This window comes from Rathayibacter sp. AY2B9, assembly GCF_002931595.1.
In the GTDB taxonomy this organism is placed as follows: domain Bacteria; phylum Actinomycetota; class Actinomycetes; order Actinomycetales; family Microbacteriaceae; genus Rathayibacter.
In genome coordinates, this window is sequence record NZ_PSUB01000008.1 from 1 (window position 1) to 56,636 (window position 56,636).

The following is a 56,636-nucleotide window of genomic DNA, read 5'->3' on the forward strand; positions in this document are numbered from 1 at the left end:
CCACTCCCCCAGCAGCTCCCGCTCCCGCTCCTCCCCCAGCCCGGCGCCGCGTCCCGGCACGTGCGCGGCCGCCGCGTCCCGCAGCGTCTCGGCGAGCCCGCGGCGCCCGAAGCCCGCGGCTTCGGCCCGTGCCGTCGAGCGGGCGTTCATGCCGCGCCAATCCGGGTCCGCGATCCACAGCGGGAGCGAGCCGGGGCCCGCCCACTGGCCGACGCCGCGCTCGAGCAGCCACTGCTCCGGCACGGCGACCGGCTCGGCGGACGACCCGCTCCGCGCCCAGGCCAGGTGCTCGCCGAACGGCACGGGGGTCCCGCAGACGTTCATCACGCCCTCCACCCGCGCCTCGGCGGACGCCACCAGCCAGGCGGCGAGGTCCCGCACGTCGACCACGGACGTGGGCAGCTCGGGCGCATCCGGCACCAGCACGGGCCCGGACCGCGCGCTGAAGCGCCAGGGCCAGTAGGAGGAGCGGCTCGTCGGGTCGCCGGGGCCGCCGATCAGGCCGGCGCGCGCGATCAGGGACGGCGCGGATCCGGCCAGCACGGCCTGCTCGCAGGCGGCCTTCGCGGCGCCGTACGAGGCGGGGTCGTCGGAGGGAGGGAGCAGCTCGGCGTCCTCGTCCGCTCCGACGACCGCGTTCTCGGCGTAGACGCTCGTGGTCGAGACGAGGACGTAGGCGCCGCAGCGCAGGTCGCGGACGGATCGGCGGACGTGCTGCGGGGTCGAGGAGACGTCGATCACCGCGTCCCACGACGCCGCAGCCACGGCGTCGAGGGCGTCCTCGCGATCGCGGTCGGCCCGGACGAGGGACGCCCCCGCGGGCACGGCCGTCCCGCGCACGAGGCAGGTCACGTCGTGGCCGCGCCGCAGCGCCTCCGCGGCGAGGTGCCCGCCGAGCCAGCCCGTGCCTCCGAGGATCAGCGTTCTCATCCCCGCATGCTCGCACGGGCCGCCTCGCGCGAAGCCCGCTGAGGTGCCCGAGTTGGTCCCGAGAACGCTGAAACAACTGCATTCTCGGGCGACTCGACACGGGCGACTCGACGCAGTGGGCGCCGAGCGAGCGCCTCAGCGACAAGGGCCCCCTCCACGAGCCCCCGCACACCCGACCCTCCGAGCCCGCCAGCGTCCTCTGTCCGGAATCACGCGGGCGGCTCGGGTGCCCGAGCGGCTCACACGACGACGAAGGCGTCCAGGATCAGCGAGTTGCCCGTGGAGGCGGCGTTGCGCTTGCTGCCGCGGCGGATGGTGATGGTGTGCTCGCCGGCGCTGAGGGTGCTGCTGGTGAACACGGTGCGGGCCGAGCGGTTCGTGGCGCTGTAGCGGTCGACGGAGGCGACGAGCACGCCGTCGATCAGGACCTCGTTGATGCCGGAGGTCGGGGTGATCCGGCTCACCCAGCTGACCTTCGTGCCCCGGAAGCGGAGGGTCGCCGAGGCCGTGGAGGTGCTGGAGTACGAGATGCTGCCGCCGCTGTCGGCGGTGCTCGAGAGCGTCGCCCAGGTGCCGACCGTCGCGATGACGGCGGCTCCGTTCTGGTACGTCCCCGCCGCCGGCAGCGTCGAGGTCGGGGTGGGCGTGGAGGTGGCCGTCGGGGTCTCGGTCGGAGTCGGCGTGTCGGTGGGCGTCGGCGTGTCCGTCGGCGTCGGCGTCGGCGTGCTGGTCGGAGACGCCGTCGCGGTGGGGGTGGGGGTCGACGTGGAGACGGTCCCCGCGGTCACGACGAAGGCGTCCAGGATCAGCGTGGATCCGGTGGACGCCGGGTTGCGCGTCGTCCCCCGGCGGATCGTGACCGTGTGGGTGCCGGCGGCGATCGGCCCGCTCGTCCAGACCGTCTGACCCGAGCGGGTCGTGGGGCTGTAGCGGTCGACGGTGGCGACGAGGACGCCGTCGAGCAGCACCTCGTTGATGCCGGAGGTCGCCGTCATCCGGCTCACCCAGCTGACGCCCGTGCCCGAGAAGCGGAAGCTCGCGGACGCGCCGGCCGAGCTGGAGTAGCTGATGCTCCCACCACTGTCGGCGGAGGAGGAGATCGTGCTCCAGGTGCCCGCGGTCGTGATGAGCGGCGAGGAGTTCTGGTAGGTGCCCTCGCCGGGGATCGACGAGGCGGGCTCGTCGGGCAGCGGAACGACCGGCTGCTCCGCGAGCCAGCGGTCGAACGTGTCGAGCATGTCCTTGTTCGTCAGGCTCGGCACGTTGTGGCCGTTCGGAGCGCCGTCGGTCGGCGTGTAGAGGACCACGGCCTCCTTCGCCACGGGCTTCGCGAGCGCGACCCAGGCCCCTCCGTGCACGGCGATCGGGACGAGAACGTCCTCCGTCGAGCCGGTCGTGCGGATCCGCGCCCCCGCCCACGAGGCCTGCGGCAGCAGCGCGGGGTCGGTCGCCGGGATCGTCGAGGGGTCGTTGTCGTAGTCCGGCAGGACGCGCCCCGGATCGCGGCGGGCCATGTCGGCCATGTCGTAGACGCCGGCCGCGTGGTACGCGCCGCGGATCTCGGGGACCAGCTTGTTGCCGTACGCCCAGCAGAGCAGTGCGCCACCGCCGGAGTTCGAGCGGAGGAAGCTCGCGCCGATCCGCCACGTCTTCTGGAACCAGGCGACCGCGTCCACCTGCATGGCGACGGCCCGCTTGTTCGTGTAGATGCTGCCGCCGTAGTTCGGGCAGATCGAGATGACGCCCTTGTCGACGGCCTGGTCGGCGCTGTACTGGTAGGCGCCGGACAGGGCCGCGTAGGTGCTCCCGTTGGCGTGGTAGTACCAGTAGACGACCCGGCCGATCCGCTGCGAGGGGACCGCGGTGTGCGGGACGAAGAGCCGCGCGCGGTCGGTGCCGATCATCACGTCGATGATCTGGTACGGCTTCTTCCCCACGCGCGAGATCGCCGTGTCGCTGCGCCCGAGCTCGTTGGGCAGCGGCGGGATCACGCTGTAGTCGGGCGCCGCGGACGCGGTCATCGCGTAGGCGAAGGCGGATCCGACGCCGAGGGCGGCTCCGGTGAGGACGAGACGGCGGCTGTGGCGCGCAGGAGAGGACATGGGATCCCGACGTGGAGAGGGCTGCTCGGTCGGCGGAGCCTGACCGGAAGGAGTGAGGGGGGTGCTGCGGTCCGGATCGGACCACCGTGGAGGGGGCGCGGTGCGGTCCTTCGGGGGACCGTGCGGGCGGGCAGGCGCGAGTGCATCCTCCCGCGTCCGCGGCGCGACCACCAGACCCGCTTCAGGGACACCCGCGGCGGCGCTCCCACCTGGCGTGGAGCGGCGGAGCGATCCGGAGAAGGTTCTGGTGAGAGCGCTATCTCGCGCCACTGCTCCGGAGATGCCCGCCACGGGAGCGGAACCGCATCGTGTCGGTGGCGGAACTCCGGGGTCCCGCGGGGCCGGCACGGATCCAGGCCGCCCTGAGCCCGGCGCGAGGGCCGTGCGCACGTCAACACTCTCGCGGGGGACCCCCGGATAGGTCGCGTTTTCTGGACACCACCTGAGCGTTGGTTCAGCGCTCGCTCTTCCCCTTCTGCGTGCCCACCGGATCGGGGGTCCGTCGTCCGCCGCCCACGTCCCGTCTCAGGGGGACAGGGCGACTCCGAGCCGCGACCTATCGTGATCCCGCTCCATCCGGAAGGCCCGGCGAGGCGCCCCGGGGGGAGGTCGATCCGTGTCGAACGCGCATGCCCGGCCGAGCCCCGACCGCTCGATCGCCCTCGGCCTCGTGCTGCTCCTGCTCGCCGCCGTCCTCGTGGTCCTGCCCGCGTCGAGGGCCGCCGCGGCCACGGTCCTGCTCCAGGAGGGGTTCGGCGGCACCAGCGTCGCGGACTCGGCGTGGCAGGCGCTCGACGGCGCCTGCATCACGGCGGCGACCACTGCTCCGCCGACCGGCTCCTCGAATCTCGGCGTCTGCGCCAACCGGACTCAGGCCCCCGCCGCCGCGACGAGTCCGGGCTTCCTGCAGCTCACCGACGCCCGGAACAACGCCAAGGGCGGCGCGGTCTTCAACCGGCCGATCCCCGCGATGGGCGGCATCGACGTCCAGTTCGACCAGTACCAGTACAGCTCCGCCCTCGGCCTCCTCGGAGCAGACGGCATCGGCTTCTTCCTCACGGACGGCTCGAAGTCCCTGACGGCGGCCGGAGCCCCTGGCGGCTCGCTCGGCTACGGTCAGTCCGCGACCGTCGAGGGTGTGAACGGCGGCTATCTCGGCATCGGCATCGACGCCTACGGGAACTTCTCGGCCAGACCTCCCACGCAGAGCACGACACCCAACGCCCCGCCCACCTACGGACTCGGATTCGGGTGCCCCTCCGGCTCAGGCCAGGGCCAGGTCGCGAATCAGATCGTCGCCCGCGGTGCAGGCCAGGGCCAGACCGGCTACTGCTTCCTGCAGGCCGCGCCGCCGCCGACGCTCACCTCCGTCCGCACCCCGATCACCGTCTCGTCGGGCAATCCGCCCGCGAGCTACGGCAGGACCGTGCGGATCACCGTGTCCGCCACGGCCTCCCCCGTCGTCACGGTCTACTGGGGCACCTCGGCGGGAATGGCCGCCTCCGCGCTGACGCAGCTGATGCAGTTCACGATGCCGACCGCAGCGCCCTCGACCTACAAGCTCGGCTTCACGGCGTCCACCGGTGGATCGAACGACACCCACCTCGTCCGCAACGTCTCCGTCTCGTCCATCAACACTCTCGACGACATCACTCTGGTCAAGCAGATCGACCGCACCACCACGCAGCCCGTCGCCTACGCCGAGGGATCCGTCATCCCTTACCAGTTCGTCGTCACGAACGGGTCTATCCGGGGCACGCTCACCGGCATCGTCGTCACGGACCCGAAGGCCGCGAGCATCTCCTGTCCGACGACGAGCCTGCTCCCGCTCGCCTCCACCATCTGCACGGGATCCCATACGGTCACGGCCGCCGAAGCGGTGGCCGGCTCGTTCGTCAACACGGCTACCGCCGCAGCGACGAAGACGGAGACGATCTCGAACGTCGTGACGACGACCCCCGTCACGAGCAGGACCGCCACCGTCACCGCCCCCATCGCCGCCCCGGCTCCCGCTCTGACCCTCACCAAGACCGCCCTGCTCACCGACACGAACGGCAACGCCCAGGCCGACGCCGGAGAGCAGATCCGCTACTCCTTCCTCGCCCTCAACTCCGGCAACGTCACACTGCAGACGGTCGCCGTCGCCGACCCGAAGGTCACCGGCATCACGCCCGCCTCGACGCAGCTCGCCCCCGGAGCGAGCGCGACCTTCACGTCGGCGCCGTACACGGTCCTTCAGACCGACATCGACAAGAACACGTCGCTCGTCAACACGGCGACCGTCTCCGGCCGCACCCTGGCCGCCGCGCCCGTGACGGTCACCGCGACCTCCACGGCCGCCACGCCGATCCGCTACGCGCCCTCGATCTCGCTGACGAAGAACGGCACGATCCCGACCGGCGCCGCCGTGGGCTCGACCGTCTCCTACAGCTTCACCGCCACCAACACCGGCAACACCGGGCTGAGCGCCGTCGCGGTCACCGACCCCAAGAGCGGTCTCTCCGCGCTCGCCTACTCGTGGCCGGGGACCGCCGGGCGCCTCGAGATCGGCCAGTCGGTCACGGCGACCGCCTCGTACACACTCACGCAGGCCGACGTCGACGCGGGCCAGGTCCTCAACACCGCCACCGCGACCGGCACCCCTCCGACGGGCGCCGCCGTCACGGCCACCGCCTCGCGGACGGTGACGATCACCCGCACGAACGACCTCGCGCTCACCAAGACCGCGAACCCCGCCTTCATCAGCGCCGCCGGCACCGTGGTGACCTACACCTTCCGCGCGACCAACACCGGCACCACCACCCTCACCGCGGTCGCGATCAGCGACCCCAAGAGCGGGCTCTCCGCTCTCACCTACTCCTGGCCGGGCACTTCCGGACGACTGCTGCCCGGCCAGGTCGTCACCGCGACCGCCGCCTACACGACCACCGCCGCCGACGTCACCGCCGGCACGATCGCCAACACCGCCACGGCGACGGCGACCGGCCCGACCGGCGGGGCCTTCACCCGCACGGCCTCGGTGAGCATCTCGGTGATCCCCGATCCGGCGGCCGACGCCGCGACGGTCGTGCAGGGCGGATCGGTCGTGATCGACGTGCTCGCGAACGACGGGCCCGCCGCGACCGGAGCGACCTTCTCGCGCGCGCAGCTCTCGGCGACCCCGAAGGCGATCGGAGGCGCGGCGACCCCCGCCCCCGCCACTCCCGTGCAGGGGTCCGTCTCCTGCGTCGCGAGCGGAGCGACCCGCGGCCAGTGCACCTACCGCCCGATCGCCGCCTTCGTCGGCACCGACGTCTTCGACTACTCCCTCTCGGGCCAGTACGGCACCTGGAACGTGCGGGTCACGGTCACCGTCACCGCGCTGAACCGCGCGCCGGTCGCCCGACCCGACCGCGTGGTCGCGACCACCGCCGGCCCCGCCGTCACCGTCGCTCCGCTCGCGAACGACACCGACGAAGACGCGGGCACGACCCTCGCCCTGGCCGGCACGAGTGTCCCGGCCGGGCTGCGCGGCACCTTCTCCTGCTCAGGATCCACGTGCACCTACACGCCCGCGGCCGACGGCTGGACCGGGAGCGCGACGATCGCGTACACGGTCACGGACGGCGCGCTCACAGCGGGTGGCACGATCACGGTCTGGGTCGATCCCGCTCCCCTCGTCCGGCGCGGATTCTCCGGCACCGGCAGCACGAGCGGAGCGGTCGGGCTCGGCGCCTGGACCAGCTCCTCCGTGGTCGCCACGCCCGTCGCGAGCTGCACGGCCGGTCGGCCGAGCACCCTCGTGAGCTGGTCGGCCGCCGCCGGAGCGACCGGCTGGACCCTCGAGCGCCGCCTCGCGGGGACGACGCCCGGCCCCTGGACCGTGATCGCGGCGCCCGCCGCCTCCGCGACGAGCTTCACCGACGACCGGGTCGGCGAGGGCCGCAGCTACCAGTGGCGGGTCCGCCCGGACCTGCAGCGCTGGCTCGGAGTCGCGTCCGCCGCCTCGATCGCCGTCGCCCAGCCGGCCGTCACCACCGCCGGAGGCTGCTGATGCCTCCCCGCCGACACCCCTCTCGTCCTGCACGTGTCCTCGTGAGGGAGACCACGCCCGCACCGGGCACCACCCACCAGAAAGGAACGGTCGCCATGACCACCACAGCACCCACCCGTCGCAGCCCCTGGAAGAAGATCGCCCTCACCGGCGGCGTCCTCCTCGCCGCGGGAGCCCTCGCCGGCGCCGGCGCCTTCGCCGTGTTCACCGACTCCGGGACCGCCAGCGTCACCGCGGACGCCGGACAGCTCGACATCAACCTCGACGGCACCTTCATCGTGACGGACATCGCGCCCGGAGACACCATCCAGCGCCCGGTGACGATCGTCCTGCCGAACGCCACCAACGACGGCGACCTCGTCTCGTCGGTGCGCTTCTCGCAGGCCGTCACCAACGACGTCGTGGGATCCGACACCACCGACCAGAACCGTGTCGGCCAGTCTCTCGTCTCCGGCCCGAACGGCCTCGACTACCGCCTGCTGACCTGCTCCACCGCCTGGACGACCGCCCCCACCACGACTCCGGCGGGCCCGTACTCCTGCAGCGGGACCACCACGGTCACCGGATCCGGCAAGCTGTCGTCCATCGGCGGCCAGGCCGGCGCGGTCGACTTCACCCCGGCGAACTTCGGCATCACCCCCACCGCGACCGGGACCTTCCCCTCGGACGCCGGTGACGTGACGCTGAACACGCTGATCGAGCTCGTCCTGCCGACGGCGGCCGACAACGCGTACGAGAACGCCTCCGCCACGGTCACCTTCACGGCCGCCGCGATCCAGCGCGCCGGCATCCAGAAGTAGACCGTCCCCCACCGCCTCCGTCCTGCCCGGCCGCCACCGGCGCGGGGCGGAGGCATCCCCCTTTCCTCCCGGAGTCGTCCCCATGCCCCACGCCCGTGCGCTCGTCGCCGTCCTCGCGGTGGTGCTCCTCGCGCCCGCGGCGAGCGCCGAGCCCGTCGGCGTGCTCGACGTGCGCGAGCTCTCGGCGCCCGGATCCCTCACCGACCTCGCTCCGGGCGACCGCGCCGAGTGGGCGGTCGAGGTGACCAGCACCGGCTTGTCGCCGCAGGGGGTCTCCGTGGCCTTCGCGGTCGACGGAGGGACGCTGGCGCAGGACCCGCGCGACGGCCTCCAGCTGTCCGTCGAGCTCTGCGACTCGGCGTTCACGGTCGCCGAGGTCGTCGACGGGGAGCGCACGGTCGAGCGCTACCTCTGCCCCGACGACGCTGTGCCGCTCGGATCCGGGCCCGCGGCGACGCTCGGCCGGCTCGACGGCGTGCGTCCGCTCGAGCGCGGGGCCACCGTGGGCGTGCGCGTCCGCGTCCTGTTCCCGGAGTCGGCCGGCAACGGGACCGAGCTCGCGGCGGCGTCGCTGCGGGTGCTCGTGGGCACGACGGAGGAGGATCCCTCCGCGACGCCCGGCCCCGGCTCCTTCCCCGGAGCGGCGGGCGGCGGGCTGGCCGTCACCGGCCGCGATCTGGGCGCTGCGCTCCTGGGCGGGATGCTCGCCCTCGGCTCGGGCGCCCTGCTCGCCGCGGCGGCGCGCCGTCGTCACCGGAGGGAGCAGGCGTGAAGGCCCTCCGCGCTCTCCTCGGCGGACTGGTCACGATCGTGGCCGTCGCCGGCATCGCCGTCTTCGTCCTCTCCGCGCTCGGTCTCGTGCGGCTCGTGCCGGTGCTGTCGAACTCGATGGCGCCCGGGATGCCCGTCGGCTCCCTCGCCGTCACCCTGCCCGTCGACCAGGCCGCGATCCGCGCCGGCGACGTGATCGTCTTCACCGACCCGGACGATCCGGGCCGCCGCGTCATCCACCGCGTCACCCTCGTCTACTCCGAGGAGGAGGCTGCGGCCCTCCGCGGCCGCGAGCCCGGCCAGCTGGCGCTCACCACCAAGGGCGACAACAACGAGTCGGCCGACCCGTGGATCGTGACGATCGCGGACGAGCGGATCTGGCGCGAAAGCTCGGTGGTGCCGCTGCTGGGCTGGCCGAGTATCGGCCTCGCCCACCCGGAGGCGCGGTTCGCGCTCTTCGCCGCGGGCGGCGCGGTCATCGTGGGCGCGCTCCTGATCGCCATCTGGCGCCGCCCCGCGGAGGTCGCCCCGTGAGCGGCGCGCACCGCTCGTCGGACGGCACGCCGCCCCCGGAGCCCCTGCGTCCGCCGGCTGAGCACGGACGGCACAGCGCCCGGCCGTCCTCCCGCGACCGCGGAGCCCCGCGCCACTCCCCCGAGGTCCGCCGCCGCGTGGTCTCCCGCGCCGGCCTGGCGGGACTCGTCGCCGGCGCGCTCGTCCTCGGCGCCGCCGCCACCGCGACCGCCGTGCTCCTCGACCGGGGCTCCGTGAGCGCGCGGCTCGCCTCCGGCACCGTCATCGCGACGTTCACCGGCACCGGAGCGACGACCGTGCCGGTCCCCGTCGCGGGACTCGTCCCCGGCGGCACGGCCCGGCGCCTCCTCGACCTGACGAACGCCGGGACCCTGCCGATGTCGGCCCTCCAGCTGCAGACGGCCACCGGCACCGATCTCTCGGACGGCCTGCAGCTCGCGATCGAGCGCTGCTCGCTGTCCTGGTCGGCCGATGCCGCGACCTGCCCCGGCACCGTCACCACCGTGTCGGCCGACCGCCCCGCCGCCTCCCGCCTCGACCTGCCCGGCTCCCCCGCCCTCGCCGTCGGAGCGACCGACCACCTCCGCTTGACCGTGCGCCTCTCGGAGTCCGCGCCGTCCGCCGCGCAGAGCACTTCCGCGACGTTGACCGTCACCGTCGTGGGCCTGCAGCGGCCGGGCCGCCAGCTGTAGGCGCGGCGGGCCCACGCCTCGGCGGCACCACCGCCGCGCCGTCCCCTTCCGCGTCAGCGCCGAGGCGCCCGAGACGGTCGTCGACACGCCGGAGCGGGCGACCGTCTCGGGCGACTCAGCGGGGCCGCGGGTACCTCGGTGGTGCCTCGCTACTCGCGCAGGGCCGCCACGGCGTCGTGGAAGCTCGGCACGTCGGAGAGCACGCCCTCGGGCCCCAGCACCGTCCAGGTCGTGCCCGTGCGGATCAGGACGCCCAGCTCCTCGGCGGGCCGGCGGCGGGTGCGGCGCAGCTCGAGCACGAAGACTCCGGGACGCGCCTCTCTGATCTCGGGAGTGCGCCGGTCGGGCAGCATCACGAGTCCTCCCCGAGGGTCAGCGGTAGACGCTCCACTCCTTCTTCACGATCCGGCGCTCCTCGCCGTCGACCGCGACGATCCACTCGCCGTCCTTCTTGGCCACGACCCGCCCGCGCAGGTACTGCGGCTCCCAGCCGTCGGCCTTGTTGACCCACTTCACGAATCGCGCGAACCGCCCCGGTGCCACGTCGTCTCTGGACATCTCTCGACTCCCCTCGTCGTCACCGGCACGTCCATCGCCCTCCGTCAGGAGAGCACCTCGCCCAGCGCGAGGGGGACCTCTCCTGTGAGGTCTCGAAGCCGGTTCACCGACGGTAGAACGCGCTGCTGGAAGTGGACGAGACCGTTGACTGATCGACGATCGTCTGGCAGTGGGGTCAGGATGCGGCAGCGGAATCAGGAGTCGAACAGCACGTGCGGCCGTCCGGTGTCGACGATCACGCGGGCGCGCACCCCGTAGACGTCCGCGATCAGCGCCGGGGTGAGCACCTCCTCCGGGGTGCCGCCCGCGACCACGCGCCCCTCGCGCAGCACCAGCAGCGCGTCGCAGAACAGGGCCGCGAGGTTGAGGTCGTGCAGCGCGACGACCGTGGTCACCGGCAGCGCCCGCACCAGGGCCAGCAGCTCCAGCTGATGGCGGATGTCGAGGTGGTTGGTCGGCTCGTCCAGCAGCAGCTCGCGCGGCTCCTGCGCGAGCGCCCGGGCGATGTGCGCGCGCTGCCGCTCGCCGCCCGAGAGGGTGTGCCAGAGGTGGTCGGCCTTCGCCTCGAGGCCCACCTGCTCGAGGGCGCGATCGATCGCGCTCAGGTCCTCGGCCGTGTCTCCGCCCAGGAGGGAGCGGTGCGGGGTGCGCCCCAGCCGGACGACGTCGCGGACGGGGAGGTCCGCCTCCGTCTCGGCCTGCTGCGTCACCGTGGCCACGGCCCGGGCGACCTCGCGGCGGCGGAGCGAGCGGAGCGGCGCGCCGTCGAGGGTGACGACGCCGGCGTCCGGAGCCGCGGTGCCCTGCAGCAGCCGCAGCAGCGACGACTTGCCCGAGCCGTTGGGCCCGAGCAGTCCGACGGTCGAGCCGGGAACGGGGCGGAGCGAGACGCCGTCGACCACCAGGCGGCCGCCCCGGCGCCACGAGACCCGGTCGGCCTCGAGCGTCACGAGCGGCCCCTTCGCCGCAGGAGCAGCAGCATGAACACCGGCACGCCGACGAGTGCCGTGCCGACCCCCACCGGCAGCGGAGTCGGCGCGAACGCCACCCGCGATCCGGCGTCGACCCACACCAGGAACACCGCGCCGAGCAGGATCGTCGCCGGGATCACCCTTGAGTGCCGCTGCCCGAACACGAGTCGCGCGGCGTGCGGCAGCACCAGCCCCACGAAGCCGATCGTGCCGGCGATGCTCACCAGGGTCGCCGTCAGCAGGGCCGTCACCACCAGCAGGAGGAGGCGGGTGCGGCCCACGTGCACACCGAGCGACGCGGCCACGTCCTCCCCGAAGGCGAACGCGTCGAGCGTGCGCGCCGCGGCGAGGCAGACCACGGAGCCGAGCAGCACGACGCCTCCGCTCAGCGCCGCGTCGTCCCAGCGCATGCCCTCGAGGGAGCCGAGCAGCCAGAACATCACGCCGCGCGTCTCGTCCGAGTCGGCGAGCGCGAACACGATCAGCGAGGTCAGCGCCGAGAACAGCTGCGTGCTCGCCACCCCCGCCAGGATCACGCCGGAGGTGCCGCCCGCCGAGAACCGCGTGAGCAGCAGCACGAAGCCGAAGGCGACGAGCGCGCCGACGAAGGCGCCTCCGGAGAGCCCGACCACTCCTCCGCCGACCCCGAGCACGCCGACGAGCACCGCGCCCGTGGACGCTCCGGACGAGACGCCCAGCACGAACGGGTCGGCGAGCGGATTCCGCAGCAGCGACTGCAGGATCACTCCGCACACGCCGAGCCCCGCCCCGCAGGCCGCGGCCACGAGTGCGCGCGGGAGGCGCTCCTGCCAGACGATCGCGTCCTCGGCCGGGCGCACCGGGACGGAGGCGAGCCCGAGGTGGTTGAGGAGGATGTCGCGGACGTTCACGAGCGAGACGTCGGCCGGGCCGAGCGTCACCGCGACGCCGACCGAGAGCGCCAGCGCGAGCAGCCCGCCGACGACCAGCGCGGCGGCGGCCAGACCCCGCGGCACCCGGCGGACGAGGACCGTGCTCGTGCCCGTGCCCGTGCCCGTGCTCAGAGCGAGGCCCCGTTCTCGTCCCACCAGGCGCGGATCTTCTCGAGCCCGTCGACGAAGCGGATCGACGGGTTCATCTCGGCGCCGTGGAGCGCGATGAAGCGGCCGTCCTGCACCGCGGGCAGGCTGCTGGTCAGCGGGTCGGAGCGGAGGAATGCGGTCTTGTCGTCGAGGCGGTCACCGGGGAAGCGGTCGCGCTGCAGGTCGCCGAGGACCAGGACGTCCGGGTCGGCCGCGACGACGCTCTCCCAGCCGACGGCGGGCCAGTCCTCCGTGCGGTCGGCGAAGACGTTGGTCATGCCGGTCGTGGTGCCGAGCATCGAGGCGAAGTTGTAGCCGCCGGCCATGTAGGGCGTCTTGGTGTCGGCGAACCAGAAGGCGACGCTCCGGCCGCCGAGGTCGACCCCCTCGGTGGCGGCGGCGGCACGCTCCTGCAGCTGCGCGACCAGGGCGTCACCGCGCTGCTGCACGTCGAAGACCTCGGCCAGCTCGTGGATCTCCTGGTAGAGGACGTCGACGGTCAGCGGGACGGTGCGCGTGCCGCTCCCGCCGTTGACGCTCGCTCCGTTGTCGCAGTCGGAGGGGGCGAGGTAGGAGCCGATCCCCGTCTCGGCGAGGCGGTCGCGCGAGGCGACGCCCTCGGGCGCGTAGTGCCGGCCGAAGGAGGCCGTGACGAAGTCCGGGTCGGCGCCGAGCAGCACCTCGTAGGTGGGCGCGTTGTCGGCCAGGCGCGGCACGCTCTCGTTCGCGGAGGCGAGGGTCGCGAGCACGGGGTCGGTCCAGGAGGCGGTGCCGACCATCCGGTCCTCGAGGCCGAGGGACAGCAGGATCTCGGTCGAGTTCTGGTCGAGGGAGACGACCCGCTGCGGAGGGGCGGTGACGGTGGTCGTGGTGCCGCAGTCGTCCAGCGTGAGCGGGTACGAGGTCGTACCCTCCCCCGCGGCGGCCGTGCTCTCGGGCTCGATCTGCTCGGAGGCGCCGCAGCCGGTGAGGGCGAGCAGGGTCAGGGCGGCGAGGGCGAGGGCGGCGGGGCGCCGTCGGTGCGTGGACATGGATCTCCCGTGGTTCGTGGGCGTCGGTCGTCGGCCCGGTTCATAGGCCCGGTTCATGGGCCCGGTTCGCCGGCAGGGCTCGTCGGCCCGGTCCGTCGGCGGGCGGCACCCGCGTCTCGGCGCTGAGCCCGAGTAAGCATAGCCTTACCTCACTTCGACCCGTCCATTCGCGCCAGTCGATCCGCGCCACCGACCCTCGGCCACCCTCGGCCCGGCCCGCCGGCGACTCTGCAGGAGTCGCCGTGGTCACGCGCGAGGACGGCGGCTGCCGAGTCCTCACCGCACTCAGAAGGCCCGGAACAGTCGAGTAAGCGGACACCTGTCGCGCACCTCGCCTCCGCAGCCCCCAACCAGGTGGACAGCACCCCGGACACGGTTCCCCTGGGGGCGGGAGAGCGCGATCCTGGACTCCGACGCTCGACGGCGCCCGCCCCACCGCCCGCCGACCGTCACGGAAGGAACCCGTTGCCCCGCCACTCCGCCCGCACCGCCCCCTCAGGCCGGTCCGCGCTGGTGCGCAAGGCCGACGCGTCCGGCTACCGGCCCGAGATCGAGGGACTGCGCGCCATCGCGTCCCTCCTGGTCGCGACGTTCCACATCTGGCTGGGCCGCGTCTCCGGAGGCGTCGACGTCTTCTTCGTGATCGCCGGGTTCCTCACGACCCTCACCCTCCTCGGCCAGATCCGCCGGTTCGGGCGCGTGCGTCCGATCGCCTTCCTCCGGAGGCTCGCCTCGCGGCTCTTCCCGGCGGCCGCGGTGGTGCTGGTCGTCGTCGCGGCGCTCGCTCCGCTCCTCCTGCGCCCCTCGCAGCTGCTGCAGACCTTCACCGAGGTGCTCGCCTCGACCTTCTACGTCGAGAACGTCGCGCTCGCGCGGGCCGGAGTGGACTACCTCGCGCAGGACGACTTCCACTCGCCGGTGCAGAACTTCTGGGCGATGTCGGTGCAGGGGCAGTTCTACCTGATCTGGCTCGCCCTGGTGCTCGTCGCGACCCTCGCCGCCGTGCTGCTGCGGCGACGCGCGCAGCTGCCGCGGTTCCTGCTGGCGCTCGTAGCGGCGCTCACCGTCCTCTCGTTCGCGTTCTCCGTCGTGCTGGTCGGGATCGACCAGCCGACCGCGTACTACAGCACCCTCGCCCGCTCGTGGGAGTTCGGGCTCGGCTCGCTCGCGGCCCTCGTGCTCCCGGGACTGGCGATCCCGGCGGCCCTGCGGACGGTCGCCGGGTGGTTGGGGCTGATCGGAGTCGTCTCCTGCGGGTTCGTGCTGCAGGTCTCGAGCGCGTTCCCGGGCGCCGCCGCGCTCTGGCCGACCCTCTCGGCGGTGCTCGTGCTCGTCGCCGGGACCGGCCCCGCCCCGGAGCGCGGAGTCGGCCGCCTGCTGGCCCTGCGCCCGCTCGTGTGGCTGGGCGGCCTGAGCTACGGGATCTACCTCTGGCACTGGCCGCTCCTGGTCTTCTGGCGCGAGAGCACCGGCGAGGACCCGACCGCTCCGGCGGGCCTGGGCGTCATCGCCGCCGCGATCCTCCTGGCCGCCGCCTCGAAGCGCTTCCTCGAGGACCCCCTCCACCGCCGCGCCCCCGCCGAGCGCCCGCACCGCCTCCGCGCGCTCGCCCCGGCGGCCCTGCTGGCCGTCGCCGCCCTGGTCGGAGCGACGGGCCTCACCGGAACGAACGCCGCGATCGCCGCCGACCTCACCCGCGCGCACGCCCTCCCCGTCTCGACCGAGGGCTGCGTCGGAGCCGCGGCGCTCGCGAACGCCTGCCCCGACTCCTGGACCACGAGCCTGCCCGCCGTCGACGCCTCGGAGGACGGCTCCGCCCTGAACACCGACGAGTGCAGCACGGGCAACTCCGGCACCGCGCTCAAGGAGTGCCGCTTCGGCGACCCCGCCGGCCTCCGCGTGCTGCTCATCGGCAACTCGCACGCGGCGTCGTTCTTCCCGGCGCTGCGCGGCGTCGCGGAGGAGCGCGGCTGGGACCTGCACACCTACTACAAGACGGGCTGCGTCTTCTCGACCGCGGAGCGGCGCGACGACTCCGCCTCCTCCCGCCGCTCCTGCGACGTCTGGAACGGGAAGCTGCAGGAGGAGCTCGCGGGCCAGGAGCCGTACGCGCTCGTCGTCACCGCCTACTCCGCGAAGAAGTCCGTGTTCGTCGACGCGTCCGGCACCCCCGACGAGCAGGCCGGCATCGACGGGTTCCACGAGTCGTGGGCGCCGCTGATCGCCCGCGGATCCACGGTGGTCGCGATCCGCGACAATCCGGTGCTTCCCTCGCTCTCCCTGCTGGCCTGCGCCGAGGAGCCGGGCTCCGCGGCCGACTGCAGCGTGCCGCTCGACGAGGCCTTCGCCGACCGCGAGCTGATGGCCGCCGCCGCCGAGGGCTGGCCGGGCGCCGCCGCCGTCGACCTCACCCGCTGGTTCTGCGACGACCGCGGCTGCCCCCTCGTGATCGGCGGAGTGAAGGTGTACCGCGATCTCGGGCACCTCACCGAGTCGTACGCCCGGACCCTGGCGCCCTACCTCGGCGAGGCGCTGGACCCGCTGGTCGGCTGAGGGCTCTCGCGCTCGCCTCCGGACGCATGCAAGACTGTTTATACGAACAGGGATCGGAGGAGCCGATGGGCCACTCTCACGGCGTTCCGGCCGGCTCCGCCGCCGCACGGCACCGGCGTCCGCTCGTGGCCGCCTTCGTGCTGACCGCGGCGTTCATGGTCGTCGAGTTCGCGGTCGGAGTCGCGACGGGCTCGCTCGCGCTGCTCTCGGACGCCGCGCACATGGGCACCGACGTGCTGGCGCTCGGGATGTCGATCGCCGCGATCTCGCTCGCCGCCCGCCCCGCCGCGAAGGGCCGCACCTACGGCTCCTACCGCCTCGAAGTGCTGGCCGCCCTCGCCAACGGACTGCTCCTGTTCGCGGTCGCCGCGTTCGTGATCGTCGAGGCCGTCCGCCGCTTCGCCGAGCCGCCCGCGGTGCCCGGCGGCCCCCTCCTGATCACCGCCGTCGTGGGCCTGGCGGTCAACCTCGTGAGCCTGCGCCTGCTGTCGGCCGGGGCGAAGGAGAGCATCACCCTCCGCGGAGCCTCCCTCGAGGTGCTCGGCGACGCACTCGGCTCGATCGGCGTGATCGTCGCGGCGATCGTGCTGCTCACCACCGGCTGGGCGTGGGCGGATCCGATCGTCGGCGTGCTGATCGGGCTGCTGATCCTTCCCCGCACCTGGTCGCTCACGCGACAGGCGCTCGGGATCCTGATGGAGTCGGCGCCCGCGCACGTCGACCTCGCGGCACTCGAGCGCGACGTCTGCGCCGTCCCCGGCGTGCTGGCGCTGCACGACCTGCACGTGTGGACGATCACCTCGGGCATGGAGAGCGCCACCGGCCACGTGGTCGTCGCCCCCGACGCCGACTACCGCACCGCGCTCTCGCGGGTGCTCGCCGTCCTCCGCGAGCGCCACGGCATCGACCACGCGACCATCCAGTGCGAGCCCGAGGCCTTCCCGGAGACGACGCACCGCGTCTGAGCGCGGCGGTGGCGTGGCGCGCGGCCGCACGCCTCCGCAGGCCCACGACCCTCCAGGAGTCGTCGCACTCGACGTCGACTGCGACGACTCCCGGCTCCTCGACTCTGCGGGCCTCGCCCGCCCCTGAGCACCTTCCGATTGTTGACGTGAACATGTACAGTCGGCCGTCAGGGCGCGTTCACGTGAACATGCCCGCATTTCGATGGCGAAAGAGAGACCGCATCAATGTCGATGTCCTTCAGAAGGGTCGCCGCGCTCGCCACGAGCGCCGCCCTGGCCACAGGAGCACTGCTGGCGATCCCCGCCGCAGCGGCCCCCGCTCAGGCCGCGGACGCGTTCCGCATCACGCCGAACCCCGCCGCCGCCGGTGAGGCGTTCGAGGGCTGGGGCACCAGCCTGGTCTGGTTCGCGAACGCGACCGGCGGCTATCCCGAGGCCCTCCGCGAGGACCTCTACCAGAAGGTCTTCGGCGACAGCGGCCTCGACCTCAACATCGCCCGCTACAACATCGGCGGCGGCAACGCCTCCGACGTGAAGGACTACCTCCGCCCGGGCGGCGCCGTCGAGGGCTGGTGGAAGCCGAACCCGGCCGGCGACGCGTCGTCCTACGGCGGCACCTCCACGAAGCTCGCCGACCGCGATGCGCTCCTGGCGAAGTGGAACGCGGACGACCCCGCCTCCTACGACTGGACCGCCGACGAGACGCAGCGCTGGTGGGTCGAGAGGCTGGCCGAGGAGAAGCAGATCTCGCACTGGGAGGCGTTCTCCAACTCCGCCCCGTACTTCATGACCGAGAGCGGCTACGTCTCGGGCGGCTTCGACGCGAACAGCGAGCAGCTGAAGCCCGCCGCCGAGGAGCAGTTCGCGAAGTACCTCGTGAAGGTCACCGAGCACATGGAGGACGAGTACGGCATCGAGTTCGACACGCTCGACCCCTTCAACGAGCCGAACACGAACTACTGGGGCACGCAGCTCTCCAACGGCGTCCCGACCGGCGGACGCCAGGAGGGCATGCACGTCGGACCGACGCGCCAGGCGGGTCTGATCCCCGACGTCGCCGCCGCGCTCGACGCCTCGACCACCGACGCCGGCATCGCCGCGATGGACGAGACCAACCCCGACATCTTCGCCACGAACTGGGCCGCCTACTCCACCGCGATCCGCGCCGAGGTCGACCGGATGAACGTCCACACCTACGGCACCTCGGGCCGCCTCAAGGTCCGCGACCTCGCGAAGCAGGCCGACACCGACCTGTGGATGAGCGAGATCGAGGGCAACTGGGTCACCGGCTTCGACCCCACCAACATGGAGAACGGCCTCGGCATCGCCGGCCGCATCAACGACGACCTGCGCGAGCTCGAGCCCAAGGCGTGGGTGCTCTGGCAGCCCGTCGAGGACTACTACAACATGCAGCAGCCCAAGCCCAAGGGCGAGAACCTCAACTGGGGCTCCGTCTACATCGACCTGGACTGCAAGCCGTACCAGGAGAACGGGACCGAGGTCTGGAAGTCGGTCCGCCGCGTCGCCGACGCCGGTGGCGACTCCACCAAGGCCCCGGTCTGCGGCGTCGAGACGAACTCGAAGTTCAACACCATCCGGAACTTCACCAAGTTCATCCACGAGGGCGACCACCTGATGCCCTCCAACGACAGCTCCTCCACTGCCGCCGTCCGCGGCGACGGCTCGGGCGCGACCGTCGTGCACACCAACAGCACCGCGACCGAGAAGACCGTCGTGCTCGACCTCTCCCGCTTCGGCACCATCGCCGACACCGCGACGGTCACGCCGTACGTCACCACGAAGGCCTCCTCGGCCGCCGCTCCCACGAGCAACGCCCTGGTCGCCAAGACGCCGGTGAGCGTCGACCGCATCTCGCGCACCGCCACGATCACCGTGCCCGCCAAGTCGGTCACGAGCTTCTCGATCGACGGAGTCTCGGGAGTCGCCGACTCCGCCCCCGCCCTGCGCGACGGCCACCGCTACCAGCTGGTCGGCACCCAGAGCGGCAAGGCCCTGACCGGCAACCCCTCGGGCGCCGCGACCACGATCACCGGCCTCGCCACCGACTCCGCCACGGCCGCCAAGCAGACCTGGACGGTCCGCGAGGTCTCCGCCGGCGAGCGCGAGGCCACCCGCCGCGTCGTCCTCGTCAACGGCGACGGACGCGTGCTCGGAGCCACGACCGCCGGCACCGACCTGCGCTCGCTGTCCGTCGACGCGGCGAAGACGACCGCCGCGACCCGCTGGATCGTCAACACCACCGACGGCGTGAACTTCTCGCTCGTCAACGAGTCCATCGCCCAGTCGCTCGACGTGAACGGCGGCTCCAGCGCCGACAACGCGTCGGTCGGCGTCTACGCCTCCAACGGCGGAGCGAACCAGTCGTGGTCCCTCCGCGACCTCGCCCCGACCGCCGGCCAGACGATCGCCGTCCGCACCACCGCGGGTGTCGCTCCGACCCTGCCCGCGAGCATCACCCCGCAGTACTCCTGGGGAGCCGGCGCACCGCTCGCCGTCACCTGGCAGCGCCCCGCCGACTCGGCGTACGGCGCGACCGGCCGCGTCGAGGTGCCCGGCACCGCGACCGACCTCTACGGCCAGACGATCACGGTCACCGCGCTCGTCGACGTCGGCGGACTGACCGCGACCGACCCCGTGTCGGTCACGGCCGCCGCGGGCGCCTCGGTCGCCGGAGTGAAGGCCTCGGCCCCGACGACGGTCCCCGCCCGCGTGGGCGCCTCAGCCAGCACCTTCCCGGTGCCGGTCGTCTGGGACTGGACGCCGCTCACCACCGCTTCCCTCGCCCAGGCCGGGCAGGTGACGGTCTCGGGAACGGCGGCCGCCGACGGCGCGACGCTCCCCGCCACGCTCACGGTGCTCGTCACCACGGGCACGCTCCGCAACTTCAACCCGGACGCCGGCATCGTCGCGACCGCGTCGTCGTCGGAGTCGGGCTACGGACCGGAGCGCACCCGCAACGGCGTGGACGGCGACAAGGGCTGGTCGAACTGGACCAACGGCACCAAGGCCGCGCAGAGCTCGCTGACCTACACCTTCCCCTCGACCCACCAGGTCGAGAAGGTGTCGGTGCAGTTCCTGGCCGACGGCGGCACCAGCTGGGCGCAGACCTACCAGCTGCAGTACCAGGCCGCTGACAGCACGACCTGGACCGCGGTCCCCGGCTACGAGTCGGCCGTGGCCCTCGCGTCGCCGGCCGGCGGAACGGCTCCGACCCTGGTCGCGTCGTTCGCGCCCGTCACGGCCAAGGCCTTCCGCGTCGTGATGAACGCCTACGACAACACGCACCTGATCGTTGCCGAGACCAAGCTCTACGAGTCGGTCGCCTCGCCCGCCGCGGTCGCCACGCTGGGCGCCCTGCGCGTCGGAGGAGCGGGCATCGCCGGGTTCGACCCGGCCCGCACCTCCTACGCGGTCACCGTCGAGGGCACGGCGATGCCGGTGATCGGAGCAGTGGCGACCGACTCGGCGGCCACCGTGCGGATCACCCAGCCGACGACGGCGAACGGCGGAGTCGCGACCATCGCGGTCCGCGCGGCCGACGGCTCCGTCACCTCGACCACGACGGTGACGGTGACCCTGAAGGCGCCCGTCGCCCTCGCGGTCGCGGTCACGGCGACCACCCGCTGCATCGCCGGCAAGGTGACGCTCACCGTCGCGGCGAAGAACGAGTCCGGCGTGCCGGTCTCGATGACCATCGCGACGCCCTCCGGGTCGAAGCAGGTCACCGGAGTCGCGCCCGGCGCGAGCGGCAGCGCCGCGTTCACCACGCGCGCGGCCTCGGTGCCGGCCGGCCAGGCCACCGTCACCGCGACGGGCACGGTCGACGGTGAGCAGGTCACCTCGGTGGCGACGGAAGCGTACGCGGCCCGCAGCTGCTGACGCCCCCTTTGACACGGACCGCCTCCGCCCCTCCGGGGACGGGGGCGGTCCGTCGTTCATCGGGAGCGGCGCTGCGGGGGCGGCACGTCGCGGGATCCCGATGCGCCCGCGGCGCGGGCTACTCGATCAGCATGGATCCGTGCCGGTCGGGCAGCCGCACACCTCCGCGCCGGTGGAGCGACCGCGCACCCCCATGCCGGTCGACCGGCCGCGGCACGCGGAGTACCGAGACCCCGCTCAGTGCCCCGCGGCCGCCTCGTCGCGGGTGCGCAGGCGCGAGACGCCCATCACGACGGCCGCGATGACCAGACCCAGCACGAGGCCGAAGATCATCGAGACGAAGGTGTCGGCCAGCCACACGACGACCGGGCCTGCGCCCTCGACCGCGTGGGTGACGACGTGCACGAGGTCGTACGGACCGTGCCACACCGTCTCGGCGAGGTTCGCGACGACGAGGTGCCCGCCGACCCAGAGCATGGCGAGCGTGCCGATGATGCTGATCGCGCGGAACACGACCGGCATCGACGCGACGATCCTCGCTCCGGCGCGCCGCACGCCGCGGGCCGCGTTCTTCATCAGGCGCAGGCCCACGTCGTCGATCTTCACGAGCAGCGCGACGGCGCCGTAGACGAGCACGGTCATCCCGAGCCCGACGACCAGGAGCGCGCCGAGCGTGGGCCAGATCCCGAAGTCGGGGTCGAGGCCGTCGAGCGCGATCAGCATGATCTCGGTGCTCAGGATGAGGTCGGTGCGGATGGCGCCGAAGACGAGCTTCTTCTCGTCGCGCGCCTCCGTCTCGTGGCCGCCGTGCGAGACGCCGAACCACTCGAGCACCTTCTCCGCCCCCTCGAAGCAGAGGAACGCGCCGCCGAGGATGAGCAGGTACGGCAGCACCTGCGGCGCGAACGCCGAGAGCAGCAGCGCCAGCGGGATGATGATGACGAACTTGTTGAACAGGCTCCCCAGCGCGATCCGCCCGACCACCGGGAGCTCCCGCGCGGGCGTGAGGCCCTGCACGTACTGCGGGGTGACGGCCGCGTCGTCGATCACGACGCCCGCCGTCTTGGCGCTCGCCTTCAGGGCGGCGGTGAGGATGTCATCGACAACCGCGAGCAGGCCGACCGACATGTGCGTCTCCTTGGAGGTCCGGGGTGAGAGGGCTCACAGTATCGCGAGCTCCGCGGTCGAGCGGGCACGGGGAGGGGCGTGGGCCCGGCGGAGGGGATCCAGTGCAGGGGATCTCGATACGCCGGCGGGGCCGGCTCCTCGATCAGCGGAAGGGCGGGAGGGCTCGGCGGGGCCGGCTCCGCGGAAGCGTCAGGAGGCGGCGGGGGCCGGGCCGGTGCTCTCGCGGACGATGAGGCGGGTCGGCACGAGCGAGACACCGGTGCGCTCGCCCGACTCGAGCTCGCGCAGGAGGATGTCGACCGAGCGGCGGCCAGTGTCCCCGAAGAACTGGCGCACCGTCGTGAGAGGCGGCCAGAAGCTCGCCGACTCCTGCATGTCGTCGAAGCCCGCGACGCTCACCTCGCCGGGCACGGCGCGTCCGGCCTCGTGCAGGGCGCGCAGCACGCCGAGCGCCATCTGGTCGTTGGCGGCGAAGATCGCGGTGACCTCCGGATCGGCGGCGAGCCGCTTGCCGAGGCGGTAGCCGGAGTCGGTGGACCAGTCGCCGACCAGCACCTCCGGCACCGGGGCGCCGCGCTCGATCAGGGTCGACTCCCACGCCTCGTGGCGGCGCTCGGCGGAGTAGGAGCGGTCCGGGCCGGCGATGTGGTGCACGGTGCGGTGTCCGAGTCCGAGCAGGTGCTCGACGGCCTGGCGGGCGCCCGACATCTGGTCGGTGTCGACCACCGGGTACTTCTCGCCGCCGGCGGAGTCGACGACCACCACGGGCAGGTCCGGCGGGAGGACGATGTCGGCCTCGTCGAGCAGGTGCGCCTCGACGATGATGATGACGCCGTCGACCGCCTCCTCGCTCAGCCGGTGGAACGCGACCGACACCTCGCCCTGGGTGGGATGGGAGACGGGGATGAGGGTGATCGAGTAGCCCGCATCCGCGGCCGCGATCGCGATGGCGTCGAGGGTGCGCATGTTGCCGAACGAGGACAGCGTGAACATGATCACGCCGATGCTGTGGAAGCGGCCCGTCCGCAGGGCCCGCGCCGCGCTGTTGGGCCGGTAGCCGAGGGCCCGCATCGCCTCGAGGACCCGCTCGCGCGTCTCGCCGTCGACGTTCTGCTTGCCGTTCGACACCCGCGAGACCGTCTGGCCCGAGACGTTCGCGCGCCGGGCCACGTCGGCCATCGAGACGCCGCGTCGCGGCCGGGTGGACGGGGACGGGCGGTCGGTCTCGAGTGACATGGGCTTCCCTTTATAGCGCGCCGCCCGTCAGCCGTGGTGCATCGTGCGCCGAACCGTGACGCAGGAACAGTCGCGGGTGGCGACGTGGACATGCTACGGTGACGCTCTGCCATGTTGACGTGAACATGGTGGGCCCGCACTACTCCCCGAACGGAATCCCATGACGACGACGTCTCCCCCCGTCCCGCTGAGCGAGGTCGCCCCTCCGGCGTCCCCCCTCGCGGCCCCGAAGTCGCGGGCGAAGAGCGAGTGGAAGGGCCTGGCGTTCGTCGCCCCCTTCCTCGTCGTCTTCCTCCTGGTCTTCATCGCCCCGGTCGTCTACTCGATCTACCTCAGCCTCTTCCGCGAGCAGCTGGTGGGCGGCAACTCCTTCGTCGGCTTCGCGAACTACACCGCGATCTTCACCGACCCGAACTTCTGGGAGGGCTTCGGCCGCGTCCTGCTGTTCCTCGTCGTGCAGGTCCCCGTGATGCTCGTGCTGGCCCTCGTCGCGGCGCTCGCGATCGACAGCGGGCGCCTCCACGGCACCGGCTTCTTCCGCATCGTGGTCTTCCTCCCCTACGCCGTCCCCGCGGTCGTCGCGGTGCTGATGTGGGGCTTCATCTACGGCGACAACTTCGGCCTGGCCGCGAACGTCAACGACCTGCTCGGCTCCGACGTCGTCCAGCCCTTCTCGCGCGACTGGATCCTCGCCTCGATCGGCAACATCGTCACGTGGGAGTTCGTGGGCTACAACATGCTCATCTTCTACTCCGCGCTGAAGACGATCCCCGGCGAGCTCTACGAGGCGGCCGAGATCGACGGCGCCGGCCCGATGCGCGTCATCCGCTCGATCAAGCTTCCCGCCCTGCGCGGCGCGATCGTCATCGCCACGATCTTCTCGATCATCGGCAGCTTCCAGCTGTTCAACGAGCCGAACATCCTCCGGACGCTGGCGCCGAACATCATCACCACCTACTTCACCCCGAACATGTACGCCTACAACCTGTCCTTCGCCGGTCAGCAGTACAACGCGTCGGCCACGGTCGCCATCGTCATGGGCGTGATCACCGCGGTGATCGCCTACGTCGTGCAGCTCCGCGGCGCGCGGAAGGAGAACTGATGGCCCTCGCGACCGCTCCCCGGACGCCCGCCCGCGCCCCGAAGCGCCCGGCCGCCCGCCGCGGCTCCTCGGTGCAGCCCAAGAAGTCGATCGCCTTCACCCTGCTGATGTCGGTCTTCATCCTCTACAGCCTCGTGCCGCTGGCCTGGCTGGTCATCAACGCGACGAAGACGCAGGCCGGCCTGCTCTCGAGCTTCGGCCTCTGGTTCGACGGCGACTTCGTCTTCTTCCAGAACATCGCCGACACCCTCAGCTACCGCGACGGGATCTTCCTCCGCTGGCTCGGCAACACCCTGCTCTACGTCGTCGTCGGCGCCGGAGGAGCGACGCTCCTGGCCACGCTCGCCGGCTACGGCCTCGCGAAGTTCCGCTTCACGGGCCGCAAGGCGGTCTTCGCCGTGGTGCTCGGAGCGATCGCGGTCCCCGGCACGGCCCTCGCCGTCCCGACGTTCCTCATGTTCAGCCAGCTCGGCCTGACCAACACCCCGTGGGCGATCATCATCCCCTCGCTGATCAGCCCGTTCGGCCTGTACCTGGTGTGGGTCTACGCGGTGGAGTCGGTGCCCACCGAGCTGCTCGAAGCGGCGCGGATGGACGGGGCGGGCGAGTTCCGCACCTTCTTCACCATCTCCATCCGCCTCCTCGCCCCCGGCATCGTGACCGTGCTGCTGTTCTCGGTCGTCGCGACCTGGAACAACTACTTCCTCCCGCTGATCATGCTGAGCGACCCCACCTGGTACCCGCTCACCGTCGGCCTCAACCAGTGGAACGCGCAGGCCACCGGCGTCAGCGCGCAGCCGATCTACAACCTCGTGATCACGGGCTCGCTCCTCACGATCATCCCCATCGTCGTCGCCTTCCTCGGACTCCAGCGCTTCTGGCAGTCCGGTCTGAGCGCCGGCAGTGTCAAGGGCTGAGCCCTCCCCCTACCCATCCGCCGGCCGGAGCGTCCTGCCCCGTCCACAGCACCCGCAGCACGAAGAAGTGAAGGGAAACACCACCATGAAGATCGCCCGTTCCGCCCTCAGGCGGACCCTGACGGTCGCGGCCGTCGCGGCCCTGGCCGCCGGCTCCCTCGCGGCCTGCTCGTCCACCTCCGGTGGCGGCACGACCACGAGCGCCGGCTCCGCCGCCGACCTCGACTCCGCCCTCGAGGCCGGTGGCAAGATCACGTACTGGAGCTGGACCCCCAGCGCCGAGGCGCAGGTCGCCGCGTTCGAGAAGGCCTACCCGAAGGTCGACGTCGAGCTCGTCAACGCCGGCACCAACAAGGACGAGTACACCAAGCTCGAGAACGCGATCAAGGCCGGCTCGGGCGCCCCCGACGTCGTCCAGATCGAGTACTACGCCATGCCGCAGTTCGCGCTGTCGGACTCGCTCCTCGACCTGTCGCAGTACGGCATGGGCGACCTCGAGGACAAGTACTCCGCCTCCACCTGGGGCAGCGTCAACATCGACGGCAAGCTCGTCGGCCTCCCGCAGGACTCGGGCCCCATGGCGCTGTTCTACAACAAGACCGTCTTCGACCAGTACGGCATCGCCGTCCCCGCCACCTGGGACGAGTACGTCGCCGCGGCCGAGAAGCTGCACACCGCCGACCCGTCGAAGTACATCACCGCCGACACCGGCGACGCCGGCTTCGCGACCAGCATGATCTGGCAGGCGGGCGGCGAGCCGTTCACCACCGACGGCACGGACGTGAAGATCGACCTCGCCGACGAGGGCACCGCCAAGTGGACCGGCGTCTGGAACCAGCTGGTCGAGAAGAAGCTGCTCTCGGACACCCCCGCCTGGGGCGACGAGTGGTACAAGGGCCTCGCCGACGGCTCCATCGCCTCCCTGGTGACCGGCGCCTGGATGCCCGGCGTGCTGGAGTCCAGCGTCCCCGACGCCTCCGGCGACTGGGCCGTCGCGCCGATCCCGACCTACGACGGCACCGCCGTCAGCGCCGAGAACGGCGGTGGCGGCCAGTCCGTCACCAAGCAGAGCGAGAACCCGGCGCTGGCCGCCGCGTTCCTGCGCTGGCTGAACAGCGACCAGGCCTCGGTCGACGTCTTCCTGCAGAGCGGCGGATTCCCGTCGACCACGGCCGACCTCGACAGCTCGGACTTCACCGGTCAGGAGTCGGAGTACTTCGGCGGCCAGAAGATCAACGAGGTGCTGACCCAGGCCTCGAAGGACGTCCGCTCCGGCTGGTCGTACCTGCCCTACCAGGTCTACGCGAACAGCGTCTTCGGCGACACCGTCGGCCAGGCGTACGCCAACGGCACCAGCCTCGACCAGGGCCTCGCCGACTGGCAGAGCAAGCTCGTCCAGTACGGCAACGCGCAGGGCTTCACCGTCTCGGAGTAGCACCACTGCTCGACGCGGGGCCGGCCGGATCGCTCCGGTCGGCCCCGCGTCGTTCTCACGCTCGGACACACCGGGCACCGATCCTGAGGGGGATCCAGATGACCACCGCTCCCGAGAGCCGCTTCGCCATCGGCGCCGCCGACTTCGAGCTCGACGGCCGCCCGCACCGCATCCTGTCGGGGGCGCTGCACTACTTCCGCATCCACCCGGACCTCTGGGCCGACCGGATCCGCAAGGCCCGCCTGATGGGCCTGAACACCATCGAGACCTACGTCGCCTGGAACGCGCACGAGCCGCGCCGCGGCGAGTGGCGCGAGGACGCCGGGCTCGACCTGGGCCGCTTCCTCGACCTGATCGCCGCCGAGGGCATGCACGCGATCGTGCGCCCCGGCCCCTACATCTGCGCGGAGTGGGACAACGGCGCCCTCCCGGCCTGGCTCTTCCGCGACCCCGAGGTGGGCGTGCGCCGCTCGGAGCCGAACTACCTCGCCGCGGTCAGCGACTACCTGCGCCGCGTGTACTCGATCGTGGCCCCGCGCCAGATCGACGCCGGCGGGCCCGTGGTCCTCGTGCAGATCGAGAACGAGTACGGCGCGTACGGCTCCGACAAGGAGTACCTGGCCGAGCTCGTGCGGGTGACCCGCGACTCCGGCATCACGGTGCCGCTGACGACCATCGACCAGCCCACTCCGCAGATGCTCGCCGACGGCAGCCTGCCGGGCCTGCACCTCACCGGCTCGTTCGGCTCGCGGACCACGGAGCGCCTCGCGACGCTGCGCGAGTTCCAGCCCACCGGTCCGCTGATGTGCATGGAGTTCTGGTGCGGCTGGTTCGACGACTGGGGCACCCAGCACCACACGACGGACGCCGACGCCTCCGCCCAGGAGCTCGACACGCTGCTCGCGGCCGGCGGCTCGGTCAACATCTACATGTTCCACGGCGGCACCAACTTCGGCCTGACCAGCGGCGCGAACGACAAGGGCCGCTACGCCGCGATCACGACGAGCTACGACTACGACGCCCCGCTCGACGAGGGCGGCGAACCGACCGCGAAGTTCTGGGCGTTCCGCGACGTCATCGCGCGCTACGCGCCGGTGCCGGAGGAGGTGCCCGCGGTGCGCCCGCCGGCCCCCGCCCTGACCGCTCCGCTCGTCCCCGGCCCGGCGCTCCTCGGCCTCGGCCAGGCGTTCGGACCGGCCGCGCACCTCGATGCGATGGCCAGCTTCGACGACCTCGGCCACGACGACGGCTTCGTGCTCTTCACGACGACGCTCGACGGCTCCTCCGCCCCGGCCCGCCTCGTGGTGGGCGAGGAGGTGCGCGACCGCGCCTGGGTGCTGCTGGACGGCGTGCCGGTGGGCGTGCTGGCGCGCGACCACCACGAGCGGGCGCTGACGCTGCCGAGCGGACGGGGCGAGCTCGCGATCCTGGTCGAGAACCAGGGCCGGGTGAACTACGGCACGCGCATCGGCGAGCACAAGGGCCTGATCGGAGGCGTGACGCTCGACGGCGCCCCGCTGACCGGCTGGGCGGCGCGCGCCCTCGCGCTCGAGTGCCTCCCCGACCTGGCCGTCGCGGCACCGGCGTTCTCGGCCGGGCCGCAGCTCGCCTCCGGCTCGTTCGACCTCGACGAGCAGGCCGACCTGTACGTGGACACGCTGCACTGGGGCAAAGGCCTGGTCTGGGTGAACGGCTTCCTCCTCGGGCGCTACTGGCGCCGCGGACCGCAGCGGACGCTGATCGTCCCCTCGCCGGTCACCCGCGCCGGCCGCAACCGCGTCGTGGTGCTGGAGCTGGAGGGCATCGCCGAGCCGGAGATCCGCCTGCTCGCGGGAGCCGAGCTCGGGCACACCGAGATCTGAGCTGCGGAGCGGAGGCGGCGGGAGCGGCCGTCGGAGGCGTGGGTTCGGGGTTCCGGGCTTCGTCGTGCGGGCGGGGCCGGGCCGACTCCGATCTGCACGCGCTGCCGGACCGCCTCCGGTCTGCGGGTACCACCGGGCCGCCTCCGTCCTGCGGGCGGCGCCGGGCCGCCTCCGGGACGCGAGGCTCTGCTAGCCTCAGGCGCCCCGGTGCGGCGCCGGCGGGCGAAGGGGGAGACATGATGTCCAAGACACTGCTGCGCACGACTCTGATCGGAGGCGCGCTGCTGCTCGCCCTCTCGGGCTGCGCGGGGACCGCGACGAGCGGATCGACCCTCCGCCCGTTCACTCCGACGCTCCCCTCGTCGTCGGCCGCCCCGTCCGCCACCGCGACGGCTGCCGCCCCGACCGCCGACACCGCTCAGAAGACCGGCGAGCAGGTGGCCGCCGTGCTGACCGGCGTGCAGTTCGTGCCCGGCGAGTACGCGAGCATCCAGGAGATGCTCGACTCCATCTACCCCGGCCTCACCGCGACCGACGCGAGCTGCCTCTCGCCGTTCGGCCTGGGCTGGGACACCGCGCAGCCCGCCGCCGGACTCTCGTACGGCACCAGCGCCGACCGCTCCATGACCGCCGTCGTGTCGAGCACCGGCACCGCCGACGCGGCCGCCTCGCTCCTCGCGAGCGCCACCGACGCGACCACGCGCTGCGCCTCCGGCTCGACGCTCTTCGCGATGCAGGGCGTGCCGGTCGAGACGACCGTCGAGCGCACCGAGCAGACGCTGACCGGCGCCGACGAGACGCTCGGCTGGAAGGTGTCCGGAGCCGTGGGCGGCAAGCCGTTCTCGCTCGTGGGCATCACCGCGCGCGTCGGCGGCGACGCGGTCGCGCTCGTGGGCTGGGACCCGACGACGAACACCTCCTACGTCCCGCGCGCGACGCAGCTCGTCGTCGACGGGCTGTAGGGCGCTGGGCGCTGGGCGCTGGGCGCTCTGAGCTCTGGCTCTGAGCTCTGAATCCTGCGCTCGACCGTCCTCCCCTCCGCGAGAGTCCAGGAGTCGTCGCACTCGACGCCGACTGCGACAACTCTTGAACAGTGGGCGCAGGTCGAGCGCCGGGACTCCGAGCTCCGAGCTCTCAGCGCTGCATTTCGACGCCCTCTCCTTCGCGACTGTCCAGGAGTTGTCGCACTCGACGCCGAGTGCGACAACTCTTGAACAGTGGGCGGAGGATCAGGCCGAGCGCCTGAGCTCAGAGCGCTGCGCGTTGCGCGTTGCGCGTTGCGCTTCGGGCTTCGGGCTTCGGGCTTCGGGCTTCGGGCTTCGACGCTCGCTCCTCCGCGAGAGTCCAGGAGTCGTCGCAGTCGACGCCGAGTGCGACGACTCTTGAACAGTGGGCGGAGGATCGGGACGGAGCGGGCACCGGGCACCGGGCACCTCCCCGGGCTCCGGTCACCCCGCACACGGCGCGGGAGCGCGCCTCAGGCCAGCCAGGAGAGGGTGCCGCCGTGGGCGGCCGCGCTCGCGAGCGGGACGCCGTCGGCGGCGAGCAGGAACGGGGTCGGCTCGGGAGCCGTGCGGTCTCCGCGCGCGGCGACGAGGTGCGGGAGCAGCGCCTCCGCCTCGAGCGTCACCAGGCTCGCGCCGCGATCGGCGACCGTCGCCAGGACGCTCTCGCGCGCGGGCCACGGCAGGTAGACCAGGGTCCCGAGCGAGACGACGACCGTCCGCAGACCCGGCGGCACCGCGTCGAGCAGGGCGGGCAGCTCGGCGGCCGCATCACCCGCGACGATCGTGGGCGGGTCGTCCTGCAGAGCCTCCACGGCCGAGCGGAGCCGCGCGGCCCGCTCCGGGCGGTCGGGCGGGAGCAGTGCCTCCAGCCAGGCGACGTCCTCGGGCGAGCGGACGTCGAGCGGCGCCAGGTCGAGACCCCGGCGCCACGCGACGACCGGCAGCCGTGCCGGCGCCGCGCCTCCGCTCACCGCGCACCGCAGCAGAGGCGCGCCCGACCCGAGCCGCGTCTCGCCGTCGCTCGCCGTGAAGGCGTAGGAGTACCGCTCCGGCGCCAGGCAGAGCCCCGCGGAGGCGCCGATCTCGACGAGCGCCACCGGCTCGCCGGGCTCCGTGATCCGCTCCAGCGCTGCGACCAGGGGCGCGCACCGCAGCGCCTCGTTGGTCTGCGTCCTCCGCTCGGCGGCGACCGGCGCCACCCGCGCCCACTCGCTCCGGAACCACGCGGCGAACTCGGCGCCGTCGACGTCGGGCACGCCGAGCAGCCGCGCGACCGAGAAGAGCAGGGACGGCTGCCGGTGCTGCGCGGGCAGCTCGTCGATCAGGGCGACGAGGCGCGCATCCTCCGCGACGGCGAGCGCCCACTCGACCTGCCGCTCGGAGGTCTGCGCGAGCTCGACGGCGGCGCGGCGGAAGCGGTCGGCGGAGGAGGGCATGCCTCCATCCTGAGGGAGCGGCGCAACGGTTCCTGCAGGCGGGCGGAGGACCTGCGCGGCGGGCGACAGCCCTGCTCAGCGGATGTCGGTGGTCGCCGGTAGAACGGACTCATGTCCGACACCGCTCCGAACCCCGCGTCCGCGCAGGTCCGCGAGCGGCGCCTGCTCGACATCCGGCGGATCTACGCCGAGCCGGCCGCGCTCGAGCTGCCCCGTGGGCAGGAGGTCGTGGCGCGGTGGCCGGGCGCCGAGATCGTGCCCGTCGAGTCGCACTGGCTGATCCCGGAGGTGCACGGCGACGAGGCGAACGTCGCGCGCTGGGTGCGCATCAAGACGGAGGCGCTCGTGCTCGGGGTGAAGAAATCGCTCGTCACGCGCCCGAACGGCCGCTCGGCGGACTTCATCGCCCCCTCCACCGCCAACGGCTGCGCCATGGCGTGCGTGTACTGCTACGTGCCGCGGAGGAAGGGCTACAGCAACCCGATCACGCTCTTCACGAACGTCGAGCAGATCCAGCGCCACCTCGCCCGGCACATCGCCAAGCAGGGCCCCAAGGCCGAGGCGAACCAGTGCGACCCGGAGGCCTGGGTCTACGACATCGGCGAGAACAGCGACTGCTCCGTCGACGCGCTGCTGAGCGAGAACGTCCGCGACCTCTGCGAGCTGTTCCGGATGTCGCCCACCGCCAAGGCGTCCTTCGCGACCAAGTACGTCAACCGCGAGCTCCTCGAGTGGGACCCGCTCGGGCGCACCCGCATCCGGTTCTCGCTGATGCCCGCCGAGACGGCGAAGGTCACCGACATCCGCACCTCGCCGATGGCCGAGCGGATCGCGGCGATCAACGACTTCGTCGACGCCGGCTACGAGGTGCACGTCAACTTCTCGCCCGTGATCCTCACCGAGACCTGGCAGCAGGACTGGACCGAGCTCTTCGACCAGCTCGACGCCGCCCTCCACCCGCGGGCGAAGGCGCAGCTCGCGGCCGAGGTGATCCTCCTCACCCACAACGAGGGCCTGCACGAGGTGAACCTCGGCTGGCACCCCAAGGCGGAGTCGCTGCTCTGGCAGCCGGGACGCCAGGAGCAGAAGGTCTCCGAGAACGGCGCCGTCAACATCCGCTACCGACGCGACCTCAAGCGCGCCGCCCTCGACCGCTTCCGCGCCCTCCTCGCCGAGCGCCTCCCCTACTGCCGCGTCCGCTACGCCTTCTGAGCGCCGGCGCCCCCGCCGGAGCGGCGGCGCGACGACTCGCGGAGGAGCGCACCCTACCGCGCACGCCGAGACACCGCCGCGGAGACGGCGTCTCGACGGAGCCGCACGCGCTGTCCAGTGAGCGCAGCGTCACGCCTCCTCCCGCTCCACCCGCCACGCCGAGACACCGTCGGCCCGCCCGACACACCACTGCCGAGAAAGCGTCTCGCGCACGAGCGCGTGTCTCGACGCAGCCGCCCCGCCCACCGGAGGCACCCGGCAACTGAGCCCCGGAGTCGCCCGGCTGGGAGTCCGCCCGGCGGCCGGGGCCACTGCTTCGCATTACGGATAGCGGCACGTGCCCTCCGAACGAGGGGCGTACTTTCGGAGAACAGCCGGAGGGACGGCCCGACCGCCCGACTCCACGGGCCTGCAGAGCAGGCGTCAGCGGGGATCGACGGCTCGGCGCGACGGCATCCGGGCTCGACATCCCGGAGCCCGGCACCCCCGGATCGACACTCCGGACACTCGACTCGGCGGCACAGCACACCCCGGGTCCTGCTCCCCACGAACACCCCCACCATCTCGCACTCCCCCTTCCGGCGGCACTCGCCGGGCACCCCACCGTCGCGGCCGGCACCCGCGACACAGCACAGAACGGCGGCACGCACCATGGGCGCTCTCCTCTACGGCACTCCCCCCACCTCGCACGAGATCGACGACCGCGCGCTCGCGCACCTCCAGATCGTCATGATCAACAAGTTCCGTCGCGACGAGGCGTTCGCCTTCCAGCTCGACGCCTCGAGCGCGCACGGCACCGGACGCCAGACGCTCTGGCTGCACCCGACCATCCCTCTCCAGTTCTCGTTCCACGGAAGCCGCATGCCGGCGATCAACGCCACCTGGGTGCGCGCACTGATGGAGGAGGCCAACAGCGGCCGGGGCCTGCGGATCGTCACCGAGCCGGCGCAGCAGCCCGAGTCCTCCGGGCTCACGCACGCTGCCTGAGCGCGCCGTGTCCAGGCGCGACGACGACGAGCCGATGGAGGTCACCGACTTCGTCGAGCTCGCCGGTGCAGTGCACGACGACGCGGGCTTCGAGTGCTCCTCCACTGTCGACGGCGTGACGGGCGCGCTCTGCGTGCTGCCCGACTCCCTGGTGCTGCGGAGCGCCGGCACCGGCGACTCGACCCGCGTCGGCACCCGCGACATCCGCTCCTGGCGGGCCACTCCGGCCGGCGCCACCTTCTCGCTCGCCGTGGAAGCCGGAGCGCGGCACACCGTGGTGCTGCTCACGCAGTTCCAGGCGGCGACCGTCCAGGCCATGACCCGCGCCGCCGGACCCGCGACTGGTTTATCCGCTTAACGAATTCCCCGTTCGGGGCACGCGGTGAGGAGCGCTCCTCGTGCGACCCTGATCGGGATGAACGAGAAGGACGAGGTCATGCGCTCCGACATCGGCGGGCGTGACATCGAGCAGGCGCGGGCCCTCTTCGAGCAGTCGTACAACGGGCACCGCTTCGTCGTCGAGCCCGGCGAGGACTTCTCGTACCGCTACACCTCCGTCGGCGACGGCGACGTGACGCTCCGCGGCAGCCAGTTCGCCGGCTCCGTGCAGGGCTCGATCCAGACCGAGGGCGAGTACGTCGTCTCGTGGCTGACCGCCGGCGCGGGCGTCACCGATCTCGACGGCGACGCGGTGACCCTCGGATTCGGGCAGCCGGCGATCTTCGTCAACGACCGTCCCAGCCGGTTCGAGTTCCACGACTACCGCCAGAACCTCATCCACTTCGACGGCGCGTACCTCGAGGGCATCGCGGAGGAGGTCGAGGGCACCCGCGGCCCCCTCCTCTTCGACACCACCGCACGACCCGAGGGCGCGGCGCTGCGGCGCTGGTCGGCGACCGTCGCGACGGTCGCCCGGGTGATCTACGACGCCGACAGCTCGCCGCTGCTGCGCCGCGAGGCCGACCGCGCGGTCGCCGTCGCCCTGCTCGAGACCTTCCCGCACTCGACGCTGGACACTCCCGGCGACCTCGGAGTACCCCGCTCGGGGCGCCTCCGCCAGGCGATCGAGTACATGTACGAGCACGCCCACGAGCCGCTCCGGACCGAGCAGATCGCCGACGCGGCGGGCATCGGCCTGCGGACGCTACAGACCGAGTTCCGGCGCGAGTTCGGCTTCACCGCGGTCGACTACCTGCGGCGGATCCGGCTGGACGGCGTGCAGAAGGAGCTGCGGGCGGGCGAGTCCGGAGTCGTCAGCGTCAGCGAGGTCGCACGGCGCTGGGGCTTCGCGCACCTCGGCCGGTTCTCGGCCTCGTACGCCCACCGCTTCGGCGAGCGCCCCAGCACCACGCTCGACACCTGAGGCGTCAGAGGTAGTCGGTGCCGCCGTCGTCCTCGCTGTCGTCGCCCTCGCCGCGCGGCTGCACGGTCGGCCGCGCGGGCTGGAGCCGTCGGGTCTTCTCGCGCATCGACTCCACCGCCTCCGGATCGTCGAGGTCGACGCCGCGGTCGAGCGCCGGGCTGGTGAAGAGCTGGCTGGCCGGTCCGACCAGGAGACGGGTCTCGCCTCGCAGCCCCTCGTCCGAGAGCGACGGCACCACGACCAGGTCCGACTTCCCCACGTTCGCCAGCGCCTGCGCGTACTCGACGACCGCCGAGCACACCTCGTCGCCCAGCAGCACGAATCCGCTCGCGTAGTACAGCTTCTGCATCTCGCCCTCCCCTGGATCCCGGACCGCCCCTCCGGTCGGCCCGTCCCCCGACGCTAGGACGGCGCCGACCGGGCGCCCCACCCCTTGACGGGGGTGGGGCGGAGGGGTCACAGTCCGCGCGGAACGGGCAGTCGCAGCGCGGTCGCGAGCGCCTCGACGACGCGGGTCGCGCGCACGTCGCCGACCCCCTCCATCCGGTTGGTGAGGAACGCGAAGCCGACTCCCGCGTCCGGGTCGGCGAAGGCGACCTGTCCGCCCGCGCCGTCGTGCCCGAAGCCGCTCGGCGTGAGGTACCGGCGAGCGTCCGTGCCGAGCTGGAAGCCGCAGCCCCAGGCCGGCCACGGGCCCGGAACCGGCCACACCGGCGGGCCGCTGCTGAGCGGAGCGGTGGCCCGTTCGATCGTCGCGTCCTCGAGCAGCCGCACGCCGTCCGTCTCGGTGAACGCCGCCGACCAGATCGCGGCGAGCGCCCGGGCCGAGCCGATGCCGCCCGCTCCGGGGATCTCGGCGGCCTGCAGCACGGGGTCGTTGAAGCCCGTGCCCGGTCCGACGAGCTCGACGGGCAGCGCACCGCCGAGGGTCATCGCCCGCTCGCCCCAGTCGACGACTCCGGGGGTGCGCGCCGCGGCCTGCGCCGCCGTGAGCTCGGCGAGGGTGGGGCCGACGAGCATCGTCGCGACGCGGGCCTGCTCGGAGGCGGGCAGCCCGATCCACGCCTCCGCGCCGACCGGCCCGGCGATCCGCTCCTGGAACGCGGCGCCGACGCTCCGCCCGGTCACCCGGCGGATCACCTCGCCGATCAGCCAGCCGTGCGTGATCGGGTGGTAGGCGTACCCCGTGCCCGGCTCCCACAGGGGCTCCTGCTCGGCGAGGCGCCCGGCGACGAGGTCCCAGTCGGCGAGGTCGGCGGTCGTGAGCGGGAGGCGGGGGGCCGAGAGCCCGGCCCGGTGGGCGAGCAGGTCCTGCACGCGCACGTCGGCCTTGCCCGCCGCGGCGAACTCGGGCCAGTAGTCGGCCACCCGGGCGTCGTAGTCGAGCAGCCCCTCCTGCACGAGACGTGCGGCGAGGAGGGAGACGAGGCCCTTCGTGCACGAGAAGACGACGCTGAGGGTGTCCTCCCGCCACGGCTCCTCCGCCCCCGCCTCTCCCGCCCAGAGGTCGACGACCGGCCGGCCGTGCAGCCGCACCGCGACCGCCGCTCCCGAGCCGGGCCGGACGGCCTCGCCGAAGGCGTCGCGGACCCCCTCGAACCCGGGCTCCACGACTCCGTGCACCGCGGTCACCCCTTCACCGCGCCCTGCAGCAGAGCGGTGATGAACTGCCGCTGGAAGATCACGAAGACCAGGATCGTCGGCACGATGATCAGCAGCGCGCCCGCGTTGAGCAGCGGGATGCTGTTGCTGTACTGCCCCTGGAAGAAGGTGAGCGCTCCGGCGACGGTGCGGTCCAGCGGATCGGAGACGAGCACCACCGGCAGGAGGAACTGGTTCCAGGTCCAGAGGAACAGCAGGATCGCGAGCGCCGACAGGGCCGGGCGCGCGAGCGGCAGCTGGATCCGGCGGAACTCCTGCCAGGTCGTCGCGCCGTCCACGCGCGCCGCCTCCGAGAGCTCGGACGGGATCCGGACGAAGTGCGCGCGCATCCAGACCACGCTGAAGGGCATGTAGAGCCCGATCAGCGGCAGGATGATCGCCCACTGCGTGTTCAGCAGGCCCAGCGACTGGATCTCGTAGTACAGCGGGATGATCAGCGACTCGAACGGGATCGTGAGCCCGAGGATGAGGAACACGAAGACGAACCCGCCGCCGCGGATGCGCAGGTTGCCGAGCGCGTAGCCGGCGAGGGTCGCGAAGAGCAGGCTGATCGGGACGACGCCCAGCACGATCAGGGCGCTCGACCCCATCAGCTGCAGGACGTGCCCGGTCTCGAAGGCCTGGGCGAAGTTTCCCCACTGCGGGTCCGTCGGCCAGGTGAGCCCGGTCGGATTCACGTCCGCCGGCTGCAGCGCCGCGGAGAGCATGTTGACCAGCGGGATGACGGTCAGCACGAGCACGACGATCAGGACGACGCGGCCGATGACGATCTCGGACTTGGTGACGATCATCGGTCGCTCACTCTCGAGAGGCGCTGGAGGGGCAGGACGCAGGCGAGCACGAGCACCATCAGCACGATCCCGAAGGCGGAGGCGAGACCCACGTCGCTCTGGGTGAAGCCGATCCGGTAGATCGAGATGCCGGGCACCAGGGTCGAGCGGCCGGGGCCGCCGAGCGTGGTCGTGTAGATGATGTCGAAGCTGCTCAGCGCCGCGATCACGGTGATCGTGGTGAGCACCGAGATCTCCTGGCGCAGGCCCGGGACCGTGATGGTGAAGAACTCCCGCAGCCACGTGCCCCCGTCGAGCCGGATGGCCTCGTAGAGCGAGACGTCGATCTTGCCGATGCCGGTGAGGAAGAGGACCGTGCAGAGCCCGGTGAGCACCCACGAGCCGATCAGGCCGACGGCGGGGAGGGCGGTCTGGAAGTCGCCCAGCCACGGCCGCGCGAGCGAGCCGAGCCCGACGGCCTGCAGGATCTGGTTGACCGCTCCGGTCTGCGAGTACATCCACGACCAGGCGATGCCGGCCGCGGCGAGCGGGATGATCTGCGGCAGGAACAGGATCGTCTGCGACACGCTCGAGAAGACGCCGGGGCGCATCGAGCGCAGCAGGCTCGCGAGGACCAGGCCCGCCGAGACCGGGATCACCGTGAAGTAGAGGATCAGCACGAAGGCGTTGCCGATCGAGCCGAGCAGGTCGGGATCGGTGAACACGCGGAGGTAGTTCGAGAAGCCGACCCACTCGGAGGGGCCGACGCCGTTCCACTTGTAGAACGAGTACTGCACCCCGGTGATCAGCGGGTAGATGACGAACGCGATGTAGACGAGCAGGGCCGGCACGACGAAGAGCCAGCCGACGAGGGTCGCCCGCCGCGCCGCAGTGCTCCTGCGGCGCGGCGTCCCGCTCCGGCCCCCGCGGTCGACGGCGCTCGAGACGAGAGGGCCGGCCGCGGTCATCCGGCGAGTTCCTTCGCGTAGAACTCCTGCACGGCCGTGACGAAGTCCTGGCCGGAGATCTGGCTGGTCACCAGCAGCTGCGACTCCGGGATGATCGCGCCCGCGTAGATGCCCGCGGTCGCGTTCGACATGAAGTCGACCTGGCCGTCCTCCGCGCCGATCTGCGCCGACATGGCGAGCGCCTGCTCGAGCAGCGAGCCCGACTCGACCTCGGGGAGCGCCTGGGCCGGGTCGCCGCCGGGAGCGGCACCGGTCACGTCGACGACGATCTGGCGCGCGGCCTCGTTCGTGTGGATCCAGTTGAGGAAGAAGACGATCTCGTTGAGGTGCGACGACTTCGCGGCGACCGAGAACGAGTTGGCGGCGCCCATGGCCACGTGGTTCCCGCCCTCCTCGGCCGGGGGCACCAGGAAGAAGTCGACGCCGTCGCCCATCTTGGTCTGCGTGTCGGCGGCCGCCCAGTTGCCGTTGAAGGCGAACAGGCCCTCGCCGCCCTGGAAGCGGCTGACGAAGGAGGAGTAGTCGATCGCGTTGATGTCCGAGGGGAAGTAGCCCGCGTCGGCCCAGGTGCGGACGAGCTCCGCACCCTTCACGTTGCCGTCGGTCTCGTAGGTGGCACCGGGGACCGTGAAGATCCAGTCGGCCATCTCCTGCTTGTCGGCGTACTGGTTCATCGCCGCCTGCACGACGAAGTTGACCACCCCGTCCTTGTCGCCGGCCATGATCGGCAGGACGCCGCCGGCCTTCGCCTTCGCGAGGTCCTCCTCGAACTCTGCGAGCGTGGTCGGCGGGGCGTCGATCCCGAGCTGCTTCGCGAGCTCGAGGTTCATGTAGATGCCGGTGACGCTGTAGCCCAGGCCCAGCTGGTAGAGCGAGCCCTTCCCGCGGACGCCGTCGGAGTCGACGCGGAGCGGGGCGAGCTGCGAGGCCGACCAGGCGTCCCAGCCGTAGGCGTCGAACCACGGGTCGAGGTCGGCGAGGAGGCCGTCCTTGACGGTGTCGCCGATGGTGGGCAGGCGGATGAGGTCCGGCGGGGTGTCGCTCGCGAGCAGCTTCGGCGAGTTGGCGGTGAGGTTCGCGAAGGTGTCGCGGTTGATGGTGAAGGTGACGTTCGGGAACTGCTTCGTGAACTCCTCCGTCAGCTTGTCGGTGACGGGGAAGCCGGTCTCGTCGGCGATGACGAGCTCGACGGTGTCGCTGGTGAGCTCGGTGCTCACGTCGACCGAGGAGCTCGCTGCCGGAGCGCTCGAGCCTCCGGGCGCGCAGGCGGCGAGGGTGAACAGGGCCGCGACCGAGCCGGCGCCGACCAGGACGGTCCTGCGGCCGATCGGCGTGCCGGGGGTGGGGAAAGACATGCGGTGACTCCTTCGTCGTGGGTGCAGGTGCTGCTGGTGCCCGGCCGCCCGGAGGGGCTCGAGCCGCGGCTCCGGACGGCCGCCTGAAACCTTTGAGCGGGGGACTAAAAGGTTTCAGGTGTGGATATAGTCTGTGCACACGGAAGACTTGTCAAGGGCGACGGCGGGAGGCGGCGGGCATGGCGAAGAAGCGCGTGACGCTCGCCGACGTGGCCCGCGAGGCCGGGCTGTCGATCTCGGCCGCGTCGATGATCCTCAACGGGAAGCCCGAGACCGGACTGTCGAAGGACGCCCACGAGCGGGTGTTCGCCGCCGCCGAGGCGCTGCACTACCGGCCCAACGTCGCCGCCCGTGGGCTCCGCACCGACAAGACCCGCACGATCGGCTTCATCTCGGACCAGATCGCGACCACGCGCTTCGCCGGCGGCCTGATCAAGGGCGCGCTCACGGCGGCCGAGGCGGCCCGGCACGTCGTCCTGCTCCTCGAGACCGGCGGCGATCCGGCGCGCGAGGCCGAGGCCGTCGACGCGGTGCTCGACCGCCAGGTCGACGGCATCATCTTCGCCTCGATGCGCTCCCGCGAGTTCTACGTGCCGGAGCTGCCCGCCTCCACCTCCGTGGTGATGCTCAACGCGACGAACTCGCAGCACCCCGCGTCGATCCTGCCCGACGAGTACGCGGGCGGGCGCGCCGCGGTGGAGCTGCTGCACGCGCACGGCTACCGCGACGGGATCGCGCTGATCGGGCAGAACGACGAGGTCGAGCGCGACCGCTTCCGCTCGGCGACGGTGGCCGAGCGCGTCGCCGGCATCCGCGACGCCATGGCCGAGAAGGGGCTCGCGTTCGTCGCCGAGGAGTCGATCCCCGACTGGGAGCCCGAGCACGGCCACCGCGCGGTCGCCGACCTGCTGGCCCGGCGCGACGACATCCGCCTCCTGCTCTGCCTCAACGACCGGATGGCGTTCGGCGCCTACCAGGCGGTCGCGGAGGCGGGGCTCTCGATCCCCGGCGACGTCGCCGTGGTGTCGTTCGACGACGACGAGCTGGCCGCCTACCTCCGCCCCGGGCTGACGACCGTGGCGCTGCCGCACGAGGAGATGGGCCGCCGGGCGGTCGAGCTGCTGCTGAGCGGCGCTCCGGGAGAGCGGGTGCTGGTGCCGATGCCGCTGGTGGAGCGGGCGTCGACGCGGCGGGTCTGACGGGCGGGGCCTGGGGCGGGCTGCTCGGGGACGGCGGGCGGGCCCGGTGGAGTCGGGCGGAGCCGCCTCAGCCGGCCGAGCGGATCCCTCCGGTCGGACCCCAGGCGACTCCGGTGCCGCCCGCGTCGCCCTGGTAGTCGTCGGGCGAGAGGGTCATGCCGCTCGCGATGAAGTCCGCGGTCGCCGCGCAGTCCGTGACGACGACGTCGCCGTCGGAGCGCGCGAGCCCGTAGAGGCAGACGGACTCGTCGGCGAGCTCCGCGGCCGAGAAGGAGTCGAGGCTGAGGGTGGCGAAGTAGTCGACTCCGGCGATGCTGCCCAGGTAGCGCGTCGGCCCCCAGTGGAAGACGCGGAGGCTCGCGAGGGTCGACAGCGGGCGCGTGGCGACGTCGTCGGGGACGGCCCAGGGCTCGGTGAAGACCTCCAGCGACGGGCGAGGGGCCAGCGCGACGGAGGCGGCCGTGCCGAGGGCGGCGAGCCCGAGCACGGCGACGAGGGCGGCGATCACCCCGAGGCGGCGGCGCGGGCGGGGCGTGGCGGAGGTGCGGGAGTCGGCGTCGTCGCCTCCGGTGGTCTCGCCGGTCTCGTCCCCACCGGTCCGGTCGCTCGCCGTCCCGCGGCCGATCCGGCCCTGGGCCGCTGCGGGTCCGACGGGCGCGGCCAGTCCCGCGACCGCGGCGTCGAGCGCCTCCTCCCGCTCGCGGAGCTGCGCGCGCAGCAGTGCCAGCTCCTCGAGCGCCGCGGGGTCCGCCTCCGCGCTGAACGCCCGGCGCTCGAGCGCGGCCCGCTGCCTCCGCTCCTCCGGCGACGCGCCGTCGCGGCGCCGCTGCAGGGCGGCCCGGCCCCGACCGCGACCGCCCAGGGCCGCGTCGAGCGCCTCCTCCGTCGCGGGATCGAGCTCGTCGAGCAGCCGCGCCGCGCGCGCAGGCGTGACCGCGGTGCCGACGGACGCCGGCACGTCAGCCCCGGTCGCGGACGGCGCGCGCCAGCGACTCGAGGCGCTCCCGGTACTCCGGCCACCACTCCTCCGGCACCGGCGGGAGGTTGTCGCCGGGCGTCCGGAGCCCGACCCGCCCGTCGATCAGCTCGCGGACGATGTCGGCGTGGCCCGCGTGCCGGTGCGTCTCCGCGGTGATGTGGACGAGGATCCGGTGCAGCGTCACGTCGCGGTTCGTCCACCAGGGGACCTGCCCGGGAGCATCGAGCGGGAGGGCCGCGACCGTCGCGTCGGAGTGGGCCCACACGCGGCGGTACAGCGCGACGACGTCGGCCGTCGACTCGTCGGCCGTCGCCCACATGTCCGAGTTCGGCTCCGACTCGTCCTCCATCCACGGCATCGGCTCCGGGAACGGCCGCCCGAACACGGCGCCGAGGTAGCCCGCCTCGGTGCCCGCCACGTGCTTCACCAGGCCGAGCAGGTTCGTGCCCGTCGCGACCAGCGGCCGCCGCACGTCGTACTCGTCGAGCCCGTCGAGCTTCTGCAGCAGGGCGTCGCGCCCCTCCTGCAGGTAGCGGAGGAGGGTCTGCTTCGCGTCGTCGCTCATCCCCCCAGCCTGCCGCGCCCGTCCGAGCCGCGCCAGAGCGGTGCCGGAGCCGCGCCGTGCTCAGACCTCAGGAAGGATCGCCCCGCGGGCACCGGGATCCGCGGATCCACGGCCCGCCGGAGCGATCCTTCCAGCGTTGTGCACGGGTCAGGCCGGGACGCCCGCTCCCGCCCGCTGGACCCGCGTGCCGACGAGGCGCTGCGACGAGGCGTCGATCGTGGCGGCCGGGCCGACCAGCTCGAGCGCCGCCTCCGTCTCGCGCGTCGCGCAGTCCGGGCCCACCCACAGCTCGACGCGGCCGGGCTCGACGATCCGCACGCCCTCGCGTCCGGTGAAGGCCAGGCGCGCGGCCGGGACCTCGAAGCGGACCTCCGCCTCCTCGCCGGGCTCGAGCGCGACCCGCGCGTAGCCGAGCAGCTGCGCCACCGGCCGGGTCACGCTCGCGAACACGTCGCGGGCGTACAGCTGCACTAGGTCGGTGCCCGCCCGCTCGCCCGTGTTGCGGACGCGCACGGTCGCCGTGAAGGAGCCGTCCGTCGGGGCGGACTCGTCGACCGCCAGCTCCGTCCGGGCGAAGTGCGTGTACGAAAGCCCGTGGCCGAACGGCCGCACCGGCGTGCTGTCGGCGGAGGTCACGTCCGACGGCCCGCCGAGGATCGGGTGCAGGTACGAGAACGGCTGCGCCCCGGCCGAGCGCGGCAGCGAGACCGGCAGGTGGCCGGAGGGGTCGACCCGTCCCGAGACGACGCCCGCGATCGCGCCGGCGCCCTCCTCCCCCGGGAAGAACGCCTGCAGCACGGCGGCGGGAGCCGACGGCCCGTCGAGCGCCCAGCCCACGGCGTAGGGGCGGCCGGTCAGCAGCACGAGCACGACCGGGGTCCCCGTCGCCACGACGGCCTCGACCAGCTCGCGCTGGCGGCCCGGGAGCTCGAGGCTCTCGACGTCGTTGCCCTCGCCGACCGTGCCGCGGCCGAACAGGCCCGCCCGGTCGCCGACGACCACGATCGCCACGTCGGAGTCGGCGGCCGCCCGGACCGCCTCCGCGATCCCGGAGGCGTCGTCGCCCTCGACCGAGCAGCCCTCGGCGAGCAGCAGCTCGGCCGAGCCGAACTCGCCGGCCAGCGCGTCCGCGACCGTCGGGATCTCGAAGCCCAGCGGCACGCCCGGGTGGTGCGCCAGCACGTGGTTGGCGAAGGAGTAGCAGCCCATGAGCGCGGGCGCGCTGTCGGCGTTGGGACCGATCAGCGCGAGGCGGCGCGGCGCAGCGAGCGGCAGGACGCCGTCGTTCGCGAGCAGCACCACCGACTCCTCGGCCAGCCGACGGGCGATGTCGCGGTGGGCCGGCGAGTCGAGGTCGATCGACTCGGGGGCGTCGTCGAAGCGCGCGTCGAGCAGGCCGAGCCGCTCCTTCTGCGCGAGCACCCGCAGCACGGCCCGGTCGACGAGCGCCTCGTCGGCCTCCCCGGCCCGGATGCGCGCGGCCAGCGGCGCGAGGAACGCGTCGCCCGTGGGCAGCTCCACGTCGATCCCCGCGGCGAGAGCCAGCTCGGCCGCCTCGCCCAGGTCGGCGGCGACCGCGTGCATGAGGTGGAGGAACGCGACCGAGAAGTAGTCGGCGACGACCACGCCGTCGAAGCCCCAGCGCTCGCGCAGCACGCCCGTGAGGTAGGCGGGCGTCGCTCCGACCGGGTCCCCGTCGATCTCGGCGTAGGAGTTCATCACCGAGCGGGCGCCCCCGTCGCGGATCGCCATCTCGAACGGCGGCAGCAGCACGTCCGCGATCTCGCGCGGTCCGGCGTGCACCGGCGCGTGGTTGCGGCCGCCGCGGGAGGCGGAGTAGCCGATGAAGTGCTTCAGCGTCGCGTCGACGCCGGTGGACTGCAGTCCCTGCACGTACGCGGTGCCGATCGTGCCGACGACGTACGGGTCCTCGGCGATGCACTCGTCGACCCGGCCCCAGCGGGGGTCGCGGATCACGTCGAGCACGGGCGCCAGGCCCTGGTGGATCCCGAGCTCGCGCATCGAGCCGCCGATCACGGCGCCGAGCTCGGCCACGAGCTCCGGGTCGAAGGAGGCGCCCCAGGCGAGCGGAGTCGGGAACGTCGCGGCCTGCCAGGCGGCGAGCCCGGTCAGGCACTCCTCGTGGACGATCGCCGGGATGCCCAGCCGCGTCTCCTCGACGAGCCGGCGCTGCTCCGCCCACAGCCAGCGGGCGCGCTCGAGCGGATCGACGGGGCGCGTGCCGTAGACGCGGGTCAGCTGGCCGATCCCCTCGCGGGTCGCCTCGGCGTACCCGGTCGAGGTGGCCATCTCGCCGGCGAGCGGGGCGACGACCTCGCCGCCCTGGTCGACCCAGTAGCCGACCAGCTGGGAGAGCTTCTCCTCCAGCGTCATCCGGCCCAGCAGCTCGGTGGTGCGGGCGGACGGGGCCTGGGGGTCCTCTGGTGCGTGCGGTGCGGTCACGGTGCGACCCTCTCTGCGGGTGGGGTGACGGGTGCGGACGGAACGGGGGACGCGGCGGACGGGCGGAGCGATCCGCTCATCCCTTCACCGCCCCCGTCAGCCCGCCGACGATGCGGCGCTCGAAGACGCTGAAGAAGATCAGCGCCGGGATCATCGACAGCGACACGAAGGCGAGCACCTTCGCCGTGTCGACCGAGTACTGCGACGAGAACGCCTGCACTCCGAGCGGGAGCGTGAAGGTGGACTCGTTGTTGAGGATGAACAGGGGCAGCAGGTAGCTGTTCCAGCTCGCGATGAACGCGAGGATCCCCGTGGTGATCACGCCGGGCATCGCCAGGCGCACGACCATCCGGAAGAAGAAGCCGATCCGGCTGCAGCCGTCGATGAAGGCCGCCTCCTGGATCTCGTCCGGGATCGCGCGGAGGAACGGCACCAGGATGATGATCGTGGTCGGCAGGCCGAACGCGATCTGCGGCAGCACCACTCCGGCGAGCGAGTTCATCAGGCCGAGGCTCTTGATCACCAGGTAGAGAGGAGTGATCGCCACGGTCATCGGGAACATCAGGCCGGCGGCGAAGAGCGCGTAGAACACGCCGCGCCCGGTGAAGTCGTAGCGGGCCAGGACGTAGCTCGCCATCAGGCCGAGCACGACCACGCCGAGCGTCGTCGCGAGGCCGGCGATGGTGGAGTTGCCCACCTCCTGCCAGAAGACGCCGCCGGTGATCACGTCGAGGTAGTTCTGCACGTTCCACGGCGAGGGCAGGCCCGCCGGGTCGGTGGTGATCTGCGCGTTCGTGCGGAAGCCGCCGAGGATGATGTAGGCCACCGGGGCGAGCATCAGCGCGATCACGACGATCGCCACGACGTAGGCGATCGTGGTGCCGCGGCCCAGGGGCTGCCGGCGCCGCTTCACCGCGAGAGGCCGAGGGGTCTCCGGAGTGATCGGCGGGGCCGTCATCGTCGTGCCGGTCATCGCTTGTCTCCCGTCAGTGCGCCCGCCGTGTCGCGCCGGAGCACGAAGCGCTGGTAGAGCAGCGCCACCACGAGCGAGATCAGGAACAGGACCACCGCGACGGCGTTCCCGTACCCGTAGTTGCCGGCATTGCGGCCGTTGGTGACCAGGTAGATCGCCATGGTCGAGGTGCCCGCGGTCGAGGACACGTACTGGCCCCAGATGATGTAGACGAGGTCGAACAGCTGCAGAGCGCCGATGATCGACAGGAACGCCCAGATCCGCAGGGTCGGCGCGAGCAGGGGCAGGGTGATCCGCCGCTGCACCTGCCAGTAGGAGGCGCCGTCGATGGCCGCGGCCTCGGACAGCTCCTCGGGGATGCCCTGCAGACCCGCGAGGAAGAGGATCACGGCGAAGCCGATGTACTTCCACGTGATGATCAGCATCAGCGTCCAGATCGCGATCGCCGGATCCGAGAGCCAGTCCTGCTTCAGCGCGCCGAGGCCGACCTTCTCGAGCAGGCCGTTGACCGCGCCGCTGGTCTGGAGCATCAGGCTCCAGCCGGTGCCGACGACGACCTCCGAGATCACGTACGGCACGAAGATCAGGACGCGGATGATCGACTGCCCGCGCAGCTTGCGGTTCAGCAGCAGCGCCAGGAGGATCGCGACCGGCCCCTGGAGCACGAGCGAGAGCACCACGATGATGCCGTTGTGCGCGAGGGCGTCGTGGAAGGTGGGGTCCTGCAGGATCGTCAGGTAGTTGCGGAAGCCGACGAAGTCCGTCGGCACTCCGTAGCCCTGCCAGCTGAAGAAGCCGTAGTAGGCCGCCATCACGACCGGGAAGATCACGAAGGCGAGGAAGACGATCAGCGCCGGGCCGACCAGGAGCGCGATCTCGAAGCGCCCCGCCCAGCCCACGCTGCGGCGGCGCCGGCGCACCGGAGGCGTCGAGGTGACGCCTCCGGTGCGCGCGGTCCCGCGGGGCTCATCCACTCCGAGGAGCGGGCTCTCGCGGAGTGCCATGGTGGCTAGGCCTTCGCCGCGGCGGCGTTGACGGCCTCGACCAGCTGCTCGGGGTCGCTCTTGCCGGCCAGCAGGTCGACGACTCCGACGTTCAGCGCGTTGCCGACGTTGAGGCCGTAGACGGTGTCGAGCCACTGCGAGACGTACGGGGCCGAGTTGTAGGCCTCGAGGATCTGCTGCAGGTACGGCTCGGTGACCGCCTCCTGCGCCACGGTGTTCACCGGGGGCGCGTTGAAGGCCGCGTAGTACTCCTTCTGCACGTCGGAGGTGGCCAGGTAGTTGAGGAAGTCCACGCACTCGTCAGGAGCGCCCGCGGAGCAGGAGTAGCCGTCGACGCCGCCCATGATCGCGCCGGCCTCGCCGTCGCCGCCGTCGATCTCGGGGAAGGGGAACCAGCCCAGGTCGGGCAGCGGCTTCTCGTCGGGGGTGAGGGAGGCGATCACGCCCGGGTCCCACGCGCCCATGAGCTCCATCGACGCCTGGTGGTTGGCGAGGAGTCCGGCCGAGCTGCCCGCGCCCTGCTGGGCGGCGGTGGTGAGGAAGCCCTCGTTGAACGGCTCGGTCGCCGCGAAGTCCTGCAGGTCCTCGCCCGCGCGGACCCAGCAGTCGTCCGAGAAGTCCTTGGTGTCGGCCGCCTCGGCCATGGTGTCGGCGCTGCACTCGCGCAGCGCGAAGAAGTAGTACCAGTGCGCGGCGGGCCAGGCGTCCTTCGCGCCGAGCGCGACGGCCTGGGCTCCGCTGCCCTTGATCTTCGTGATCGCCGAGTCGAGCTCGTCGATGGTCTTCGGGGTCTCGGTGACGCCCGCCGCCGTGAAGACGTCCTGGCTGTAGAACAGGCCGCCCGGGAGGACGGCGACCGGCATCGCCCAGACCTTGTCGTCGAGCGTGTTCGCCGAGAACGAGCCCTCGGGGATCTCGCTGCGCGCCTGGTCCGAGATGCCGTCGGTGAGGTCCTTCAGCTGTCCGCCCGCGACCATGGCGGCGAGCTTGCCGCCTCCGCGCTGGAGGAAGACGTCGGGGGCGTCGCCCGAGTTGAGCGCCGTCTGGAGCTTGCCGTCGAGATCCTCGTTCTGGATGGCCTGCGACTCGATGGTCACTCCGGGGTTCGCGGCCTCGAAGTCCGCGATCGTCTTGTCCCAGAACTCCTGGCCGGGGCCCGTGGTCGAGTTCTGCCAGAGGGTCATCGCGACGGTGCCGTCGCTCGATCCCGAGTCCTGGGCCGAGCAGCCGGTGAGGGCCGCGACCGTGCCGAGCAGGGCTGCTGTCGCCACTGCGATCTTCCTGAACTTCATCGTCCAACCGTTCTCTTCATCGAGGGCGCCGCCTGGTGCACCGGCGCCGTGGGGGTTCCCGCCTTCGCGGGTGGAGTCAGTGTCCGCAGTGCTTGCGAAAGTGGTCAAACGTTTTCGAAATGGTTTTCGAAGCAGGGGTTACAGTCGGCCACATGACCACCCGACCGACCATCCACGACGTCGCCGCTGCCGCCGGCGTCTCGGTGGCGACGGTGTCCAAGGCCGTGAACGGCCGCTACGGCATCGCCCCCTCCACCGCCACCCGCGTGCTCGAGGTCGTGCGCGAGCTCGGCTACGAGTCGAGCCTCGTCGCGAGCAGCATGCGCTCCCGGCGCACGGGCGTGATCGGCGTGCTCGTCGCGGGGTTCGAGCCGTTCAGCGCCGAGATCCTGAAGGGCGTGGGGTCGGTGCTGGCGGAGTCGCGGTTCGACCTGCTCGCCTACTCCGGCTCCCACGAGGGCGAGCAGGAGGGCTGGGAGCGGCGCTCGCTCAGCCGGCTCAGCGGCACCCTCATCGACGGGGCGATCATGGTCACGCCGAGCGTGGTGAGCGCCCCCTCCGACATCCCGCTCGTCGCCGTGGACCCGCACACCGGCCGCGCCGACCTGCCGACCGTCGAGTCCGACAACTTCGGCGGCGCCCTGCTCGCCACCCGCCACCTCGTCACCCTCGGGCACCGCCGCATCGGCTTCGTCGCGGGTCGCGGCGACCTGCGCTCGGCGCGGCTGCGCGAGGCCGGCTACCGGGCGGCGCTGGCGGAGGCCGGCATCGCCTTCGACGAGCGCCTGCTGCGGGTGGGCAACTACCACCGCGACACCGCCCGGCGGCCCGCCTCCTCGCTCCTGTCGCTGCCCGACCGGCCGACCGCGGTCTTCGCCGCCAACGACGTCTCGGCGCTGGCGATCATCGAGACCGCCGCGCACCTGGGCCTCGCCGTGCCCCACGACCTGTCGGTGATCGGCTTCGACGACGTGCCCGAGGCCGCGCGCTTCGATCCGCCGCTGACCACCGTCCGCCAGCCGATGCAGACGCTCGGAGCGACCGCCGCCGAGATGCTGATCGCCCTGATGGCCGGGCGCGAGCCGCGCTCGCTGCACGTGCAGCTGCCGACGCAGCTCGTCCGCCGCGCGACGACGGGACCGCCGGCATGAGCGGCGACGGGACCGCCGGCAGGGGCGACGAGCTGGAGGACGACGGCCCGACCGCGGTGCACGCCGCCCTCTTCGACGCGCTGGAGCTGGTGGACCTGCCCGCGCTCGAGGCGCTGCTCGACGAGCGCTTCGTGATCGAGCACCCGACCGGCCTCGTGCAGTCGCGGGAGGAGTGGCTCGCCGACATCGACGAGGCGCGCAAGGAGTACCACGAGATCGACCACGTCGAGAGCGCCCTCTCGGGCGGCGCCGCGCACCCGGTGCTCACCTCCCGCACCATCACCGAGGCGACCATCGGCCGTCTGCACGCGACCTGGCGGCTCCAGCTGACGAGCCGCCTCGTCCGCCGCGACGAGGGCTGGGTGATCACGCGGACCGTGGTGACGAGCTGGTGAGGCGGGCGGACCGGCGCGTCCGCGGCCGGCTGCAGGCGCGGCGGGCAGGATCGACACCGTGCTCCTCCAGGTCGTGACCCGCTCCGCCCGCCCGGCCGCCGAGATGTTCGACCGGGCGCGCGACATCGACCTGCACACCGCCTCGCAGGCCGGCGCTCGCGAGCGCGCGGTCTCCGGGACGACCACCGGGCTGATCGGCCTGGGCGAGCACGTGACCTGGAGCGCCCGGCACTTCGGCGTCCCGCTCCGGCTGACCAGCACCGTCACCGTGCTCGACGCCCCGCACTCCTTCGTCGACGAGCAGACCCGCGGGCCCTTCGCGACCTTCCGGCACGAGCACCGCTTCGAGTCCGACGGCTCCGGCTCCGGCTCCGTGATGATCGACCGGCTCGAGTACTCCGCGCCGCTCGGCGTCCTCGGGCGGATCGCGGAGCGGCTGGTGCTCGACCGGCACCTGCGGCGGCTGCTGGAGGAGCGCGGCGCGTTCCTCGCCGGGGGCGACCGGTGAGGCTCCTGATCCGGACCCTGCTGACGCTCGTCGCCGTCGCCGGGGTCCTCTCGCTCGCGACGACCTCGGTCCTGTTCGCCCTGTCCTCCCTCGACACCGGCCGGGACCCCGGCGAGCTGCTCCTCCCGCTGGCCCGAGCGCTTCTGGCGACCGCCGTGACGGCGGCTGTCGGCGGGCTCCCCTACTCCGCGGGACGGGGTCGCGCGCCCTGGCCGGTCCTCTGGACCGCTTCTACGGTCTGCATCCTCGCGATCGCCTGGCTCGTGGTCTCGATCGCGGCGTGGACCGATGCGGGCGACGGGACGGACGCTGTCGTCGCGCTGCTGACCGTGGTGCCCGCGGCCTGCTGCTCGATCGCCGCGGTGCCGGTGACCGAGCTCGTCCTCCGAGTGGGAACGCGCAGGATCGACGCCCGCTAGCGGATCCGTCCCCGCCGCTTGACCTTGACGTTGCGTCAACCCGTACCGTCGCTTCCATCGCCGCCGGAGTCCCCGGCGACGCGGAGACGGAGGGCGCTGTGGAGCAGGAGTGGACCGTGCACGAGGTGGCGCGGCTGGCCGGCACGACCAGCCGGACGCTGCGGCACTACGGAGCAGAGGGGCTGCTGCCGCCGAGCCGGGTGGGCGCGAACGGCTACCGCTACTACGACGGCGCCGCGCTCGTGACGCTGCAGCGGATCCTGCTGCTGCGCGACCTCGGTCTCGGGCTGCCCGAGATCGGGCGGATCCTGCGACGCGACGCGGAGCCTGTGGCCGCTCTCGAGCGGCACCTCGACGTGCTCCAGGAGGAGCGCCGACGGCTCGACCGCCGCATCCGGGCGGTCGCCGGGACGATCACCACGATGAGAGAAGGGAACGGGCCGATGGCCGAGGAGATGTTCGACGGGTTCGACCACGCGGAGCACCGCGAGGAGGTGGAGCGCCGCTGGGGTGCCCCGGCGTACGCCGACGGCGACCGCTGGTGGCGCTCGATGGGCGCGGAGGAGCGGGAGCAGTGGCACCGGCGGCAGGCGGATCTCGCCGACGCATGGACCGCCGCGGCGGCGAGCGGGGCGGATCCGACCGGGGAGGAGGCGCTCGCGCTCGCCGAGCGGCACCGCGCCTGGCTCGCCGAGGTGCCGGGCACGCCCCGCGACGCGACCGGCGGCCCGAGCGACGAGTACCTGCTCGGGCTCGGCGAGATGTACGTCGACGACGAGCGGTTCTCGGCGCACTACGGCGGAGTCGCCGGCGCCCGGTTCGTCCGCGACGCGCTGCGGGCACTGGTCGAGCGGCGGGGATGACGGAGGTTCCGTCGGCCGGGCCGGGGCCCCGCTCCGGAACGGCATGATCGCCTCATGGGACGCATCCGATTCAGCAGTCCGGGCTGGGACGAGGACACTGATCGGGGGCCTGCGCCCGACCCCGACCGTGCCCGGTACTCCCGGGACGACGGGGCGAGGTTCACCGCGATCACGCTCACCTGCCTGTCGGTCCTCCCCGCGATCGTCCTCACGGCCGCGTTCCTCCTCGTGCGGCTCCCTCCGCTCGACCGCGACGACCAGCCCGACTGGACGGCGCCGGGCGCGGAGGTCCTGGCTCCGTGGCTGCTGCTGTTCCTGCTCCCGCCGCTGGTCACGGGGCTGCTCTCCGCCTGGTCGGCGGGCGGGACTCCTTCCACGGGTTCCTGCCCTCCGCCGCGGTCTGCCTCGTGGTGATGGCGCCGTTCCTCGGGCTCTCGGCCCTGTCGCTCCTCGGCTAGGCGCGGCCGCCGGGGAGCATCAGCACCGCGCATCCCGCGGTCGCCGCGGCGAGGACGATGCTGATCGGGACGGACCAGCGGGGCCGGTAGGCGCCGATGACGAGGGCGGCGAAGGCGAGGACCGCGCCCACTCCCACGACGGCGGACCACTGGAGGAAGGGCCACGCCGGCCCGGCGAGGCAGTCGACCGGCGGGTCCTGGACCTCGAGGAACGTGCTGCGGTAGGTGCTCGCGCAACCGGCGAGGAGCAGTCCGCTCGCGGCGGCGCCGAGCCCGGCGAGCACGGCGGCGACCACCCCTCCGATCGTCCCGACGAGGGCGAGGAGCGCCGCGACCACGTCCGCGGCGGCCGTTCGATCGGGGCCGCCGGATCGTGCGCCTCTCACGCCTGCAGGATCACCGCGCCGTAGTGCGTGCCCGCGCCCGTGCCCACCAGCAGCACCGACTCCCCCGGCTGCACGCGCGAGCGGTGCAGTGCCAGTGGGATCGCGCTGCCGATCGTGTTGCCGACCTCGCCGAGCGTGATCGTCATCCGGTCGCGGCCCCAGAGGCGGGCCATGCCCTCGAGCCCGGCCGCGCTGGTCTGGTGCGGAACCACGCGGTCGATGCCGGGGAGCCCGGTCGAGAGGCCGGGCCGCACCTCCTCGAGGAACGCCGGGAAGTGCCGCAGCGCGTCGACGAGCAGCGCCTTGCCCTGCATGTCGAAGCGGAAGTCGGCGAGCCGGTCGGGCGCCTCCTCGATGCGGATGCGCGAGCCGAAGCCGCGCAACTGCGCGTGGCGCACACCGCTCGGGCGGGTGCGGAAGTGCGTGGTGACCAGGCCCTGTCCCGGAGTCTCGGCGCGGCCGATCACGACGGCGGCGGCCGCGTCGCCGAAGAGCAGGGCGCTCTCGGGCTGGCCCGGGTCGATGCCGCGGCTGCCGCAGTCGGTCGAGACGATGAGCACGGTGTCGGCGCGACCCGTGGCGAGGAGGAACCCCGCCTCCTGCAGAGCGAAGAGGAACGACAGGCAGGTGGCGCCGACGCTGTACGCCGAGACGTCGTCGAGGCCGAGTCCCGCCGTGAGCAGCGCGCCTCCGTCCGGGATCGCCTGCAGCTGAGTGCCCGAGGCGTTGAGCACCACGTCGACCGTGTCGAGCCCGGCCGCCGCGAGCGCCCGGCGGGCGGCGAGCAGGCCGAGCTCCAGCGGGTCCTCGTCGTCGGTGACCCAGTGACGGGTGCGCACGCCGGAGCGGCGCTCGGCCTCGTCGGCGGGCAGGCCGCAGAGCGCGGCGACCTCGGCGGTCGTGACGATCCGCTCGGGCAGCGCTTCGCCCGTGCCGAGGATGCGGAGCGGGAGGAGGTCGGGCACGCGGGCCCCTTCCTGCCCCGGGACGTGCGGAGCGAATCCCTGTATAGCGCGCCTCTGCACTTCTGCGTGCCGTGTCGGCGCGGTTTGACGGCACGGGCCCCCGCCGACACCATGGTCCCGGAGCGGGGGACGGATGGACGCGCGCGGATTCTGGGTGGTCGTGCCCTTCCTCGACGAGGAGAAGCTGCTCGGCGGCGCCCTCGACGCGCTCGCCCGCCAGACCGATCCGGACTTCACCCTCCTGCTCGTCGACAACGGCAGCACCGACGGCTCGCGCGCCGTGATCGACGAGTTCCGCCGCCGGCGCCCGGAACGGCAGGTCGCCGTGATCGACGAGGCGCAGAAGGGCACGGGAGCCGCCTCCGACACCGGCTTCCGCCACGCGATCGCCGAGGGCGCGACGGCCGTCGCCCGCACCGACGCCGACTGCCTGCCGAGCGCCGACTGGGTGGCGCGCCTCAAGGCCGACCTCCGCGGCGGCGCCCGTTTCGTCGGCGGCCGCCTGTCCCCGCGGCGGGACGAAGCCGTCTACCGCTGGTACGACGGCGTGCTCGGCACCGCGCTGATCCGCCTGATGGAGCACGCGCCGGGCGTCTTCTACCGCCGCCCCGGCCAGCGGTACCGGATGTTCATGGCCGCCGGCTGCAACCTCGCGATCGACGCCGCGCTGTACCTCCAGGTCGACGGCTTCCCGCGCTCGAGCATCGACGACACCGACGAGGACCTCGAGCTGCACCTCAAGGTCTGCCAGGTGATCGGGCGGAGCGAGGCGCTGCTCGACAAGGACGCGGTCGTGCTGATGTCGATCCGGAAGGGCAAGGCGCTCGGGTACCTGGGGATCCTGCTCTGGTACTGGGGCCGCAAGCGCGGGCTGGAGGTCGTCGATGTCCGATGAGCGCCGGCGCCGCGTGCTGATCACCGGGGCGACGGGCTTCCTCGGCGGCTACGCGGTGCGCGAGTTCCTGGCCGCGGGCGACGACGTGCTCGCCACCGGTCGCGCCCCCGAGGCGCTGGCGCGGTTGGAGGAGGAGGGCGCCACGATCCTCCGCGCCGACCTCGCCGAGCTGGGCGCGACGGACGTCGAGGCCGACGTGCTCGTGCACGCCGCGGCGCTCTCGAGCCCGTGGGGCACGTGGAGCGAGTTCGAGCGCGCGAACGTCGCGGGGACCGAGGCGATGATCGCGCTGGCCGAGCGCTGCGGGATCCGCCGCTTCGTCTTCGTCTCGTCGCCGAGCATCTACTCTGCCCGGCGCCACCAGTACCTGGTGCGGGAGGAGGAGGTCGACACCGGCAGCCGGATGAGCCTCTACATCCGCAGCAAGATCGAGGCCGAGAGGCTGCTGCAGGACGCGCACCGCGCCGGCCGGATCCCCGAGCTCGTGATCCTGCGCCCTCGCGGCCTGATCGGCGTCGGCGACCCCAGCCTCCTCCCCCGCTTCGTCGCCGCCAGTCGCCGCCGCGGCATCCCCCTCTTCGACGGCGGCCGGAACCCCGTCGACATCACCTGCGTCGAGAACGCCGCGCACGCGCTGGTGCTCGCCGCCGACGCTCCCGTCGCCGACGGCGGCGTCTACAACATCACCAACGGCGAGCCCGCTCCGCTCGGCGACCTCCTCAAGCGCTTCTTCGCCGCGATGGGCGAGGAGCCGCGCTTCATCCGCGTGGACCTGCGCGTGCTGACCGCGCTCGCCGAGATCCTGGAGCGGGTCTACCGGCTGCTGCCCGGCCGCGAGCCGCCGTTCACCCGCTACACCGTGGCGACCCTCGCCTACGCGCAGACCCTCGACATCTCGCGGGCGCGGACCGAGCTCGGCTACGAGCCGACCGTGCCGCTGGCCGAGGGCATCCGCCGGGTCGGCGAGCACCTGAGGGGGACGCGTGGCTGAGTCGTCGCTGCAGGTGATGGCGTGCGGGAGCACCGTCTTCCCGCTGTCCCGGGTGTTCCGCGGGAAGGGGCTCCCCCGCCGCGTCTTCCCCTCGAACGTCTTCCTCTACACGCACGCGAGCGGCCGACGGGTGCTCGTGGACACGGGCTACCCGCCGACGTTCCGCGGAACGGGCCTCGTCGGACGGCTGTACGAGCGCATCCTGCCCGCGACGGTGCCGGACGACGAGACCGTCGACCAGCGGCTGCTCGCCCTCGGCCTGACCCCGGCCGACGTCGAGTTCGTGGTGCTCACGCACCTGCACCCGGACCACGTGGGCGGCGTGCGCTGGTTCCCGGACGCGACGTTCGTGCTGTCGTCGGGCCAGGTCGCCTCCGTGCGGCGGAACCGCGTGCGCGAGGGGATCTTCCGCGCGCTGCTGCCGCCGTGGTTCGAGGCCGGGATCGTGGCGGACGAGCAGCCCGCGACGACGATCAAGGGGCTGACCGGATTCGACCTGTTCGGCGACGGGTCGCTGCTCGTGGTGCCGCTGCCGGGGCACGCACGCGGTCACCTGGGGGTGCTCGTCGAGGGGCGCGTGCTCGTGGCCGGAGACGCGGCGTGGGGGCGGGAGTTCCTCGGCTGGTCCGGGCGCCTGCGCCGGCTGCCGCGGTTCATCAGCGACGACGCGCGGGCGCACGAGCGGACATCCGAGATGCTGGAGCGTGTGGAGGCGGCGGGGGTGCGGCTGTGCTTCTCGCACGACGCGTATCCGGAGGGGGACGTGGCGCTGGGTGGAGCGGCGGCCAGTGGCGGACAGGACCTCATCGACCTCGACGGTGAGAGCTCCCGTCTCCGCTAGACGGGAGGCGACTCAGGTTCACGGGGTCCTCGGCGGATCAGCCGTTCGAACGTCCCGCGAGAGGCCCCGTCACCGGGCATGTCTTTCGGGACGCCTCGGGCCGCGAGATCTCGAGTTCCGATACTCGACCAGCCGCCGGTTGTCAGCGGGGCAGGTGCTCGTAGGGGACGCGGCGGCTCAGCCAGGCGAGCAGCCCGGCGGCGAGCGCCGCGATCGCGGCGGGGATGAGCAGCAGCCAGAGGGCCGAGGTCACGGCGACGAGGACGAGCGCCGCCGCGGCGACGCCGGCGCCGATCGCGAAGTTCCAGCGCACATCCGTCGCCACTCCGCCCTCGGGACGCGCCCACAGCACGACGAGGGCCGTCGCGATCGGCCCGAGCAGCAGCCCCAGCACGAACCAGCGCCAGCGCGAGCGGCCCTTCTGCTCGGCGAGACCGGCGGTGACGATCGCGAGTCCGAACCAGATCCAACCGGAGTCCTGGGTGAGTGTCATGCGTGGAGCCTAGGGCGCGGGCAGGATCGCCCCGGCGACGTCGCCGCTCGGGAGCGTGGGCCTGTCGCCCGCGTCTCCCGCCCAGCGGTCCCCGGCTCGGCCGCTGACCTGCACCGCTACCCGGGCACCACCACGAAGGCGACTCCGACGACGACGCACAGCACGAGAGCCACCGAGCCGAACCCGATCAGGAGGGCGAACGTCAGCGGACGGGTCTCGCGGAAGCTCATCGTCCCGGGGATCAGCTCGTTGATCTCGGAGGGGCCGAGCGTCTTCTCCGCGACGGGCGGCGCCTCGATCTTCCGCCGACGAGCGGCTCCGGTCAGGCGCGCCCACACGCTCCGGCTACCGGTGTGCACGCCACGCGCCGCCGGTACGAGCGGCGTCGTCACGGCGGCGACGACTGCCCGCAGATCCTCGATCTCCCAGTCCGCCCCGCGGAGCCGCAGCGACCG

General features: G+C 72.8%; 52 protein-coding genes (1 of these 52 running past the window's edge). 27 read left to right on the forward strand and 25 right to left on the reverse strand.

Translation table 11 applies throughout. From position 1 onward, the window contains the following. Together C5C25_RS09110 and C5C25_RS16525 are read right to left on the reverse strand one after the other, a co-directional pair. The coding region (locus C5C25_RS09110) for an NAD-dependent epimerase/dehydratase family protein (RefSeq protein ID WP_104250399.1) at positions 1-930 on the reverse strand (930 nt) is incomplete at its 3' end. Positions 931-1,169: 239 nt separating this feature from the next. After that, positions 1,170-3,032: a hypothetical protein gene (locus C5C25_RS16525; protein ID WP_181133674.1), complete on the reverse strand. Its 1,863-nt coding sequence runs from the start codon at positions 3,030-3,032 to the stop codon at positions 1,170-1,172. Between the two features lie 616 nt (positions 3,033-3,648). On the opposite strand from C5C25_RS16525, the gene C5C25_RS09120 reads away from it, so the two are divergent. From C5C25_RS09120 to C5C25_RS09140, 5 genes are all read left to right on the forward strand, one after another. Continuing rightward, entirely contained in the window at positions 3,649-7,065 is a 3,417-nt protein-coding gene (locus C5C25_RS09120) for an Ig-like domain-containing protein (protein WP_104250400.1), read from the forward strand. Positions 7,066-7,160: 95 nt separating this feature from the next. After that, complete coding sequence (locus C5C25_RS09125) at positions 7,161-7,865, forward strand: TasA family protein (protein ID WP_104250401.1); 705 nt, start codon at positions 7,161-7,163, stop codon at positions 7,863-7,865. Between the two features lie 82 nt (positions 7,866-7,947). Beyond that, a complete protein-coding gene (locus tag C5C25_RS09130; protein ID WP_104250402.1) occupies positions 7,948-8,637 on the forward strand; it encodes a hypothetical protein in 690 nt (229 codons plus the stop codon). Then, on the forward strand, positions 8,634-9,170 hold the full coding sequence (locus C5C25_RS09135) for a signal peptidase I (RefSeq protein WP_104223395.1): 537 nt from the start codon (positions 8,634-8,636) through the stop codon (positions 9,168-9,170). Before C5C25_RS09130 ends, C5C25_RS09135 begins: the two co-directional genes overlap by 4 nt. Before the next feature lie 137 nt (positions 9,171-9,307). Further along, positions 9,308-9,862: a peptidase gene (locus C5C25_RS09140; protein WP_146079460.1), complete on the forward strand. Its 555-nt coding sequence runs from the start codon at positions 9,308-9,310 to the stop codon at positions 9,860-9,862. A 149-nt stretch (positions 9,863-10,011) separates the two neighbouring features. On the opposite strand, the gene C5C25_RS09145 is transcribed toward C5C25_RS09140, so the two are convergent. The 5 genes from C5C25_RS09145 to C5C25_RS09160 all read right to left on the reverse strand — a co-directional run bounded on the left by C5C25_RS09145 (position 10,012) and on the right by C5C25_RS09160 (position 13,483). Continuing rightward, a complete protein-coding gene (locus C5C25_RS09145; RefSeq protein ID WP_104234084.1) occupies positions 10,012-10,215 on the reverse strand; it encodes a hypothetical protein in 204 nt (67 codons plus the stop codon). Positions 10,216-10,234: 19 nt separating this feature from the next. Continuing rightward, positions 10,235-10,420, reverse strand: coding sequence for a hypothetical protein (locus C5C25_RS16290; RefSeq protein WP_104223398.1), 186 nt, complete (start codon positions 10,418-10,420; stop codon positions 10,235-10,237). A 194-nt stretch (positions 10,421-10,614) separates the two neighbouring features. Continuing rightward, the gene (locus tag C5C25_RS09150) at positions 10,615-11,370 is read right to left on the reverse strand and encodes an ABC transporter ATP-binding protein (protein ID WP_104250404.1); all 756 of its coding nucleotides are present in this window, start codon (positions 11,368-11,370) and stop codon (positions 10,615-10,617) included. Continuing rightward, positions 11,367-12,458: a FecCD family ABC transporter permease gene (locus C5C25_RS09155; RefSeq protein WP_374955570.1), complete on the reverse strand. Its 1,092-nt coding sequence runs from the start codon at positions 12,456-12,458 to the stop codon at positions 11,367-11,369. The genes C5C25_RS09150 and C5C25_RS09155 overlap by 4 nt, the downstream gene beginning before the upstream one ends. Beyond that, a complete protein-coding gene (locus tag C5C25_RS09160; protein ID WP_104250405.1) occupies positions 12,431-13,483 on the reverse strand; it encodes an ABC transporter substrate-binding protein in 1,053 nt (350 codons plus the stop codon). The genes C5C25_RS09155 and C5C25_RS09160 overlap by 28 nt, the downstream gene beginning before the upstream one ends. A gap of 465 nt (positions 13,484-13,948) precedes the next feature. On the opposite strand from C5C25_RS09160, the gene C5C25_RS09165 reads away from it, so the two are divergent. The 3 genes from C5C25_RS09165 to C5C25_RS09175 all read left to right on the forward strand — a co-directional run bounded on the left by C5C25_RS09165 (position 13,949) and on the right by C5C25_RS09175 (position 20,901). Next, a complete protein-coding gene (locus C5C25_RS09165) occupies positions 13,949-16,036 on the forward strand; it encodes an acyltransferase family protein (RefSeq protein ID WP_146079461.1) in 2,088 nt (695 codons plus the stop codon). Positions 16,037-16,101: 65 nt separating this feature from the next. Continuing rightward, complete coding sequence (locus tag C5C25_RS09170; protein WP_104226358.1) at positions 16,102-17,001, forward strand: cation diffusion facilitator family transporter; 900 nt, start codon at positions 16,102-16,104, stop codon at positions 16,999-17,001. A 231-nt stretch (positions 17,002-17,232) separates the two neighbouring features. Next, positions 17,233-20,901, forward strand: coding sequence for a glycoside hydrolase (locus C5C25_RS09175; protein WP_181133675.1), 3,669 nt, complete (start codon positions 17,233-17,235; stop codon positions 20,899-20,901). Between the two features lie 237 nt (positions 20,902-21,138). Here C5C25_RS09175 and C5C25_RS09180 read toward each other — a convergent pair whose 3' ends face one another. Together C5C25_RS09180 and C5C25_RS09185 are read right to left on the reverse strand one after the other, a co-directional pair. Beyond that, the gene (locus C5C25_RS09180; RefSeq protein ID WP_104250408.1) at positions 21,139-22,029 is read right to left on the reverse strand and encodes a DUF808 domain-containing protein; all 891 of its coding nucleotides are present in this window, start codon (positions 22,027-22,029) and stop codon (positions 21,139-21,141) included. 189 nt (positions 22,030-22,218) lie between these two features. Then, positions 22,219-23,265, reverse strand: a complete 1,047-nt coding sequence (locus tag C5C25_RS09185) for a LacI family DNA-binding transcriptional regulator (RefSeq protein WP_146076621.1) — start codon at positions 23,263-23,265, stop codon at positions 22,219-22,221. 160 nt (positions 23,266-23,425) lie between these two features. Between C5C25_RS09185 and C5C25_RS09190 the strand changes: the two genes are divergently transcribed. From C5C25_RS09190 to C5C25_RS09210, 5 genes are all read left to right on the forward strand, one after another. After that, the gene (locus tag C5C25_RS09190; RefSeq protein WP_104226355.1) at positions 23,426-24,367 is read left to right on the forward strand and encodes a carbohydrate ABC transporter permease; all 942 of its coding nucleotides are present in this window, start codon (positions 23,426-23,428) and stop codon (positions 24,365-24,367) included. Positions 24,368-24,474: 107 nt separating this feature from the next. Then, the gene (locus tag C5C25_RS09195; protein ID WP_258062773.1) at positions 24,475-25,284 is read left to right on the forward strand and encodes a carbohydrate ABC transporter permease; all 810 of its coding nucleotides are present in this window, start codon (positions 24,475-24,477) and stop codon (positions 25,282-25,284) included. 85 nt (positions 25,285-25,369) lie between these two features. After that, positions 25,370-26,719, forward strand: a complete 1,350-nt coding sequence (locus tag C5C25_RS09200) for a sugar ABC transporter substrate-binding protein (RefSeq protein WP_104223423.1) — start codon at positions 25,370-25,372, stop codon at positions 26,717-26,719. Positions 26,720-26,817: 98 nt separating this feature from the next. Beyond that, on the forward strand, positions 26,818-28,581 hold the full coding sequence (locus tag C5C25_RS09205) for a beta-galactosidase family protein (protein WP_104250409.1): 1,764 nt from the start codon (positions 26,818-26,820) through the stop codon (positions 28,579-28,581). Positions 28,582-28,817: 236 nt separating this feature from the next. After that, positions 28,818-29,543, forward strand: coding sequence for a hypothetical protein (locus tag C5C25_RS09210; protein ID WP_104250410.1), 726 nt, complete (start codon positions 28,818-28,820; stop codon positions 29,541-29,543). 515 nt (positions 29,544-30,058) lie between these two features. Here C5C25_RS09210 and C5C25_RS09215 read toward each other — a convergent pair. Then, a complete protein-coding gene (locus tag C5C25_RS09215; protein ID WP_104250411.1) occupies positions 30,059-31,024 on the reverse strand; it encodes a DUF2332 family protein in 966 nt (321 codons plus the stop codon). A gap of 111 nt (positions 31,025-31,135) precedes the next feature. Between C5C25_RS09215 and C5C25_RS09220 the strand changes: the two genes are divergently transcribed. From C5C25_RS09220 to C5C25_RS09235, 4 genes are all read left to right on the forward strand, one after another. Beyond that, positions 31,136-32,236, forward strand: a complete 1,101-nt coding sequence (locus tag C5C25_RS09220) for a spore photoproduct lyase family protein (RefSeq protein WP_104250412.1) — start codon at positions 31,136-31,138, stop codon at positions 32,234-32,236. A gap of 651 nt (positions 32,237-32,887) precedes the next feature. Further along, on the forward strand, positions 32,888-33,223 hold the full coding sequence (locus C5C25_RS09225; RefSeq protein WP_104223411.1) for an ATP-dependent DNA ligase: 336 nt from the start codon (positions 32,888-32,890) through the stop codon (positions 33,221-33,223). A gap of 7 nt (positions 33,224-33,230) precedes the next feature. Further along, on the forward strand, positions 33,231-33,581 hold the full coding sequence (locus C5C25_RS09230; protein ID WP_104223412.1) for a hypothetical protein: 351 nt from the start codon (positions 33,231-33,233) through the stop codon (positions 33,579-33,581). A 57-nt stretch (positions 33,582-33,638) separates the two neighbouring features. Continuing rightward, positions 33,639-34,586 carry an AraC family transcriptional regulator gene (locus C5C25_RS09235; protein ID WP_104223413.1) on the forward strand — a complete coding sequence of 316 codons (948 nt, stop codon included), beginning with the start codon at positions 33,639-33,641 and terminating at the stop codon, positions 34,584-34,586. Positions 34,587-34,590: 4 nt separating this feature from the next. On the opposite strand, the gene C5C25_RS09240 is transcribed toward C5C25_RS09235, so the two are convergent. The 5 genes from C5C25_RS09240 to C5C25_RS09260 form a co-directional block, all read right to left on the reverse strand. Beyond that, complete coding sequence (locus tag C5C25_RS09240; protein WP_104223414.1) at positions 34,591-34,935, reverse strand: hypothetical protein; 345 nt, start codon at positions 34,933-34,935, stop codon at positions 34,591-34,593. A 107-nt stretch (positions 34,936-35,042) separates the two neighbouring features. After that, on the reverse strand, positions 35,043-36,218 hold the full coding sequence (locus C5C25_RS09245) for a serine hydrolase domain-containing protein (protein ID WP_104250413.1): 1,176 nt from the start codon (positions 36,216-36,218) through the stop codon (positions 35,043-35,045). After that, positions 36,215-37,039 carry a carbohydrate ABC transporter permease gene (locus C5C25_RS09250; RefSeq protein ID WP_104250414.1) on the reverse strand — a complete coding sequence of 275 codons (825 nt, stop codon included), beginning with the start codon at positions 37,037-37,039 and terminating at the stop codon, positions 36,215-36,217. Before C5C25_RS09250 ends, C5C25_RS09245 begins: the two co-directional genes overlap by 4 nt. Continuing rightward, positions 37,036-37,986 carry a carbohydrate ABC transporter permease gene (locus C5C25_RS09255; protein WP_104250415.1) on the reverse strand — a complete coding sequence of 317 codons (951 nt, stop codon included), beginning with the start codon at positions 37,984-37,986 and terminating at the stop codon, positions 37,036-37,038. The genes C5C25_RS09250 and C5C25_RS09255 overlap by 4 nt, the downstream gene beginning before the upstream one ends. Next, a complete protein-coding gene (locus C5C25_RS09260) occupies positions 37,983-39,341 on the reverse strand; it encodes an ABC transporter substrate-binding protein (RefSeq protein ID WP_104250416.1) in 1,359 nt (452 codons plus the stop codon). Before C5C25_RS09260 ends, C5C25_RS09255 begins: the two co-directional genes overlap by 4 nt. 179 nt (positions 39,342-39,520) lie before the next feature. Here C5C25_RS09260 and C5C25_RS09265 point away from each other — a divergent pair, with 179 nt between their 5' ends. Continuing rightward, positions 39,521-40,540 carry a LacI family DNA-binding transcriptional regulator gene (locus tag C5C25_RS09265; protein ID WP_104239129.1) on the forward strand — a complete coding sequence of 340 codons (1,020 nt, stop codon included), beginning with the start codon at positions 39,521-39,523 and terminating at the stop codon, positions 40,538-40,540. A 67-nt stretch (positions 40,541-40,607) separates the two neighbouring features. Here C5C25_RS09265 and C5C25_RS09270 read toward each other — a convergent pair whose 3' ends face one another. The 6 genes from C5C25_RS09270 to C5C25_RS09295 form a co-directional block, all read right to left on the reverse strand. Then, a complete protein-coding gene (locus C5C25_RS09270; RefSeq protein WP_104250417.1) occupies positions 40,608-41,498 on the reverse strand; it encodes a hypothetical protein in 891 nt (296 codons plus the stop codon). Between the two features lies 1 nt (position 41,499). Then, positions 41,500-42,084, reverse strand: a complete 585-nt coding sequence (locus C5C25_RS09275; RefSeq protein ID WP_104239177.1) for a DinB family protein — start codon at positions 42,082-42,084, stop codon at positions 41,500-41,502. A gap of 147 nt (positions 42,085-42,231) precedes the next feature. After that, positions 42,232-44,478 (reverse strand): glycoside hydrolase family 3 N-terminal domain-containing protein, encoded by a 2,247-nt coding sequence (locus C5C25_RS09280; protein WP_104250418.1) that lies wholly within the window; start codon positions 44,476-44,478, stop codon positions 42,232-42,234. Between the two features lie 145 nt (positions 44,479-44,623). Continuing rightward, positions 44,624-45,520, reverse strand: a complete 897-nt coding sequence (locus tag C5C25_RS09285; protein ID WP_104224899.1) for a carbohydrate ABC transporter permease — start codon at positions 45,518-45,520, stop codon at positions 44,624-44,626. Further along, entirely contained in the window at positions 45,517-46,524 is a 1,008-nt protein-coding gene (locus tag C5C25_RS09290; protein WP_104226347.1) for a carbohydrate ABC transporter permease, read from the reverse strand. Before C5C25_RS09290 ends, C5C25_RS09285 begins: the two co-directional genes overlap by 4 nt. 5 nt (positions 46,525-46,529) lie before the next feature. Continuing rightward, positions 46,530-47,816 (reverse strand): ABC transporter substrate-binding protein, encoded by a 1,287-nt coding sequence (locus C5C25_RS09295; protein WP_104250419.1) that lies wholly within the window; start codon positions 47,814-47,816, stop codon positions 46,530-46,532. Between the two features lie 152 nt (positions 47,817-47,968). Between C5C25_RS09295 and C5C25_RS09300 the strand changes: the two genes are divergently transcribed. The 6 genes from C5C25_RS09300 to C5C25_RS09325 all read left to right on the forward strand — a co-directional run bounded on the left by C5C25_RS09300 (position 47,969) and on the right by C5C25_RS09325 (position 51,566). Then, positions 47,969-48,967 carry a LacI family DNA-binding transcriptional regulator gene (locus C5C25_RS09300; RefSeq protein WP_104250420.1) on the forward strand — a complete coding sequence of 333 codons (999 nt, stop codon included), beginning with the start codon at positions 47,969-47,971 and terminating at the stop codon, positions 48,965-48,967. Next, a complete protein-coding gene (locus C5C25_RS09305; RefSeq protein WP_104234103.1) occupies positions 48,964-49,362 on the forward strand; it encodes a nuclear transport factor 2 family protein in 399 nt (132 codons plus the stop codon). Before C5C25_RS09300 ends, C5C25_RS09305 begins: the two co-directional genes overlap by 4 nt. 58 nt (positions 49,363-49,420) lie before the next feature. Then, positions 49,421-49,870 (forward strand): SRPBCC family protein, encoded by a 450-nt coding sequence (locus C5C25_RS09310; RefSeq protein WP_308470796.1) that lies wholly within the window; start codon positions 49,421-49,423, stop codon positions 49,868-49,870. Next, positions 49,867-50,289, forward strand: a complete 423-nt coding sequence (locus C5C25_RS09315; protein WP_104250421.1) for a hypothetical protein — start codon at positions 49,867-49,869, stop codon at positions 50,287-50,289. The genes C5C25_RS09310 and C5C25_RS09315 overlap by 4 nt, the downstream gene beginning before the upstream one ends. A gap of 98 nt (positions 50,290-50,387) precedes the next feature. After that, positions 50,388-51,152 carry a TipAS antibiotic-recognition domain-containing protein gene (locus C5C25_RS09320; protein ID WP_104250422.1) on the forward strand — a complete coding sequence of 255 codons (765 nt, stop codon included), beginning with the start codon at positions 50,388-50,390 and terminating at the stop codon, positions 51,150-51,152. Between the two features lie 54 nt (positions 51,153-51,206). Beyond that, a complete protein-coding gene (locus C5C25_RS09325) occupies positions 51,207-51,566 on the forward strand; it encodes a hypothetical protein (RefSeq protein WP_104250423.1) in 360 nt (119 codons plus the stop codon). Positions 51,567-51,606: 40 nt separating this feature from the next. Here the strand turns inward: C5C25_RS09325 and C5C25_RS09330 are convergent, their stop codons facing one another. Next, positions 51,607-51,996: a hypothetical protein gene (locus C5C25_RS09330; RefSeq protein WP_146079462.1), complete on the reverse strand. Its 390-nt coding sequence runs from the start codon at positions 51,994-51,996 to the stop codon at positions 51,607-51,609. Continuing rightward, on the reverse strand, positions 51,993-52,961 hold the full coding sequence (locus C5C25_RS09335) for a 3-oxoacyl-ACP synthase III family protein (RefSeq protein WP_104250425.1): 969 nt from the start codon (positions 52,959-52,961) through the stop codon (positions 51,993-51,995). The genes C5C25_RS09330 and C5C25_RS09335 overlap by 4 nt, the downstream gene beginning before the upstream one ends. Positions 52,962-53,094: 133 nt before the next feature. On the opposite strand from C5C25_RS09335, the gene C5C25_RS09340 reads away from it, so the two are divergent. Genes C5C25_RS09340 through C5C25_RS09350 form a run of 3 tightly spaced genes read left to right on the forward strand, consistent with a single transcriptional unit; the run spans position 53,095 to position 55,688 of the window. After that, on the forward strand, positions 53,095-53,856 hold the full coding sequence (locus C5C25_RS09340) for a glycosyltransferase (protein WP_104250426.1): 762 nt from the start codon (positions 53,095-53,097) through the stop codon (positions 53,854-53,856). Further along, the gene (locus tag C5C25_RS09345; RefSeq protein ID WP_104250427.1) at positions 53,846-54,847 is read left to right on the forward strand and encodes an NAD(P)-dependent oxidoreductase; all 1,002 of its coding nucleotides are present in this window, start codon (positions 53,846-53,848) and stop codon (positions 54,845-54,847) included. The genes C5C25_RS09340 and C5C25_RS09345 overlap by 11 nt, the downstream gene beginning before the upstream one ends. Continuing rightward, complete coding sequence (locus C5C25_RS09350; RefSeq protein ID WP_104250428.1) at positions 54,840-55,688, forward strand: MBL fold metallo-hydrolase; 849 nt, start codon at positions 54,840-54,842, stop codon at positions 55,686-55,688. Before C5C25_RS09345 ends, C5C25_RS09350 begins: the two co-directional genes overlap by 8 nt. A gap of 142 nt (positions 55,689-55,830) precedes the next feature. Here the strand turns inward: C5C25_RS09350 and C5C25_RS09355 are convergent, their stop codons facing one another. Together C5C25_RS09355 and C5C25_RS09360 are read right to left on the reverse strand one after the other, a co-directional pair. Then, positions 55,831-56,181, reverse strand: a complete 351-nt coding sequence (locus C5C25_RS09355) for a hypothetical protein (protein ID WP_104226336.1) — start codon at positions 56,179-56,181, stop codon at positions 55,831-55,833. A gap of 116 nt (positions 56,182-56,297) precedes the next feature. Beyond that, positions 56,298-56,636: the 3' end of a hypothetical protein gene (locus C5C25_RS09360; protein WP_181133676.1), read on the reverse strand. Its footprint extends 444 nt past the window's final position; only the last 339 of its 783 coding nucleotides appear in the window; its start codon lies off the right edge, out of view; it ends in the stop codon at positions 56,298-56,300.

Excerpts from the sequence above, each read along its gene's own strand:
- C5C25_RS16525 (WP_181133674.1), bottom strand. The coding sequence starts at position 3,032 with ATGTCCTCTCCTGCGCGCCACAGCCGCCGTCTCGTCCTCACCGGAGCC.
- C5C25_RS09125 (WP_104250401.1), top strand. The coding sequence starts at position 7,161 with ATGACCACCACAGCACCCACCCGTCGCAGCCCCTGGAAGAAGATCGCC.
- C5C25_RS09130 (WP_104250402.1), top strand. The coding sequence starts at position 7,948 with ATGCCCCACGCCCGTGCGCTCGTCGCCGTCCTCGCGGTGGTGCTCCTC.
- C5C25_RS09145 (WP_104234084.1), bottom strand. The coding sequence starts at position 10,215 with ATGCTGCCCGACCGGCGCACTCCCGAGATCAGAGAGGCGCGTCCCGGA.
- C5C25_RS16290 (WP_104223398.1), bottom strand. The coding sequence starts at position 10,420 with ATGTCCAGAGACGACGTGGCACCGGGGCGGTTCGCGCGATTCGTGAAG.
- C5C25_RS09160 (WP_104250405.1), bottom strand. The coding sequence starts at position 13,483 with ATGTCCACGCACCGACGGCGCCCCGCCGCCCTCGCCCTCGCCGCCCTG.
- C5C25_RS09170 (WP_104226358.1), top strand. The coding sequence starts at position 16,102 with ATGGGCCACTCTCACGGCGTTCCGGCCGGCTCCGCCGCCGCACGGCAC.
- C5C25_RS09175 (WP_181133675.1), top strand. The coding sequence starts at position 17,233 with ATGTCCTTCAGAAGGGTCGCCGCGCTCGCCACGAGCGCCGCCCTGGCC.
- C5C25_RS09180 (WP_104250408.1), bottom strand. The coding sequence starts at position 22,029 with ATGTCGGTCGGCCTGCTCGCGGTTGTCGATGACATCCTCACCGCCGCC.
- C5C25_RS09185 (WP_146076621.1), bottom strand. The coding sequence starts at position 23,265 with ATGTCACTCGAGACCGACCGCCCGTCCCCGTCCACCCGGCCGCGACGC.
- C5C25_RS09190 (WP_104226355.1), top strand. The coding sequence starts at position 23,426 with ATGACGACGACGTCTCCCCCCGTCCCGCTGAGCGAGGTCGCCCCTCCG.
- C5C25_RS09195 (WP_258062773.1), top strand. The coding sequence starts at position 24,475 with ATGTCGGTCTTCATCCTCTACAGCCTCGTGCCGCTGGCCTGGCTGGTC.
- C5C25_RS09200 (WP_104223423.1), top strand. The coding sequence starts at position 25,370 with ATGAAGATCGCCCGTTCCGCCCTCAGGCGGACCCTGACGGTCGCGGCC.
- C5C25_RS09205 (WP_104250409.1), top strand. The coding sequence starts at position 26,818 with ATGACCACCGCTCCCGAGAGCCGCTTCGCCATCGGCGCCGCCGACTTC.
- C5C25_RS09210 (WP_104250410.1), top strand. The coding sequence starts at position 28,818 with ATGATGTCCAAGACACTGCTGCGCACGACTCTGATCGGAGGCGCGCTG.
- C5C25_RS09215 (WP_104250411.1), bottom strand. The coding sequence starts at position 31,024 with ATGCCCTCCTCCGCCGACCGCTTCCGCCGCGCCGCCGTCGAGCTCGCG.
- C5C25_RS09220 (WP_104250412.1), top strand. The coding sequence starts at position 31,136 with ATGTCCGACACCGCTCCGAACCCCGCGTCCGCGCAGGTCCGCGAGCGG.
- C5C25_RS09225 (WP_104223411.1), top strand. The coding sequence starts at position 32,888 with ATGGGCGCTCTCCTCTACGGCACTCCCCCCACCTCGCACGAGATCGAC.
- C5C25_RS09235 (WP_104223413.1), top strand. The coding sequence starts at position 33,639 with ATGAACGAGAAGGACGAGGTCATGCGCTCCGACATCGGCGGGCGTGAC.
- C5C25_RS09240 (WP_104223414.1), bottom strand. The coding sequence starts at position 34,935 with ATGCAGAAGCTGTACTACGCGAGCGGATTCGTGCTGCTGGGCGACGAG.
- C5C25_RS09250 (WP_104250414.1), bottom strand. The coding sequence starts at position 37,039 with ATGATCGTCACCAAGTCCGAGATCGTCATCGGCCGCGTCGTCCTGATC.
- C5C25_RS09255 (WP_104250415.1), bottom strand. The coding sequence starts at position 37,986 with ATGACCGCGGCCGGCCCTCTCGTCTCGAGCGCCGTCGACCGCGGGGGC.
- C5C25_RS09260 (WP_104250416.1), bottom strand. The coding sequence starts at position 39,341 with ATGTCTTTCCCCACCCCCGGCACGCCGATCGGCCGCAGGACCGTCCTG.
- C5C25_RS09265 (WP_104239129.1), top strand. The coding sequence starts at position 39,521 with ATGGCGAAGAAGCGCGTGACGCTCGCCGACGTGGCCCGCGAGGCCGGG.
- C5C25_RS09275 (WP_104239177.1), bottom strand. The coding sequence starts at position 42,084 with ATGAGCGACGACGCGAAGCAGACCCTCCTCCGCTACCTGCAGGAGGGG.
- C5C25_RS09280 (WP_104250418.1), bottom strand. The coding sequence starts at position 44,478 with ATGACGCTGGAGGAGAAGCTCTCCCAGCTGGTCGGCTACTGGGTCGAC.
- C5C25_RS09285 (WP_104224899.1), bottom strand. The coding sequence starts at position 45,520 with ATGACCGGCACGACGATGACGGCCCCGCCGATCACTCCGGAGACCCCT.
- C5C25_RS09290 (WP_104226347.1), bottom strand. The coding sequence starts at position 46,524 with ATGGCACTCCGCGAGAGCCCGCTCCTCGGAGTGGATGAGCCCCGCGGG.
- C5C25_RS09295 (WP_104250419.1), bottom strand. The coding sequence starts at position 47,816 with ATGAAGTTCAGGAAGATCGCAGTGGCGACAGCAGCCCTGCTCGGCACG.
- C5C25_RS09300 (WP_104250420.1), top strand. The coding sequence starts at position 47,969 with ATGACCACCCGACCGACCATCCACGACGTCGCCGCTGCCGCCGGCGTC.
- C5C25_RS09305 (WP_104234103.1), top strand. The coding sequence starts at position 48,964 with ATGAGCGGCGACGGGACCGCCGGCAGGGGCGACGAGCTGGAGGACGAC.
- C5C25_RS09325 (WP_104250423.1), top strand. The coding sequence starts at position 51,207 with ATGGGACGCATCCGATTCAGCAGTCCGGGCTGGGACGAGGACACTGAT.
- C5C25_RS09340 (WP_104250426.1), top strand. The coding sequence starts at position 53,095 with ATGGACGCGCGCGGATTCTGGGTGGTCGTGCCCTTCCTCGACGAGGAG.
- C5C25_RS09345 (WP_104250427.1), top strand. The coding sequence starts at position 53,846 with ATGTCCGATGAGCGCCGGCGCCGCGTGCTGATCACCGGGGCGACGGGC.
- C5C25_RS09355 (WP_104226336.1), bottom strand. The coding sequence starts at position 56,181 with ATGACACTCACCCAGGACTCCGGTTGGATCTGGTTCGGACTCGCGATC.